The organism is Aeromonas sp. 601027 (assembly GCF_049174455.1).
In the GTDB taxonomy this organism is placed as follows: domain Bacteria; phylum Pseudomonadota; class Gammaproteobacteria; order Enterobacterales; family Aeromonadaceae; genus Aeromonas; species Aeromonas veronii_A.
In genome coordinates this window covers 1-56,015 of record NZ_JAAKTN010000010.1, presented here as the reverse complement: position 1 = coordinate 56,015, position 56,015 = coordinate 1, and the positions used below count along the sequence as shown (strand labels likewise).

Annotated in this window: 56 protein-coding genes, 2 tRNA genes, 1 pseudogene and 1 riboswitch (1 of these 60 running past the window's edge); of the genes and pseudogenes, 23 read left to right on the top strand and 36 right to left on the bottom strand. The window is 59.9% G+C overall.

What is annotated here, in order from left to right; genetic code table 11:
• Nucleotides 1-501 carry the 5' portion of a helix-turn-helix transcriptional regulator gene (locus G5193_RS13850; protein WP_270904672.1) on the bottom strand. 357 nt of this gene lie to the left of the window's left edge, so only the first 501 of its 858 coding nucleotides appear in the window; the start codon lies at nt 499-501; the stop codon falls past the left edge of the window.
• Between the two features lie 120 nt (nt 502-621).
• Here G5193_RS13850 and G5193_RS13845 point away from each other — a divergent pair, with 120 nt between their 5' ends.
• The gene (locus G5193_RS13845) at nt 622-2,001 is read left to right on the top strand and encodes an MATE family efflux transporter (protein WP_005343930.1); all 1,380 of its coding nucleotides are present in this window, start codon (nt 622-624) and stop codon (nt 1,999-2,001) included.
• A gap of 123 nt (nt 2,002-2,124) precedes the next feature.
• Nucleotides 2,125-2,373 carry a YciN family protein gene (locus G5193_RS13840; RefSeq protein WP_005338382.1) on the top strand — a complete coding sequence of 83 codons (249 nt, stop codon included), beginning with the start codon at nt 2,125-2,127 and terminating at the stop codon, nt 2,371-2,373.
• A 33-nt stretch (nt 2,374-2,406) separates the two neighbouring features.
• Here G5193_RS13840 and G5193_RS13835 read toward each other — a convergent pair whose 3' ends face one another.
• The gene (locus G5193_RS13835; protein ID WP_421206206.1) at nt 2,407-3,528 is read right to left on the bottom strand and encodes a GGDEF domain-containing protein; all 1,122 of its coding nucleotides are present in this window, start codon (nt 3,526-3,528) and stop codon (nt 2,407-2,409) included.
• A 247-nt stretch (nt 3,529-3,775) separates the two neighbouring features.
• Between G5193_RS13835 and G5193_RS13830 the strand changes: the two genes are divergently transcribed.
• Both G5193_RS13830 and G5193_RS13825 read left to right on the top strand, forming a co-directional pair.
• The gene (locus tag G5193_RS13830) at nt 3,776-5,173 is read left to right on the top strand and encodes a nucleobase:cation symporter-2 family protein (RefSeq protein WP_040066712.1); all 1,398 of its coding nucleotides are present in this window, start codon (nt 3,776-3,778) and stop codon (nt 5,171-5,173) included.
• A 99-nt stretch (nt 5,174-5,272) separates the two neighbouring features.
• Entirely contained in the window at nt 5,273-5,989 is a 717-nt protein-coding gene (locus tag G5193_RS13825; protein ID WP_421206205.1) for a lipoyl protein ligase domain-containing protein, read from the top strand.
• A 115-nt stretch (nt 5,990-6,104) separates the two neighbouring features.
• Here G5193_RS13825 and G5193_RS13820 read toward each other — a convergent pair whose 3' ends face one another.
• Entirely contained in the window at nt 6,105-7,481 is a 1,377-nt protein-coding gene (locus G5193_RS13820; protein ID WP_005338391.1) for an alanine/glycine:cation symporter family protein, read from the bottom strand.
• A gap of 107 nt (nt 7,482-7,588) precedes the next feature.
• A riboswitch (glycine riboswitch) is annotated at nt 7,589-7,704 on the bottom strand.
• A 507-nt stretch (nt 7,705-8,211) separates the two neighbouring features.
• On the opposite strand from G5193_RS13820, the gene G5193_RS13815 reads away from it, so the two are divergent.
• Nucleotides 8,212-9,378, top strand: coding sequence for a type III PLP-dependent enzyme (locus G5193_RS13815; protein ID WP_058059164.1), 1,167 nt, complete (start codon nt 8,212-8,214; stop codon nt 9,376-9,378).
• A 68-nt stretch (nt 9,379-9,446) separates the two neighbouring features.
• Here G5193_RS13815 and G5193_RS13810 read toward each other — a convergent pair whose 3' ends face one another.
• Together G5193_RS13810 and G5193_RS13805 are read right to left on the bottom strand one after the other, a co-directional pair.
• Entirely contained in the window at nt 9,447-10,415 is a 969-nt protein-coding gene (locus G5193_RS13810) for a calcium/sodium antiporter (protein ID WP_216951830.1), read from the bottom strand.
• A gap of 125 nt (nt 10,416-10,540) precedes the next feature.
• The gene (locus tag G5193_RS13805; protein WP_100646526.1) at nt 10,541-11,014 is read right to left on the bottom strand and encodes a peroxiredoxin; all 474 of its coding nucleotides are present in this window, start codon (nt 11,012-11,014) and stop codon (nt 10,541-10,543) included.
• A gap of 126 nt (nt 11,015-11,140) precedes the next feature.
• Here G5193_RS13805 and G5193_RS13800 point away from each other — a divergent pair, with 126 nt between their 5' ends.
• The gene (locus tag G5193_RS13800) at nt 11,141-12,067 is read left to right on the top strand and encodes a phenylacetate--CoA ligase family protein (RefSeq protein WP_421206204.1); all 927 of its coding nucleotides are present in this window, start codon (nt 11,141-11,143) and stop codon (nt 12,065-12,067) included.
• Between the two features lie 83 nt (nt 12,068-12,150).
• On the opposite strand, the gene yfcD is transcribed toward G5193_RS13800, so the two are convergent.
• Entirely contained in the window at nt 12,151-12,633 is a 483-nt protein-coding gene (gene yfcD / locus G5193_RS13795; RefSeq protein WP_167557839.1) for an NUDIX hydrolase YfcD, read from the bottom strand.
• 203 nt (nt 12,634-12,836) lie between these two features.
• On the opposite strand from yfcD, the gene G5193_RS13790 reads away from it, so the two are divergent.
• The gene (locus G5193_RS13790; RefSeq protein ID WP_005338403.1) at nt 12,837-13,055 is read left to right on the top strand and encodes a DUF1107 family protein; all 219 of its coding nucleotides are present in this window, start codon (nt 12,837-12,839) and stop codon (nt 13,053-13,055) included.
• Between the two features lie 52 nt (nt 13,056-13,107).
• Here G5193_RS13790 and G5193_RS13785 read toward each other — a convergent pair whose 3' ends face one another.
• The 12 genes from G5193_RS13785 to G5193_RS13730 form a co-directional block, all read right to left on the bottom strand.
• Nucleotides 13,108-13,422: a DUF2845 domain-containing protein gene (locus G5193_RS13785; protein WP_005338404.1), complete on the bottom strand. Its 315-nt coding sequence runs from the start codon at nt 13,420-13,422 to the stop codon at nt 13,108-13,110.
• 188 nt (nt 13,423-13,610) lie between these two features.
• Nucleotides 13,611-14,222, bottom strand: a complete 612-nt coding sequence (locus G5193_RS13780; RefSeq protein ID WP_005338405.1) for an FKBP-type peptidyl-prolyl cis-trans isomerase — start codon at nt 14,220-14,222, stop codon at nt 13,611-13,613.
• Nucleotides 14,223-14,372: 150 nt separating this feature from the next.
• Nucleotides 14,373-15,098, bottom strand: a complete 726-nt coding sequence (locus G5193_RS13775; protein WP_005338406.1) for a copper homeostasis protein CutC — start codon at nt 15,096-15,098, stop codon at nt 14,373-14,375.
• 41 nt (nt 15,099-15,139) lie between these two features.
• Nucleotides 15,140-16,042 carry an ROK family protein gene (locus G5193_RS13770; RefSeq protein ID WP_421206203.1) on the bottom strand — a complete coding sequence of 301 codons (903 nt, stop codon included), beginning with the start codon at nt 16,040-16,042 and terminating at the stop codon, nt 15,140-15,142.
• Nucleotides 16,043-16,150: 108 nt separating this feature from the next.
• A complete protein-coding gene (locus G5193_RS13765) occupies nt 16,151-16,657 on the bottom strand; it encodes a GNAT family N-acetyltransferase (RefSeq protein ID WP_064337029.1) in 507 nt (168 codons plus the stop codon).
• Nucleotides 16,645-17,451, bottom strand: a complete 807-nt coding sequence (locus G5193_RS13760; protein ID WP_216951834.1) for a M48 family metallopeptidase — start codon at nt 17,449-17,451, stop codon at nt 16,645-16,647. The genes G5193_RS13765 and G5193_RS13760 overlap by 13 nt, the downstream gene beginning before the upstream one ends.
• Nucleotides 17,452-17,632: 181 nt before the next feature.
• A complete protein-coding gene (locus G5193_RS13755; protein ID WP_216951835.1) occupies nt 17,633-18,607 on the bottom strand; it encodes a PstS family phosphate ABC transporter substrate-binding protein in 975 nt (324 codons plus the stop codon).
• 177 nt (nt 18,608-18,784) lie between these two features.
• On the bottom strand, nt 18,785-20,080 hold the full coding sequence (gene phoR / locus G5193_RS13750; RefSeq protein ID WP_216951836.1) for a phosphate regulon sensor histidine kinase PhoR: 1,296 nt from the start codon (nt 20,078-20,080) through the stop codon (nt 18,785-18,787).
• A gap of 8 nt (nt 20,081-20,088) precedes the next feature.
• Nucleotides 20,089-20,778, bottom strand: a complete 690-nt coding sequence (gene phoB / locus G5193_RS13745) for a phosphate regulon transcriptional regulator PhoB (protein WP_026457670.1) — start codon at nt 20,776-20,778, stop codon at nt 20,089-20,091.
• 101 nt (nt 20,779-20,879) lie between these two features.
• Nucleotides 20,880-21,293 carry a VOC family protein gene (locus tag G5193_RS13740; protein ID WP_167572379.1) on the bottom strand — a complete coding sequence of 138 codons (414 nt, stop codon included), beginning with the start codon at nt 21,291-21,293 and terminating at the stop codon, nt 20,880-20,882.
• A gap of 35 nt (nt 21,294-21,328) precedes the next feature.
• Entirely contained in the window at nt 21,329-22,609 is a 1,281-nt protein-coding gene (locus tag G5193_RS13735; RefSeq protein ID WP_266134087.1) for a GGDEF domain-containing protein, read from the bottom strand.
• A 167-nt stretch (nt 22,610-22,776) separates the two neighbouring features.
• Entirely contained in the window at nt 22,777-23,571 is a 795-nt protein-coding gene (locus G5193_RS13730) for an AraC family transcriptional regulator (protein WP_421206202.1), read from the bottom strand.
• A gap of 233 nt (nt 23,572-23,804) precedes the next feature.
• On the opposite strand from G5193_RS13730, the gene G5193_RS13725 reads away from it, so the two are divergent.
• Nucleotides 23,805-24,704: a DMT family transporter gene (locus G5193_RS13725; protein ID WP_139405952.1), complete on the top strand. Its 900-nt coding sequence runs from the start codon at nt 23,805-23,807 to the stop codon at nt 24,702-24,704.
• Between the two features lie 76 nt (nt 24,705-24,780).
• Here the strand turns inward: G5193_RS13725 and G5193_RS13720 are convergent, their stop codons facing one another.
• The 5 genes from G5193_RS13720 to G5193_RS13700 form a co-directional block, all read right to left on the bottom strand.
• Nucleotides 24,781-25,476, bottom strand: coding sequence for a response regulator (locus tag G5193_RS13720; protein WP_005338420.1), 696 nt, complete (start codon nt 25,474-25,476; stop codon nt 24,781-24,783).
• Nucleotides 25,477-25,479: 3 nt separating this feature from the next.
• Nucleotides 25,480-27,048: an ATP-binding protein gene (locus G5193_RS13715; protein WP_421206201.1), complete on the bottom strand. Its 1,569-nt coding sequence runs from the start codon at nt 27,046-27,048 to the stop codon at nt 25,480-25,482.
• 17 nt (nt 27,049-27,065) lie between these two features.
• Complete coding sequence (locus tag G5193_RS13710; protein ID WP_202000474.1) at nt 27,066-28,616, bottom strand: NAD-dependent malic enzyme; 1,551 nt, start codon at nt 28,614-28,616, stop codon at nt 27,066-27,068.
• Between the two features lie 23 nt (nt 28,617-28,639).
• Nucleotides 28,640-29,956: a 2-hydroxycarboxylate transporter family protein gene (locus G5193_RS13705; protein WP_421206200.1), complete on the bottom strand. Its 1,317-nt coding sequence runs from the start codon at nt 29,954-29,956 to the stop codon at nt 28,640-28,642.
• A 521-nt stretch (nt 29,957-30,477) separates the two neighbouring features.
• The gene (locus G5193_RS13700; protein WP_088869905.1) at nt 30,478-30,648 is read right to left on the bottom strand and encodes a hypothetical protein; all 171 of its coding nucleotides are present in this window, start codon (nt 30,646-30,648) and stop codon (nt 30,478-30,480) included.
• A 298-nt stretch (nt 30,649-30,946) separates the two neighbouring features.
• Between G5193_RS13700 and G5193_RS13695 the strand changes: the two genes are divergently transcribed.
• From G5193_RS13695 to G5193_RS13675, 5 genes are all read left to right on the top strand, one after another.
• On the top strand, nt 30,947-31,459 hold the full coding sequence (locus G5193_RS13695) for a MarR family transcriptional regulator (RefSeq protein WP_005349886.1): 513 nt from the start codon (nt 30,947-30,949) through the stop codon (nt 31,457-31,459).
• A gap of 1 nt (nt 31,460) precedes the next feature.
• Nucleotides 31,461-32,516 (top strand): HlyD family secretion protein, encoded by a 1,056-nt coding sequence (locus G5193_RS13690; protein WP_421206199.1) that lies wholly within the window; start codon nt 31,461-31,463, stop codon nt 32,514-32,516.
• The gene (locus G5193_RS13685) at nt 32,506-33,603 is read left to right on the top strand and encodes a DUF2955 domain-containing protein (protein WP_216951842.1); all 1,098 of its coding nucleotides are present in this window, start codon (nt 32,506-32,508) and stop codon (nt 33,601-33,603) included. The genes G5193_RS13690 and G5193_RS13685 overlap by 11 nt, the downstream gene beginning before the upstream one ends.
• Nucleotides 33,604-33,762: 159 nt before the next feature.
• On the top strand, nt 33,763-34,527 hold the full coding sequence (locus G5193_RS13680; RefSeq protein ID WP_421206198.1) for a substrate-binding periplasmic protein: 765 nt from the start codon (nt 33,763-33,765) through the stop codon (nt 34,525-34,527).
• A 146-nt stretch (nt 34,528-34,673) separates the two neighbouring features.
• On the top strand, nt 34,674-35,030 hold the full coding sequence (locus G5193_RS13675; protein WP_201972991.1) for an MliC family protein: 357 nt from the start codon (nt 34,674-34,676) through the stop codon (nt 35,028-35,030).
• Between the two features lie 56 nt (nt 35,031-35,086).
• Here the strand turns inward: G5193_RS13675 and G5193_RS13670 are convergent, their stop codons facing one another.
• The 4 genes from G5193_RS13670 to nrdD all read right to left on the bottom strand — a co-directional run bounded on the left by G5193_RS13670 (nt 35,087) and on the right by nrdD (nt 38,619).
• Nucleotides 35,087-35,479: a TonB family protein gene (locus G5193_RS13670; protein ID WP_108542479.1), complete on the bottom strand. Its 393-nt coding sequence runs from the start codon at nt 35,477-35,479 to the stop codon at nt 35,087-35,089.
• 177 nt (nt 35,480-35,656) lie between these two features.
• Entirely contained in the window at nt 35,657-35,827 is a 171-nt protein-coding gene (locus G5193_RS13665) for a YqaE/Pmp3 family membrane protein (RefSeq protein ID WP_005338440.1), read from the bottom strand.
• 64 nt (nt 35,828-35,891) lie between these two features.
• Nucleotides 35,892-36,401 carry an anaerobic ribonucleoside-triphosphate reductase-activating protein gene (gene nrdG / locus G5193_RS13660; protein ID WP_421206197.1) on the bottom strand — a complete coding sequence of 170 codons (510 nt, stop codon included), beginning with the start codon at nt 36,399-36,401 and terminating at the stop codon, nt 35,892-35,894.
• Nucleotides 36,402-36,501: 100 nt separating this feature from the next.
• Nucleotides 36,502-38,619, bottom strand: coding sequence for an anaerobic ribonucleoside-triphosphate reductase (gene nrdD, locus G5193_RS13655; RefSeq protein ID WP_374995061.1), 2,118 nt, complete (start codon nt 38,617-38,619; stop codon nt 36,502-36,504).
• Between the two features lie 445 nt (nt 38,620-39,064).
• Here nrdD and G5193_RS13650 point away from each other — a divergent pair, with 445 nt between their 5' ends.
• Nucleotides 39,065-40,039: an ABC transporter substrate-binding protein gene (locus tag G5193_RS13650; RefSeq protein ID WP_216951845.1), complete on the top strand. Its 975-nt coding sequence runs from the start codon at nt 39,065-39,067 to the stop codon at nt 40,037-40,039.
• A gap of 73 nt (nt 40,040-40,112) precedes the next feature.
• On the opposite strand, the gene G5193_RS13645 is transcribed toward G5193_RS13650, so the two are convergent.
• The 3 genes from G5193_RS13645 to G5193_RS13635 form a co-directional block, all read right to left on the bottom strand.
• Nucleotides 40,113-40,664, bottom strand: a complete 552-nt coding sequence (locus G5193_RS13645) for a hemerythrin domain-containing protein (protein ID WP_216951846.1) — start codon at nt 40,662-40,664, stop codon at nt 40,113-40,115.
• A 72-nt stretch (nt 40,665-40,736) separates the two neighbouring features.
• A complete protein-coding gene (gene ung / locus G5193_RS13640) occupies nt 40,737-41,414 on the bottom strand; it encodes a uracil-DNA glycosylase (RefSeq protein WP_266134094.1) in 678 nt (225 codons plus the stop codon).
• Between the two features lie 69 nt (nt 41,415-41,483).
• Nucleotides 41,484-42,206, bottom strand: a complete 723-nt coding sequence (locus G5193_RS13635) for a substrate-binding periplasmic protein (RefSeq protein ID WP_421206196.1) — start codon at nt 42,204-42,206, stop codon at nt 41,484-41,486.
• 384 nt (nt 42,207-42,590) lie between these two features.
• Between G5193_RS13635 and grcA the strand changes: the two genes are divergently transcribed.
• The gene (gene grcA / locus G5193_RS13630; RefSeq protein WP_216951849.1) at nt 42,591-42,971 is read left to right on the top strand and encodes an autonomous glycyl radical cofactor GrcA; all 381 of its coding nucleotides are present in this window, start codon (nt 42,591-42,593) and stop codon (nt 42,969-42,971) included.
• Between the two features lie 144 nt (nt 42,972-43,115).
• Here grcA and kdsA read toward each other — a convergent pair whose 3' ends face one another.
• The 6 genes from kdsA to hemA form a co-directional block, all read right to left on the bottom strand.
• Entirely contained in the window at nt 43,116-43,970 is an 855-nt protein-coding gene (kdsA, locus tag G5193_RS13625) for a 3-deoxy-8-phosphooctulonate synthase (protein WP_216951850.1), read from the bottom strand.
• A 268-nt stretch (nt 43,971-44,238) separates the two neighbouring features.
• Complete coding sequence (locus G5193_RS13620; protein ID WP_005362204.1) at nt 44,239-45,039, bottom strand: SirB1 family protein; 801 nt, start codon at nt 45,037-45,039, stop codon at nt 44,239-44,241.
• A gap of 12 nt (nt 45,040-45,051) precedes the next feature.
• Nucleotides 45,052-45,435, bottom strand: a complete 384-nt coding sequence (locus G5193_RS13615) for a SirB2 family protein (protein WP_005362206.1) — start codon at nt 45,433-45,435, stop codon at nt 45,052-45,054.
• 56 nt (nt 45,436-45,491) lie between these two features.
• Nucleotides 45,492-46,343 carry a peptide chain release factor N(5)-glutamine methyltransferase gene (gene prmC / locus G5193_RS13610; RefSeq protein WP_108542064.1) on the bottom strand — a complete coding sequence of 284 codons (852 nt, stop codon included), beginning with the start codon at nt 46,341-46,343 and terminating at the stop codon, nt 45,492-45,494.
• Nucleotides 46,344-46,404: 61 nt separating this feature from the next.
• Nucleotides 46,405-47,493: a peptide chain release factor 1 gene (gene prfA, locus G5193_RS13605; RefSeq protein WP_005353897.1), complete on the bottom strand. Its 1,089-nt coding sequence runs from the start codon at nt 47,491-47,493 to the stop codon at nt 46,405-46,407.
• A gap of 51 nt (nt 47,494-47,544) precedes the next feature.
• Complete coding sequence (gene hemA / locus G5193_RS13600) at nt 47,545-48,804, bottom strand: glutamyl-tRNA reductase (protein WP_335830514.1); 1,260 nt, start codon at nt 48,802-48,804, stop codon at nt 47,545-47,547.
• Between the two features lie 126 nt (nt 48,805-48,930).
• Between hemA and lolB the strand changes: the two genes are divergently transcribed.
• The 8 genes and pseudogenes from lolB (at nt 48,931) to G5193_RS13560 (ending at nt 56,015) form a co-directional block, all read left to right on the top strand.
• The gene (gene lolB, locus G5193_RS13595; RefSeq protein ID WP_005353907.1) at nt 48,931-49,509 is read left to right on the top strand and encodes a lipoprotein insertase outer membrane protein LolB; all 579 of its coding nucleotides are present in this window, start codon (nt 48,931-48,933) and stop codon (nt 49,507-49,509) included.
• Nucleotides 49,509-50,379, top strand: a pseudogene (gene ispE / locus G5193_RS13590) (4-(cytidine 5'-diphospho)-2-C-methyl-D-erythritol kinase). Before lolB ends, ispE begins: the two are co-directional and overlap by 1 nt.
• Nucleotides 50,359-50,433 (top strand) — tRNA-Gln (locus G5193_RS13585). Before ispE ends, G5193_RS13585 begins: the two are co-directional and overlap by 21 nt.
• 195 nt (nt 50,434-50,628) lie before the next feature.
• Complete coding sequence (locus tag G5193_RS13580) at nt 50,629-51,576, top strand: ribose-phosphate pyrophosphokinase (RefSeq protein WP_005343846.1); 948 nt, start codon at nt 50,629-50,631, stop codon at nt 51,574-51,576.
• Between the two features lie 116 nt (nt 51,577-51,692).
• Complete coding sequence (locus G5193_RS13575; protein WP_421206195.1) at nt 51,693-53,681, top strand: bifunctional metallophosphatase/5'-nucleotidase; 1,989 nt, start codon at nt 51,693-51,695, stop codon at nt 53,679-53,681.
• A 218-nt stretch (nt 53,682-53,899) separates the two neighbouring features.
• Nucleotides 53,900-54,496, top strand: coding sequence for an aminoacyl-tRNA hydrolase (pth, locus tag G5193_RS13570; RefSeq protein ID WP_005334960.1), 597 nt, complete (start codon nt 53,900-53,902; stop codon nt 54,494-54,496).
• A 116-nt stretch (nt 54,497-54,612) separates the two neighbouring features.
• The gene (gene ychF / locus G5193_RS13565; protein ID WP_005353921.1) at nt 54,613-55,704 is read left to right on the top strand and encodes a redox-regulated ATPase YchF; all 1,092 of its coding nucleotides are present in this window, start codon (nt 54,613-54,615) and stop codon (nt 55,702-55,704) included.
• 234 nt (nt 55,705-55,938) lie between these two features.
• A tRNA-Met gene (locus tag G5193_RS13560) sits at nt 55,939-56,015 on the top strand.

Genomic DNA, 56,015 nt, shown 5'->3' with positions numbered 1-56,015 from the left:
GCGCACCTCCCCTTGCAGGGTACGCTCCAGCAGCGCCAGCAACAGGCTAAGCAGTTGGGGTTGCAGCGAAGATCGAACCCCTTCCCCCTGCATCAGGCTGAGCAGATGGTAGAGCTGATCGCCGCCATCCCCTTGCCAGATACGGTGGCCAAGGCAGTGCAGATGCTGCCAGCGCGGCACGTCATCGAGCAAAATCCAGCTGATCTGCCAGCTTTCGCCAATCAGCTTGAGACCACCGGGCACGGCGGCGGGCAGGAAAATCAGCGATCCGGCCGGAATGGCTTGCTCCCCCTCGTCGGTGAGCAGCGCGCCCCCCCCATCGTGACTCACCATCAGAATGTGAAACTCGGGGCGATTGCGGCGAATGAGGTAGTGATCCCGCACCCGGGATAGGCCGGTCAGGAAGATCCCTGCCTCGCCGAGCAGGGGCAGCCCTTCACGTCCCAGCATCTGCTCTTCACAGGCTGGCGCTATCTCCAGACACTCGCTGGCAAATGGCATAACACCTCAACAGGATAGTTTTACACAAGAAAATCGAGAGCTACTCACAGTGAGAAGAGCCTCGCTAGTCCCTATCATACCCCTGACAAACCTTGCTTTTCTCATACCCGGTTAACAACTATGAATTATTGGCAAGCGATTTTAAAACAAACCACCGATCGCGAGTTCATGACTCGATTGTGGCGGCTGGCCCTGCCTGTCTCGCTGCAATCCATGATGTTCTCCCTGCTCGGCCTCATCGATATCATGATGGTGAGCCAGCTTGGCACCACGGCTGTGGCGGCGGTCGGCTTGGGTAACCGGGTCTTCTTCTTCAATCTGCTGGTGATAGCGGGCCTCGCGGGCGGGGTCTCGGTATTGGCAGCACAATACTTCGGGCGCGGTGAGATGGCCGGGGTGCGCCGCTCCCTGGCGCTGGCCATAGTGGGCGCCCTGCTGGTCACCCTGCCCTTTGCCTTCATCTATGTGTTATCACCGGGCAGCGTGCTGGGTTTTGCCAGTCAGGATCCGGCACTGCGCGAGCTGGCGGATCAATTCTTGATGATCACCGGCGCCACCATCCTCTGTACCGCCATCGTGGTGCCGCTGGAGTCAGCCCTGCGCTCGGTCGGCAATGCCGCCGCGCCGACCCGCATCGGCATTATCGCCATCATCGCCAACGTCATCCTCAACTACGCCCTCATCTTCGGTCACTTCGGCTTCGAGGCGATGGGGGTGGCCGGTTCGGCCTGGGGCACCACCATTTCACGGCTGCTGCAGACAGCCCTGCTGCTGCTCTACGTAAAGCGTTATGAAGCGCGCCTGATCCCGCGTGCACCAGACTGGCTGGCCGCCTTCAAACGCAAGGAGGTGGTGCGCTTTACCCTGATCGCCCTGCCGCTGCTGTTCCATGACGGCCTCTGGGCCTTCGGCATGCTGATTTACGGCTTTCTCTATGCCCATCTTGGCACCGATTCGCTGGCCATCATGACCACCCTCGGCACCCTGGAGAGCATCCTTATCTCCCTCTTCTTCGGACTGGCGGTGGCCTGCTCCACCCTGCTCGGCCACCGGCTCGGGGCCGAGGAGTACGAGATTGCCTGGCAGCACTCCCAGCTGTTCCTGCTGCTGGCACCGATTGGCGCGCTACTGGTGGGGATCATCGTCTGGCTGCTGCAAGCCAACCTGCTGCAGTGGGTCGGCAACCTGCCCCCCGAGCTGATGACGGAAGCGGGACAGGTGCTCGGCATCATGTGCCTCGGGATGCTGCTCAAGGTGTTCAACATGGTGGGGATCATCGGGGTGCTGCGCTCTGGCGGCGATGTGAACTACAGCATCTTCATCGATATTGTCGGCATGTGGTGCATCGGCATCCCGCTCGCCTGGGTGGCGGTCACTCTGCTCGGCTGGCCCCTCTCCTGGGTGGTGGCGGTGGTCTTGCTGGAGGAGCTCAGCAAAGTGTTGCTGGTGCAGCGCCGTATTCGCCAACGCTGCTGGTTGAAGAATCTGGTGATCGGATAAACAGCCACAAATCGGGGTCATATCAATGACAGAAAAACCCTGTTTGCAGTATGCTGGGCGCCTCTTCAATCAGAGGCAGGGATCCACGATTTCCCTGTCCAGTAGTCGTTTAAGGAGACGAGCATGCAACCACAGAAAGAGCTGATCACCGAGACGGCCCTGCTTGAGATGGCCAACAAGATCATCAAAGAGCATGAAGACTTCATCCACGGTATGCGCGCCGATTCGGTGGAGCAGAAGGGGGATATTCTGGTGTTCAAGGGGGAGTATTTCCTGGCCGAAGACGGCACCCCGACCGGCAAGACCATGGCAGTCTTCAACATGTTCAAGCTGCTGGCCCAGCAGCTCTCCGGCAAGTACAAGCTGGCCTGATCTCGTCAGCTCATTGCCTACAGGATGCCGCCCTCAGGCGGCATCTGTTTTTGCGCGGTTTTGCCCCTCGACCACCACGCAGTTGCGTCCCGCCATCTTGGCCTGATAGAGGCACTCGTCAGCACGGTTGATCAGAATATCGATGGTGTCATCGGAACGGGCCATGGCAATCCCGATACTCACCGTCACCTCCAGCAATTCGTCCGAGGTGGGGCTCTTCACCAGCCGCGCCTCAACGGCAATGCGCAGCCGCTCGGCCATTCTGATCGCCTGCACCGGATCGGCGTGGTTGTGCATCAGGATGGCAAACTCTTCGCCGCCATAACGCCCCAGCACCATGTCAGGCTCCAGCTGCTCCCCCAGGGTGGTCGCCACCTCCTTGAGCACCGCATCCCCCGCCAGATGGCCGTAGATATCGTTGATCCGCTTGAAGCGATCGAGATCCAGCAGCATCACTGCAAAGGGCTTCTTCTTGAGTTGCAGCCGGATTCTGGCCTGCTCCAGCTGCTTCATCAGCAGGCGGCGGTTCATCATGCCGGTCAGCTCATCGGTGGTCGATTCCCGATATAGCCGCAGCAGCATGTTGAGCTGGCCACACTGCACCCAGCAGCTGGCCATGGTAAACATGCCGAGCACCCACACCTGATTCAGGGTGGCCTGACTCCAGATGCTCTGGCCCACCAGCAGCCAGTGGCCCAGCAGCATGGTCACCAGTACCACACCAGCCAGTTGCAAGCCGAGGGAGAGGGGGATGGGGAAGATGGCAAACAGGGTGATCAGCAGATAGGGAAAGGCCGCATAACCCGCCTGCAACTCCTGTCCGGCGCCAAAGCTGTTCAGGCAGAAGAGGGAGAAGAGCATCATCACGGCCATCAGGTAGCCAAGGGCCAGCTTCATCCGTTCCCGCTTGAAGTGGATGAGGTACGAGAGCGGAATAAGTGGCGAGAGCGCCAGGGTGCAGAAGATCCTGGCCTGAAACAGCTGCTCGAAATGAACGGCGGGCAAAGTCAGCCAATCCACCACGGCCCAGGCGGGCAAACCAATCATCAGCAGGCAGGTGAGCAGGCGCAGACGCACCGTCATAAACCCCATACGAGTACGGGTAAAGTCTTCGGAGTGAGCCCTGGCACTCCAGAACTCTGACAACTTGAGCATCCATCGCCTCCACTTCAAGGTCGAGTGGCTCATTCTACACCTACAAAGTGGTAAAAATGTCATTAGCGGGGGGAATAAAACGGAGAGGTCGATCACACAAACCGACAGATGATAATCGCAGCGCGCAAACGTTTCAACCCATCAAAAAATAAACCTTTTTTTGCATAATTAGCGCTGGTCAGCCTCATTTCAATCACTACAATAGCGCCCAATTTTCTCCCCCCTCCCCACACAATTCGAGGTACTTATGGAACAGGCTGCTGTCACACGCGCCAATCGAGAGGCACATCCACCCAGGCGAGCCCATAGCGAACTGGTCTATGGCATAGAGGATGTCCCGCCTCTGCCCCAGACGCTGTTCGCCGCCCTGCAGCATATGCTCGCCATGTTTGTCGCCATCATTACCCCGCCCCTGATTATCGCCAATGCCCTCGGCCTCCCTGCCGCCGACACCCGTTATATCGTCTCCATGTCGCTGGTCATGTCCGGCATCGCCTCCTTCATTCAAACCCGCCGCTTCGGCCCCATCGGTTCCGGCCTGCTCTCGGTACAGGGCACCAGCTTCAACTTCCTCGGCCCCATCATCGCCTCCGGTCTCGCCCTCAAACAGGCCGCCATGCCCACCGAGGATCTGTTGGGCACATTGTTTGGCACCATGATGGTTGCCGCACTCACTATCGTGGTGATGAGCCGCTTCCTCCATCTGGTGAAACGGATCATCACCCCGCTGGTCACCGGCATAGTGGTGCTGCTGATCGGCCTGACCCTGATCAAGGTAGGCCTGATCAGCATGGGCGGCGGCTATGCAGCCCTCTCCGATGGCAGCTTCGCCAGTCACACCAACCTCTTCCTCTCCCTGCTGGTGCTCGGCCTTATCGTGTTGCTGCAACGCAGTCGCAACCCCTGGTTGCGCCTCTCCGCCATCATGATCGCCATGCTGGCGGGCTATGCCGTGGCCCTGCTGTTGGGCAAAGTGAGCGCCCCCACCTTCGACGGCCCGCTGGTGATGGTGCCCATTCCGCTCCACTACGGTCTCGGCTTTGACTGGCAGCTGTTCGTGCCGCTCGCCATCATCTTCGTGGTGACGGCGCTCGAGGCCATCGGCGACATGACCGCCACCTCGGATATCTCCGGCGAGCCACTGGAAGGGCCTGTCTATATGGAGCGGATTAAAGGCGGCGTGCTGGCCGATGGTGCCAACTCCATGCTGGCAGCGGTTTTCTCCACCTTCCCCATGTCCACCTTCGCCCAGAATAACGGCGTCATTCAGCTGACCGGGGTGGCCAGCCGTCACGTCGGTCTCTTTATCGCCGCCATGCTGGCCCTGCTCGGCCTGTTCCCGGCGGTCGCGAGTCTGGTGCAACAGATCCCCGAGCCCGTGCTGGGCGGAGCGACCATCGTCATGTTTGGCACCATCGCCGCCGCCGGGGTGCGCATCATTGCCCGCGAGGAGCTGGACAGACGCGCCCTGATGATCCTGGCGGTGTCGCTGGCCATGGGGCTGGGAGTCGCGCAGGTGCCGGAAGTGCTGCAACACCTGCCGGAGCTGGCCAAGAGCGTGCTCTCCTACGGCGTCGCCACCGGTGGCATTACCGCTATCGTGCTCAACCTGCTGCTGCCCAAGCGCGAAGCGCGTCACTCCTGAGACACAGCCTACCGATAGCAAACAGCCCCGCACTGCGGGGCTTTACCTTGCCAGTCGCCACGGGTAGTGTGCTGGGCAGCCTTTTTTGAGGATGCCGCCATGCCCTATCGCCTGCTCTCCCCCCTCCCCGATACCGCTTCACCCGCACAGATACTGGCGCAAGAGCAGTGCTGGTTGCGCGACTGTGCCCATGACGGTCAGCCCCGCGCTCACCTCTGGCAGGCGCCCCAATGCCTGATTGTCACTCGCAAAGATACCCGCCTCCCCCATTACGAAGCCGCCTGCCAGCAACTTGCAGCTGAAGGCTGGCCAGTGCATGTGCGCGACAGCGGCGGCACCGCCGTGCCCCACGGGGCGGGGATCCTCAACCTATCCCTGCTGCTGCCCCGCACCACCACAGATCTCGCCCACTACTACCGGCTGCTGGGGGCGCCGCTGCTGACCCTGTTGGCGGAGTACGGCCTTGAGGGAAGCTATGACTTCGTGCCCGGCTCCTTTTGCGATGGTCAGTACAATCTGGTGAGCGGGGGACGCAAGATCACCGGTACCGCCCAGCGCTGGCTGGCGCCGGGACAGGATCACCAGGGTGCCGTGCTGGCGCAAGCCATGCTGCTGGTGGCGGGTGATGTGGATGAGGGAACCAGGATGGCGAGCCGCTTCTACGAATTGGCGGGCGGCGAGCTGCGTTTTATGGCGGGAACCTCCACCACGCTGGCAAGCTGCATCGATTGGCGCGGTAGCGATCAGGCACTGGTAGAGAAAGTGCGAGCACGTCTGGATAGCCTGCTGAGCGAGGGGCTATCCCCCCCATCCTGACCTTATTCCGAAGGGAGAGGGAAAATCACCGTCCATAGACACTGCGCACAAAAAAAGCCACGACCGGAGTCGTGGCTTGTTCTTTTCAATGGGAACGCGAAACGGGCTGAGGCGTTCAGGCCGTCTGCGGCTCCGGCTCGGCTTCGCTATCCAGATCCCGGCTAAAGTAGGCGCGGGTCTCGGCGATCACCACATGGCGCAGGCCAATCAGGCCGATGAGGTTGGGCACCGCCATCAGGCCGTTAACGATATCGGCCAGCAGCCAAATCATGTCCAGATGGAGGAAAGCACCGCTCGCCACCAGCGCCAGATAGACCAGACGATAGGGCTTGATCGCCTTCACCCCGAACAGGTACTCGGTGCAGCGCTCGCCGTAGTAGTTCCAGCCAAGGATGGTGGTAAAGGCGAAGAACAGCAGCCCAATGCTCACCAGATACTGGCCGACATGAGCATCGAGCCCCTGGGCAAAGGCCAGACTGGTCATGGCCGCGCCGCTTGCATCGCCGCTCCACACGCCGGTCACCACCAGGGTCAGGCCGGTCATGGTGCAGATGATGATGGTGTCGATGAAGGTACCTGTCATGGAGACCAGCCCCTGCTCCACGCACGAATCGGTCTTGGCCGCCGCCGCCGCGATGGGCGCAGAGCCCAGTCCCGATTCGTTGGAAAAGACCCCGCGCGCCACCCCGGACTGAATGGCCAGCATTATGCTGGCACCGACGAAGCCGCCGGTCGCCGCATGGCCGGTGAAGGCACTCTCGATAACCAGCATGACGGCATCGGGCAAGGCGCTGGCGTTGTTCACCAGCACACCCAGACAGGCGACGATGTAGAAGATGGCCATGAAGGGCACCACCTTGCTCGACACGCTGGAGATGGATTTGATCCCTCCCAGGGTCACCAGCGCCACGATCAGGGTCAGCACCACGGCGGTCGCTTCACGGGGCACCGAGAAGGAGAGGCTCATGGCATCGGAGATGGCATTGACCTGCGGGAAGGTACCGATGCCGAAGAAGGCCACGCCGATACCGAACAGGGCAAACAGCTTGGCGAGCGGTTTGGAACCGAGCCCCTTCTCCAGATAGTACATGGGGCCGCCAGCCATCTGGCCGTTGGCATCCTGCTCGCGGTATTTGACCGCCAGCAGGCACTCGGCATACTTGGTAGCCATGCCGAACAGTGCCGCCATCCACATCCAGAACAGGGCACCGGGGCCGCCGAGCTTGATGGCGGTAGCCACCCCGACGATGTTACCGGTGCCAATGGTGGCAGAGAGGGCGGTACAGAGGGCGCCGAAGCTGGAGACATCCCCCTGCTTGCCCTGCCCCTGATCGCGGCCAAAGACCAGCCGCAGAGCGAGCGGCAAGCGCACGACCTGAAGCAGACCCAGACGCAGGGTGAGATAGATACCGGTCCCGACCAGCAGGATCAGCAGGGGCGGCCCCCAGATAAAACTATCGATGGCGGTTAACGCCGATTGAATTGATGACATGCATCCTCCTTAAGAAACATAAATTAAGGAGGAGAAGGATGATCTTCCCATAGGTGTCGCGATCGGCCAGAGGCGATCGGATGCGGGCCAAGCCCAGGTACAACCATCCCATCCCCTCTGTCCTTTTGCCTGAGAGTTTCCGGCGCCAGCCTGCCCTTGCGGGTAGTCATGGTGCCTTGCTCCTTCGGCGCCCGATTTAACGGGTCTCTCCAGAGTATCGTCCAGTAGCAGTCCACACCGGTTGCCCGGTACCTGAAAGATTCACTTCTTCGGTGGATGGTTGCCCATCGCTCTCCTGCTACCTTCATCCGAACTAGTTTGGATTAGGAAGTCGGCATGTTAATCCAAAAAATGTGAGCTGTCTCGCACTTGGCCGCCCCCATTTATATTTTTTTAGTGACCACCAGAATCGCAGCAAGAATGTTAAATGTTAGTTAACTATCAACAAGTTAGGCTTTCACGGATCAAATGTGGCCCAAACGGGAAAAATGGCGGATAGAGAACAGTGATCCCTCTCGTTTCGCCAAGAAAATCTTGCCGACATATCCAATCAAAATGCTTGCACACAGAATCAATAAGCCGATAATCCGCTGCATAACCAAGCACTTTGTTATCAATTTATGCACTGTGTTCGGTTGGTCCCACCGGACCGCTCGCCTGACCCGGCCGTCGCCGGTTCAATCGCATATGGCTTGGGCATATCACGCCCCCTAAGGATGACCAAAAGAGAATGAACGAGACCCTGGTTGCAAAAGATGTGGTCGCACAAGATTACCGTCAGCTGGTTGAACAATTCGGCTCCCCCCTGCTGCTGCTCGACAAGGCAGCCGTCCGCAAACAGTATCGGGCCCTGGCCGCCGCCCTGCCCGATGTACGATTGCACTATGCACTCAAACCCCTGCCCCATGAGGCGGTGGTCTCTGTCTTGAAGGAAGAGGGGGCCTGTTTCGATCTGGCCACCAATGGCGAAGTGGATCTGGTGCGCAGTCAGGGGGTTCGCCCGGGACGTTGCATTCATACCCATCCCATCAAGCGCGACAGCGATATCCGTTATGCGCTGGAGTTCGGCTGCACTGTGTTTGTCTACGACAACCCGCTGGAGCTGGAGAAGTTCATTCCCTACAAGGACGAAGTGAAACTGCTGCTGCGGGTCAGCTTCCCGAACCCCGAGACCAAGGTCGATCTCTCCAAGAAGTTCGGCTGCACTCCGGAGCAGGCGCTGCCGCTGCTGCAACTGGCCCACGCCAAGGGGATCAAGGTGATGGGGCTGTCGTTCCACGTCGGCTCGCAAGTGCCTCATGCCCGTCGCCATGTGCAGGCCATCGACGCCTGCCGCGAGATCATGGAGCAAGCCTGGGCGCTCGGGCTCAAGCCCTGGGTGCTGGATATCGGCGGCGGTTTCCCGGTCGATTATGAGGGGGGCGAGTTCGATATCGACGGCTTCTGCGCCCCGATCCGCGAAGCGCTGGCCAAGCTGCCCGCTACCGTGCAGAAGATTGCCGAACCGGGCCGCTTTATCAGTGCGCCGGCCATGACTTCGGTATCCAGCGTGATGGGCAAGGCCCACCGTGGCGACAAGATCTGGTACTACCTGGATGATGGCCTCTACGGCAGCTACAACGGCCAGCTCTATGACCACGTCACCTATCCGGTGAGCACGCCTTATGCCAGTGGCGAGCTGCATAACTCGGTACTCTCAGGCCCCACCTGCGACAGCGTGGACGTGATCCGCGATGGCATCATGCTGCCCGATCTGGCTATCGGCGAACTGGTGGTTGGCAAGGTGATGGGCGCCTATACATGGGCCTCCGCCTCCACCTTCAACTTCTTCCCCAAGGCGAGCATCCTCATTCTGGACAGCAGTCAGAAGGGGCAGAAACTGGTGGCCGTCGCTTAAGACCGACACCCGAATGCAAAGAGGGGAAGCCAGGCTTCCCCTCTTTCGTTTTATCTTGCCAGATCTGGCTAGACGAACTGACTGGTCAGCAGCCAGCCGGTGTAGGCGACGAAGCAGGTGAGCAGCACGCCCCCCTCCAACCGGTTGATACGGCCCTGCCCCTTGCGGCCCAGACACATCACCAGCAGCAGCAGGGTCAACCCCATCATGATGCTCCAGTCGCGGGAGAGCACTTCCGGCGCCACATCCAACGGATGAATACCCGCCGCGATCCCCACCACCGCCAGGGTGTTGAACAGGTTGGAGCCCAGCACGTTGCCAAGGGCCAGATCATGCTCGTTCTTGCGAATGGCGATGAGAGACGAAGCCAGCTCCGGCAGGGAGGTTCCTATCGCGACTATGGTGAGACCAATCACCAAATCGCTGATACCAAGCGCCTGAGCGATGGTCACCGCCCCCCAGACCAACAGGCGGGAAGCGCCGATCAGCAGCACCAGCCCGACCACCAACCAGAAAACGGCGCTCTTGAGGGACATCCCCTCGCTCTCGATATCCTCGGCGGTCTCGGTATCCAGCGCATCTCCCTTGCCATTCATGCCAGCCCAGATGGACCAGCCCATCAGGGCAACGAAGACGGCCCCCAGAATGACCGCATCCATCCGGCCCAGATGACCATCAATCAGCAGGGCACCTGAGAGCAGGGTAATACCGAGCAGGATGGGGATCTCCTTGCGCACTACCTGAGAGGCCACCGCGATAGGGCTGATCAGTGCCGTCAGACCCAGGATCAGCGCGATATTGGTGATGTTGGAGCCATAGGCATTACCAAGCGCCAACCCGGGATTGCCCTGGGACGCCGCCAGCGCCGAGACCACCATCTCCGGGGCCGAGGTACCAAAACCGATGATCACCATGCCGATCAGCAGCGGCGGCATCCCCGCATAACGGGCGGTCGCCGCAGCACCATCCACAAACTTGTCAGCACTCCAGACCAGCAGCGCCAGTCCGGCAATCAGGGCAACAACAGCCAGGGTCATAACATCTCCATCCCATCGCCAGTAAGCAACAGAGTCAGGACAAGCTCCTGACCCGATTCAAAAGTGGCGCCAGTGTAACGAGCCAGCCTCCCATTTCAAGGGGAAATCAAACTGCGATTAACATTTCACAGCACAGCCAGCAGACTCGCGGCATCGGAGACCTCAAACTTGCCAGGCGCCTCCACAAACAGCTGCTCGACCACGCCATCGTTGGCGATCAACGCAAAGCGCTGGGCGCGGATACCTCCAAAGGCGCCGGTATCCTTGGCCAGACCCAGCGCCCGGGTCCAGCTGCCGTCGCCATCCGCCAGCATGGTGATCGCCTCGGCATTCTGGGCCGTCTGCCAGGCCCGCATCACGAAAGCATCGTTGACCGACAGACAGCAGATGGCATCCACCCCTTTGGCCATAAACTGATCGGCCAGCACCACATAACCGGGCAGGTGGGCATTGGAGCAGGTGGGAGTAAAAGCACCGGGTACCGCAAACAGCACTACTTTTTTACCGGCGAACAGCGTCTGGCTATCCCGCAGCTGCTTGCCCTCGGCGGTGATAAAGGTAAATTCGCCCGAAGGCAGAGTCTGACCCATCGCAATCATTGTGCTCGTCCTTAAGTGGAGGGAGGAGGCCCCAGTCTACCCCACTGCCGAGCTGTGACACAGACCTCCCTTTGCTTGGATCATTTGAACTAACCTTGAGCAGGATCAGCCGACCAAGGAGGCCTCATGCAGCACTATTACGATGGACTGGAAATTCGCCCCCCCGCCTTGCGCGAACAACAGCAGCTGGAGCAGCTCAATCATCAGCTTACCCATGTCAGTCAATATTGCGCCGGTTACTCCAGCGTCTATCGCCAGTGCCGCCTCGAGGATCTGGCAGAGCTGGCCACCCTGCCACTGCTCGACAGCAAAGAGCTGTTTGCCGCCCAGCAGGCTCACCCTCCGTTCGCCGGACTCACCGGCCGCCCCGCCAGTCAGGCGTTGCGGGTCTTCTCCTGTCCGGGCCAGCTGGCCATCCCCGAGTATGCGGGAGCAGACTGGTGGGGGGCCGCTCGAGCACTGTTTGCCGCCGGCTTCAAGCCAGGTGAGGTAATACTCAATGGCCACGACTATCATGCCGGCCCCACCGCCTTTATTTTCGATAACGGCGCCCGCCAGCTGGGCGCCCCCGTGGTGCCCTGCGGGCCCCACGATACCCAGCGCCAGCTGGAGGCGCTGCTGCGCTATCAACCCACCGGCTACGTCGGTCCGCTGGTGACCCTGCTCGATCTGCTGGAAGCGGCCGAAGCGGCCGACATCCCGACCGACTCGCTGCGCCGCGCACTGCTGTGTGAAGCCACTCACCCGGAAACCACGCCGCTGCGCGCCATTCACGGCATTGCGGCCCTCAACTGTCTGGTGTGGCAGGATGTGGGGGTAGTGGCTTACGAGAGCCGACCAGGAGAGGGATTTATTGTGAGCGAGAGTTGCATCATCGAGATCATCGATCCCGCCAGCGGCGAGCCGGTGAGCGGCGACGAGACCGGCCAGCTGGTGGTGACCCGACTCGATCTGGAGTATCCGCTGCTGCGGCTAGCCACCGACTGGCAAGGGCACTGGCTCGCCAAGCCGAGCGCTTGCGGGCGCACCAACCGACGCCTCAAGCTGGCGTAGCAGACCAACTAAATGCACAAAGGCAGACGGGCAGCCATCAGGCTGCCCGTCTTGTCTCTGAAGAAGAGGATATATGAAATTGTTCAGCGCCTCGCCTGCCAGGTGGCGATGGCGAGCAGGGAGTCGGGGGTAAATTCGCTGGCACGCTCGGCGATCTCGGCCAGGCTCATCCAGTGCACCGAGCTCACCTCTTCGGCCTGCAACTGCAGCGGCCCCTGATAACGGCAACTGAAGAGGCCACCCCAGACCCGGTAGCCCTCCCCTTCCGCATAAAAGCTGCCAAAGCCCTGCAGAGGAACATCTATAATCCCCAGCTCCTCGGCCAGCTCGCGGCGGGCGGAGCGCTCCATCTCCTCACCGGTGGTGACCACGCCACCAGCGCAGGCATCCAGCATGCCGGGGCAGAAATCCTTGCTGAGGGTGCGTCGCTGCACCAGGATCCGATCCGCGTCGTCGAGCACCAGAATATAGCTGGCGCGATGGCAGAGATTCTCCCGCCGCACCTTGGCTCGCTCGGCCACGCCAATCACCCGGTTATCCTCGTCCACCACATCAACCCATTCCACGCACAGGCCCTTTTATTTGTTCCATTCAAGCCCGCAGTATATCGGTGCGGTGGTTTGTCATGGCACAACTTTTTCGATGATGCCGTCAATTTGCCGAGCTCACTGGCAAAATAAGGATTCATGCAAATCTTTATAAACCGTCATATCAGTGTCATCGACCGACACCATAGTGTGCCCTGTCCAGGCAATCAGGGAACCGTGTGATGAAGGTATTCAAGCAGTTATCCCCACGGCAGATCGCTCGCTACATCAAGAGCTTTCATCGAGGCTATTTTGCCATCGAGTCGCTGGGGACATTTGAATTCAACGCGGGCAGGATCAGCCTCCATGGCCTGACCTGCCGCCAGCGGCTAAGACTGGCTCGCCAGATCAATCTGGCGGTCAGACAACTTGGTCACCGCGACCCCTTGCCGGACATGTGAGTCAAAGGGTCTTGCCCTACTGTCTGTTGTGCATCCATGCTTTGCCCGCCGGCTACTGGCCGCGCGGGCCGTTTTCGATATCGGTAATGATGCCGTTGCGCACCGTCACAAAGCGCATGAACTCGTTCTTGCCGAAGTTGTAGGTCCAGCGTTCACCATATTTGACCTGCACCATGTTGCCAAACTGGTTCTCCTCGTTGCGATTGAGCTCTTCACGCAACATCGGCTCACCGCACTTGAGCAGCATCTCGGCGGTGGTGTCTCCTTCGGTTATCAGGGCGTTCTTGCAGCGCATGGCATCAGCACTGGCCGGAATGCTCAACAGCAACAGAGCAAGCCCCGCTACTTTCTTCATCTTCTTGCTCATCGGGTTCTCCTTATCCTCTCTAATGAGTCGCAGTATGCCTGTTCCCGTTTCTGAAAAAACCAGTAAAAAGCGCAAAAAAGCCGCCCTTTTCTGCTCTCCAGCCCGCTGGTCGCGACAAATGCTGTCTATCACATAACCCAAAAACAAACGGCGACCCGAGGGTCGCCGTTTGCATCAAGCCAGCAGGATCACAGGATGTCCAGCAGCTCGACTTCAAATACCAGTGCAGAGTAAGGCGGGATGGAGCCCGCGCCACGGGCACCGTAGGCCAGATCGTGGGGGATGTAGAGCTTCCACTTGGAACCAACCGGCATCAGCTGCAGCGCTTCAACCCAGCCAGCGATCACGCCAGTCACCGGGAATTCAGCCGGCTGGCCGCGAGCGACGGAGCTGTCGAATACGCCACCGTGGGTGAAGGTACCGTGGTAGTGCACACGCACGGACTGACCGGCTACCGGAACGGCACCGTTGCCTTCTACCAGCACTTCGTACTGCAGACCGGAGTCGGTCACCTTCACTTCAGCGCGCTTGGCGTTATCAGCCAGGAAGGCTTCGCCGTCAGCAGCGGCGGCCTTGGCGGCGGCTTCCTGCTCTTCTTGCATACGCGCAGTGATCACCTGGAAGGCATCATTGATATCGTCACGGCTGACCGCGAACTCCAGACCATTCAGGGCATCTGCCAGACCTTGTTGCAGGGCCGGGATATCCAGACCGGCGAAGGCTTGCTGCGCCAGCTGATCACCCATGTTGCGGCCGATGCCATAGCTGGCCTTTTGTTCGATAGAGTCGTATTGGGACATTGAGATGTTGCTCCAGATCCATGTAGTAAAGAGGCGGGATAATATCAGACTTTTGGCCGGGGTGCTGCCGGAGGCGCCCCTGATTTCCCCGTCAGTGGGAGGAACTTCACACAAGATGCGGATGAACGCCGCCCAACGGCGGCGATCTGCTTAACCGCGATCCAGCAAGGCTCTGACCGCAGCGACCTTGGCGCCATCGGTGATATTGACCCGACCATCATCCGAAGTGCCCATATTCACTCCGTGCGGCACCATGCCACCGCGCCAGCCCATGCCGGACATATGCACTTCGCTCACTCCGGTGAACTCGATGATAGTACGCACGTTGTCGGCATTGACCCCGGCCCCCGGCATCAGGCTGGCACGCCCCGCCAGCGCTTGTTGCATCTCTTGCAGGGTTTCCAACCCAGCCAACGCGGTCGGCGCATGGCCCGAGCTCAGAATACGCTCGCAACCGGCCGCGACTATGGTCTCCAGATCGAGGCGCCAGTCGGAGGAGAGGTCGATGGCGCGATGGAAGGTGACCCCCAACGGCCCTGCTGCATCCACCAGCTGTTTGAGCTTGGCGGCCGGCACCCGCCCCTCCTCATCCAGCAAACCGACCACCACCCCTTGCAGCCCCGCAGCGCGTGCCGCCGCGATATCTTGCAGCATCATCTCGAACTCGCCGTCGTTGAAGCAAAAATCCCCGGCGCGCGGGCGGATCATGGCGTACACCGGCACGGTGGCGTGGCGGGCTGCCTGCTGCATAAAACCGTAGGAGGGGGTCAGGCCCCCCAGACCCAGCGCAGAGCAGAGCTCGATGCGATCCGCCCCGGATTGCTGGGCGGTGAACAGGGATTCCAGGTTGTCGATACAGATTTCAAGACGGGTCATGAGGACTCCTTTTTCGGGGAGATCAGACCCCACATCTGATCTCATAGATTGAGCAAGGCTGCGCCTCGTACACCGCCGGCGCCGCCGAAGCGGGCCTGGCGGATCTCGGGCAGGGCGACCCCGGGCAGCAAGTGACCGGGCAGACGCAGCGGCAGCTGTTCATAGAGGGCGGGCAGGCCGCTCAGGCCGCCCCCCAACACCACCACTTCGGGATCAATCACCGAAATGGCGGTGGCAAGCCCGGCGGCCATGATCTCCAGCCAGCAGTCGACCGTCTCGACCGCATGGGGTTCATGGGCCTCGAAGCGCCCCACAATCTGGTGACCCGTGGCGCGCTGGCCATGGAAATGGTGATAGAGACGCTCCAGACCGGTGCCGGAGGCATAGGTTTCAAAACAGACCAGACGGCCGCAGCCGCAACGGGGACGGGGCAAATCGGGGTACTTCATCAGCATGGTCGCGGGCAAGGGGTAGTGACCAATCTCGCCAGCCAGCCAGTTGCGCCCCTGAATAAGCTTGCCCGCCAAATAGACGGCGCCGCCGATACCGGTGCCGATGGTGACGCCGAGCGCACTGCCTGCGCCGTCAGCTGCCCCTTGATGCACTTCGGACCAGAGGAAGCAGTTGGCGTCGTTATCCAACTTGACCGGCCGCTCCAGCAACTCGGCCAGATCGGCGCCCAGATGGCGACCATTGATGGAGGGCAGATTGGCCGCCACTATGCTGTGATCGTGGCTGTTGATGACCCCGGGAAAACCGATGCCGACCGAGCCCCGTGCGCCGAAGCGGGCATCCGCCTGCTCGACCCGGGAGCGGATCAGCTGCTGCAACCCCTCGTAATCGTTGCCCGGGGTGCTCATGCGCTCCTCGTGGCAGAGGTTCAATGCACCGTCATAGACCGCAAAAGCGATCTTGGTGCCACCGATATCAAAGCCGTAATACATGCCAGCACTCCCTTGTCAGCCCGTGTTTATCCAACTCTGTTCCAAGGGGGACATTGTATTAATTCGCAAAAAAAATAAAGTGACCGAAGGCGAAAAACGGGAGAGTGATCAGAGCAAACGGCTCATTTGTCGCTGCAGGCAGGGCTGCCCGAGGCTTATCAGGGTGCGCTCTGCGCCGTCAAAGACGAAGCCGCGTCGCAGGTAGAACCCCTCGCCGATGTGGTTGCCATCGAGCAGCCACAATTTGACGCTATGACAACCGGCGCGGCGCATCTGCATAGCCACCGCCTGCCACAACCGTTTGCCATAGCCTTGTCGCCAGTGGTCGGGATGGAGGTAAAAAGCGCGGATCAGGGCATGGCTCTGCCCCGCTTCCTGCTGTGGTTGCCAATAGAGCAGGCCAATCACTACCTCATCGAGACAAAGCAGCATGGGCCTTGGGCCCGGCTCGGCCAGACGGCTCTGCCAAATCTGTAGATGAGCGGTAACGTCCAGCTGCTCCAGCAGGTCAGCACCGAGCACCTGGCCATAGGCAGCGAGCCAGCTGGCTCGCTGCATCACCGTCATGGCGGCGGCATCATCGCTGCGCGCCATGCGCAGGCTTATGCCTTGCATTGGGGCACCAGACCATTGGCGCGGGCCTGCTCATAGAGCGGCAGCACTTGCGCCTGTTGCGCCTGCAACTCGGCGATCCGGTTCTCGTTGCTCGGGTGGGTTGAGAGCAGTTGCGGCGGGGTGTTACCACCGGCGGCGGCACTCATGTTCTGCCACAGGGGGATCGCCTCGGCCGGATTGAACCCGGCCCGCGCCATCAGCTCAAGCCCGAGCCGATCCGCTTCGCTCTCCTGAGTGCGGCCATAGGGGAGCATCACCCCCACTTCAACCCCGAGACCAAGGGCGGCCATAGTGGCGCCGCGATACTCGCTGGTGCCCATGGCAATGTCCGCAGCCGCCAGACCGATCCCCGCCAACTGGCTGCGTGAGAGTCGCTCGTTGGAGTGCTGGGCCAGCACGTGAGTCAACTCGTGACCGATGACGGTCGCCAGCTGATCCTGATTCTTGGCCACCTTGAGCAGGCCGCTGTAGACCCCGATCTTGCCGCCGGGCAGGGCGAAGGCGTTGACCTGCTTGGAGTCAAACACCACCACTTCCCAATTGGTGATGCCATAGCTGGCCGGCACCTGGGCGGTCACCGCCTTGGCGACACAGGAGACATAGGCGTTGAGTTTGGCATCCTTGCTCACCTTCTCCTGCTTTTTCATATGCTCGAAGGAGTCGGCACCAAGCTGGTTCATCTGCTGGGGGGAGTAGAGCAGCATCTGGCTGCGGCCAGTCGGCGACTGGGCGCAGGCGACCAGCAGGGAACTACAGAGGGCTACCAGGCCAAACTTGGAGAGGGACGCAATCATGAAGGGATCCTTTGCCATAACGTTGCCCTATTCTCGGAAATGCAGCCCTGCTACGCAAGGGAACCTGCCCCCGGCTGGCGGAAAAACATCCATCCAGCGCTATTAACAGAACTGACAGTCACCAAAAACAAAACGAGCCCGATTGGGGCTCGTTTTATCAGTAGATGCTGGCAGCAAGCGGTTACATGATGCCCAGCTTTTTCAGATCCGCCTGCACCACCTTGGCCGGTACCGGTACGTAGCCATCTTTGGCAACGATGTTCTGGCCCGCCTTGGAGAGCATCATCTTGACGAACTCCTGCTCCATCGGAGAGAGCGGCTTGTTCGGATGCTTGTTCACGTAAACGTACAGGAAGCGTGACAGCGGATATTTGCCGGTGATGGCATTATCGGCAGTAGCATCGACAAAGGTCTTGCCATCCTTGGAGAGCGGAATGGCACGAACGCCGGAGGTAACGTAACCAATACCGGAGTAACCGATACTGTTGAGGGAAGCGGAAACAGACTGCACCACGGAGGCGGAACCCGGCTGCTCGTTCACACCGCTCTTGAAGTCACCATTACAGAGCGCGTGCTCCTTGAAGTAACCGTAGGTGCCGGATACCGAGTTGCGACCGAACAGTTGCAGATCCTTGCCGGACCAGCTGCCATCCAGACCCAGATCAGACCACTTGGTAGCCGCCTTGGCTTCGCCGCACTTGAGTGTGCTGGAGAAAACGGCATCAACCTGCTGCATGGTCAGCCCCTTGATGGGGTTGTCCTTGTTGACGAATACCGCCAGGGCATCGACGGCAACGCGGATAGCGGTCGGCTTGTAGCCATAACGCTTCTCGAACGCTTCGATTTCACCGGCCTTCATGGCGCGGCTCATGGGACCAAACTGGGCAACCCCTTCGGTCAGGGCGGTCGGTGCGGTAGAAGAGCCGGCAGCCTGGATCTGGACATTGACGTTGGGGTAGACACGCTTAAATTCTTCTGCCCACAGGGTCATCATGTTGGCCAGAGTATCAGAGCCGACAGAGGACAGGTTGCCTGAGATACCGCTGGTCGGAGTGTAATCCGGCAGATCCTTGTCGACACCATAGGCCAGGGTGCTGGCAGAAAACAGGGTTGCTGCGGTAAATCCGATTACACCAGCCAGTTTGTTGAGTTTCATCCAATCTCTCCAAAGTTACAGAAGGTCCGTTCTTAAGACGGCGCCAGTATCTGACCTGGCAGTGACAAATTTATGGATTAAATGTGACACTTTAATGACATGACAACAAAGTTGCACAAATGCAGAGAGGGCCCGCATTGTGGCCCTCTCGAATTTACTAACCCATTGTCATAAAAGCTATTTTAACACCACCATACGAGCCGGTATCAGGAAGCTGAAGCGACTGCCAAGGCCGACACGACTTTCAATCTCGAGCTGACAGTCATGATGACTGAGGGCATGCTTGACGATGGCAAGGCCGAGTCCGGAGCCACCGGTGTGGCGGGAGCGGGCCTTGTCGACCCGATAGAACCGTTCGGTCAGCCGCGCCAGATGCTCGGGGGCAATCCCCTCCCCCTCATCCCTCACGGCAAACAGCGCCATTGCCCCCTGCTTGCGCCACTCCACGCTGATCTTGCGCCCTGCCGGTGTGTAGTGGATGGCGTTGTAGACCAGATTGGAGACGGCGCTGCGCAGCTGCTCCTTATCCCCGCGCACAAACAGGTCTGGCTGCACCATGAATTCGATCTGGTGGGCCCGTTCGCCCGAGAGCGCCCGCGCCTCCTGCTCCAGCAGTCCGAGCATGGCAGGCATGTCCACCAGATGGGAGAGATCCACGGTCGGGGCCGCCTCGATGCGCGACAGGGTGAGCAGCTGGTTGACCAGATTGTCCATCCGGATGGTCTGCTCCATCATCACCCGGTGCGCCTTGGCCCACATGGCAGGCGGGGGCGGATCTTCAGTCATCTCCAGATAGCCCTTGAGCACGGTGAGCGGAGTGCGCAGCTCGTGGGAGACATTGGAGACAAAGTGCTTGCGGGTCTTCTCCAGACTGCGCAGGCGGGTGACATCGCGTACCACCAGCATCGCCTGATCGGAGGCGTAGGGCATAATGCGAAACTCGAGAAACTTCTCTTCGTTGATCGGAGAAGTCATCTCCAGTGGTTCATCATAGCTCCCCTTCCCCAGATAGGCGGCAAAGGCAGGATGGCGGATCAGGTTGCCAATGTGCTGACCTGCATCTTCCGGCCAGCGGAAACCGAGCAGTTGCTCTGCCAGCCGGTTGCACCAGAGGATGCTGCCATCTTCGCGAAACACCACGGCCGCATCGGGCAGCGCCTCGGCCCCCTCCCGAAAGCGGCGGATCAGCCCCGCCAGCTCGCGCCGCCGAGCCCGGTGACGCTGTTGCAATTTGTAGATCCCGTTGAAAATGTGCTCCCAGCTGCCACTGCCGTTAGGTGGTACCAGGCTGCGGTCGTGCCACAGCCAATCAGACAGCCGCTTCTGAAAACGGTAATGCCAGCCCAGATGCAACACTGCCGCCACCAACAGGCAGAGGGCAAGATGATCAATCAACCAGCCAACCAATGCGAAGGGGGCGTAGAAAAACGCCATTCGCCACAACTGTCGCCGCCAGGCGTAAGGTTGCAACATAACTGCCTCTAGAGACGGGTTGAGAAGCGGTATCCGGCTCCACGCACCGTCTGGATCAATCTGTCGTGCCCTGTCTCTTCAATCGCCTTGCGCAGGCGCCGAATATGCACATCCACGGTTCTGTCCTCGACGTACACATTGGTACCCCAGACATTGTTGAGCAACTGCTCACGGCTATAGACCCGCTCGGGGTGAGTCATGAAGAAATGCAGCAGCTTGAATTCGGTCGGCCCCATGTCGAGCGCCTTCTCCTCGGCACTGACCCGGTGGGAGACGGGGTCCAGCTTGAGCCCCTGCACCTCGATCACCTCGTCTACCGAGGTGGGGGAGACTCGGCGCATCACCGCATGGAGGCGAGCGGTGAGCTCCTTGGGCGAGAACGGCTTGGTGATATAGTCGTCGGCACCGGCCTCCAGACCACGCACCTTGTCCTCCTCCTCACCGCGGGCGGTGAGCATCACCACCGGGATCTGGCGGGTCACCTCATCCTGCTTGAGCTGTTTGATAAACTGGATGCCACTGCCGCCTGGCATCATCCAGTCCAGCACGATAAGTTCCGGGTAGGGTTCACGCACCTTCGCCAGTCCGTCGGCGAAATCTTCCGCTTCAATCGTCTCATACCCCTTCTGCTCCAGCACGAAACAGAGCATTTCGCGGATCGGTGCTTCGTCCTCGACCACCAGAATTCGCTTAGCCATTCCCTTCTCTCTCCTCTGTGAAGATGGGTGCGCCAATTATTAGAATTTTCTGTGACACTTTTATGACTTTATGACAGGCGGGATGATAAACGTTTTCAGATTCAGTTGGCAGCAGCGCGTTGCAGCAGGTCCCAGCGGTTGCCACTGATATCCTCGAACACTACCACGGTGCCGTAGGACTCCTGTCGAGGCTGTTCACAAAAATGGACACCATACTGCTGCATCCGCCGGTAATCCCGCCAGAAGTCATCGGTCTCGAGGAACAGAAATACCCGTCCGCCACCCTGTTTGCCAATGGCGGCCAGCTGCTCCGGGGTCGCAGCCCGCGCCAGCAGCAACGAGGAACCCGAGCTGCCAGCGGGAGCAACCCGCACCCAGCGTTTGCCCGGTTTGCCCGGTTCGTCGAGCCGGGTATCTTCCAGCAGCGCAAACCCCAGCCCCTCGGTGAAAAAGGCGATAGCCTCGTCATAGTCGGCCACCAGCAGGGTCAGGGCACCAATAGATTGTCTGGTCATCTTGCTCTCGTCTTTAACATGTCATGCTACCGCCCTCAATGCGCCACTACCCGGTTGCGTCCCTGCGTCTTGGCCTGATAGAGCGCCTCGTCGGCACGTTTGAGTACGCATTCCCATGGCTCTCCCCCCCGCTCGGCCACCCCGAACGAAGCGGTCACCCGCAAGGCCAGCGGCCAATGGGGAGATGCCTCCAGCAGGGTACGCAGCCGCTCGGCCAGGATACACGCCCGCAACTCATCGTAATCAAGGCAGACCAACACAAACTCCTCTCCCCCCCAGCGCACCAGATGGCAGAGGGGATCGCAGTGGCGCAGGATCTCGCTGACCAGCAGTTTGAGCACCTCGTCTCCCACCGGATGGCCATGGCTATCGTTGATCTGTTTGAAGTGATCCACATCGATATAGACAAGAGTGCAGGGCTGCTCACCTATCTCGAGCAGCAGTCGCTCACCGCCGAGCCGGTTGAGGGCGCCGGTCAGGGCATCATAACAGGCCTCCTCGCGGGAGCGGCGATTCTCTTCACTCAAGGTCCGGTTGAGCGCCTCGGCCTCCAGTTTGGCTTGATGGGCATGCTGCAAGCGCTGCTTCATCAAAAGGTGGTTGATCAGAAAAACGGTACAACCGTAAAGAAACCAGACAAACAGGATCAGCCGATAGAAGAGGGTGGCATCGAGCCAGCTACCGTGAAACTGCAGCGCTTCGATCACCACGCCATGCTTACCGGGCGGCATATCTGAACCAGCCATAACCTCGATGGCATAAACCCGATCCAGATTGGCCCCCTGCTGCTGCAACGGCACATTGTAACGGGTGATCCACCAGGTCGCCGGGGTAAACACATCCAGTGGCACCTCGTGATCCCGGCCGTAATCCGCCGGCCGAAAAATGATCTCGTTGAACTTGGATTGCTCAGGCTCATCAACCCGGTCATAGACCGGATTGTAGTTGCGCAGATACAAGCGCCAATCCTGCTCGCCAGCCCCGGTTACGCTCAAACGGATATGAAGTGTGCCAAAACGGGTCAGATTAATCCCCTTGTCACGGGGGGTCAGGGTGAGGATAAGGCCGCAACTTGGGTAGCTGGCCGGATTGGCGGTTAACGTACAGACCACTCCGGGATGATCATCCGCCGAGGGTTGATAGCGCACCGCCCCCGGCCCAGCATCCCGTGGCTGCTGCACTGTGATGGAGAGCGGCCACTCCTTGATATCGAGAACTCGCTCTGGCCCGAACTCGAACAGCAGGATGGCACAACCGGTGAGCGCCAGCAGATACCAGAATAGTGACTCGGCCAAACGGGAACCGGACGCGATCATGCTTACCCTAACCCCTGAATATGAAGGCACAGCCATTCACTCGGGCAGACAACCGATCGTTGCTGCCAGATGGCCCATGATAACAGGGCTCTATGATAATCCCTGTAACGACAAGAAACAGGCTACTTATCATGGCATTCACACTGCATCGCTCCCATTTTTTCCCATTAGAGCCCCCGTTCTGCCGATTGCTGGCGATAACGCTGAGGGGAGCAGCCCAGCTCCCGGTTGAACATGGCGATAAAGGCCGAGGTGGAGCCGTAACCGAGCCGCCAGCTGATCTCCTGAATCGGCATGTCCCCCTTGAGCCAGGCCAGCGCCTTGAGCAGCCGCAACCGCGCCCGCCACTGACCGAAACTCATCCCCAGCTCCCGCAGGCAGCGCCGCGCCAGGGTGCGCTCTGTGGTATGCAGTTGTCCGGCCCACTGGGCCAGTGTTCGGGGATCGGCAGGATCGCTGTGTAACGCCGCCAGCATGGGAGCCAGCAGCTTGTCCTGACTCATCGGCAGGTAGCTCTCCTGACAGCGGGTGCGCGCCAGTCGCTCCACCAGTAACTCGGCCTGACGCTGATCCCACTCATCCGCCATATGGCTCACCCGCCGTTCGCAAAAATCGCTCAGCAGGGCGCGGATCAGCGGGGTGAGCAGCAGCAATCTGGGCTCTGGCGGCAGCTTGGCCGCCAGCTCGTGGCTGACGTAGATGGAGGTGTAGTCGAGGGTCTGCTCGTTGTAGGAGGTGTGGTCGAGATCCGCCGGCACCCAGATCAGGTAGTCGGCAGGGGCCACCAGTCGCTGATCCCCCAGCTCTATCTCCATGATCCCCAGACTGATCATGTTGAGCTGGCCCCAGGGGTGGGAGTGCAGCACGGTCGCGCTGTCGGCCAGCATCTGCTGGTAACTGAAATAGAGCGGATTGGGAGCGGGCAGAACGACATCTACCGGCTGAAAGTGGTGAGTGGCCATCAGCGCCCCTTGTCAGCGAGAGAGAGGAGCAGGCGTGATGCAACGCCCTGTTGGCTCGGTCTCCGGCACAGGTCAAAAGCAGCCATCAGTTGCGGGCAAACGCAGCCCGTGTGGGCCGGAAAAAGGTGCATCAGAAAGAGTTGTCTTTTCTGCTGGGTCATCTGTCTGTTTTACGCTACTTGATAATATAAAGACAAGGGTAGACTTGGCCCCCTGTTAATAAGGAGCCTCTGATGCGAATCTTTTCCCCTCTTCTCTTTCCGCTGATGGCGGTGCTGATCTGGGCTACCAATACCGTGGTGTCCAAGGCGGCCGCCAGCGTGCTCGACCCCGCGGCTATCTCCTTCTATCGCTGGGTGATCGCCGCTCTGGCACTGACCCCCTTCTGCCTGCCGCAGCTGTGGCGCCGCCGTAGCGAGGTTCGCCCCTGGTTCGGCAAGCTGCTGGTGCTGGCGGCGCTCGGTATGGTGCTCTACCAGTGCCTCGCTTACTACGCTGCTCACAGCACTTCGGCCACCAATATGGGGGTGATCGGCTCCCTCATTCCACTGCTCACCCTGCTGCAAGGGGCGCTCTTCTTCGGCCAGCGTCCCGGCAAACAGGCACTGCTCGGCATGAGTATCTCCCTGTTCGGAGTGCTCTGGCTGCTTGGCAAGGGCGAACCGCTCGCCCTGCTCCATAACGGCATCAACCCGGGGGATGGCATGATGTTGCTCGGCTCCGCCAGCTACGCCCTTTACGGCCTCTTGATCCGCCGCTGGCAACTGCCGTTTGGCCCCTGGCTCAACCTCTACATGCAGATCCTGCTGGCCGTGCTACTGCTGGTGCCGCTCGCTCTCAGTGCCGACTCGATGGCGGTGCCGGCCGAAGGGTGGGGTCTGGTGCTCTTCGCCGGGCTCGCCTCCTCCCTGCTGGCGGCTTACTGCTGGATGCGCGGCCTCGCCTGTATGGGGGCAGAGCGCACCTCGGTCTTTATGAACCTGATGCCGCTCTGTACGGCACTGATCGCCGTCGTCAGCCTGGGTGAACCGATCCACGGCTATCACCTGCTGGGGGGCGGGCTGATCCTGGGCGGGGTGATGGCCTCCCAGCTGAAGGGGCGTGCACCGGTAGCAGAACGGGAAGCCGCCTGAGAACCAACATCGTCCGGAAACAACAAGGGAGCCATGGGCTCCCTTGTTGTTTCTGCAATGCACGTCAGTGAGCACCTCAACCGGCCCGGCGCCAGCGGTAGCGCCGCTCCGGCCGCCCCCGCTGACCGTAGTTGAGATCTACATCCACCCGATCTTCCGACTCCAGATACTCCAGATAGCGGCGCGCCGTGGTGCGGCTGAGGGAGAGTCGCAGCGCCACCGTGTCGGTGGAGAAGACGTTCTCCGGCTCACCCGCCAGCAGATCCAGCACCTGACGCAGGGTGATGCTGTCGATCCCCTTGGGAGTGACGCGCATCTCCTTGATCTGGGAGCGCCCTCCCTTGCCCAGCAGCTTGTCGAGATCTTCCTGCTCCAGCCGACCCCGCTCGCAGAGGCGGCTGTGCAGTTGCAGGATCTCGTCCAGGCTCTGCTGAATGCGAAACAGCCGTAATGGTTTGATGACGTAGTCATGAACCCCCAGATTGAGGGCCTGCTGGATGGTCTCCACATCCCGCGAGGCAGTCACCATGATGACGTAGGCTTCGCGGTTGTGGCTGCGCAGGCGGCTCACCCACTCAAGGCCGGAGCCATCGGGCAGGGAGACATCCACCAGCAGCAGTTGGGGCACCACACCGGCCATCATGGCATCGGCCTGGGCCAGGGTGCCGGCCCGCCCCAGCAGGGAGAAACCGGGTGTCGCCGCCACCAGTTCTGACAAGATGGCACCGATCCGATCGTCATCTTCAATAACAAGCGTGATTATTGGGTCCATGGCTCACATTAATTGGTTTTTATTCAAGTAGATACCAAACAGGGTGGTCTGCTCGGCGGTTCGCCGCCATTCTATCACACCCTCGTGCCGACCCACGGTCTCCTTGACCAGGAACAGACCCACCCCGTGATCGCCGCTCTGGCGACTCACCCCGTAATCGAACAGGTGATCGGCCAGCTCCTCGTCGACCCCCTCACCGCTATCCTCCACTTCGATCACCAGTCGCCGCCCCACATCGCACAGGGACAGCAGCACCCGCGGCGGCCGCTGCTGGCGGTTGCGCCAGGCCGCCTGCAGGCCGTTGTCCAGCAGGTTGCCAATGAGGGTAATGAGATCGGCCGAGACCGAGGCCGGATACTCCGCCAGCGCCGAATCGGGATCGAGTTCCAGGGTCACCCCCAGCTCGCGAGCCCGGCTGAACTTGCCGAGAATCAGCCCCGCCACCGGCTTGTTGTCGATCAGCCGCAGCAGCTCCTGCAGCATGGTCTGGCACGCTTCGTTCTCCTGCTGGATCAGCTCCACCGCCTGATCCACATGGCCCAGCTGCAACAGGCCGGAGAGGCTGCTCAGCTTGTTGGCAAACTCGTGGCTCTGCATCCGCAACATCTCGGCATACTGGCGCAGGTGGGTCACCTGCACCCCCAGACTGGCGGCCACCTCCGGACGGCTGAAGATCAGCAGCCGCCCCGGCGCCTTGCCCTGCACCGCCTGCCAGCGGCCAACGAAGGACTCCCCCTGAATGGTGAAGCCCACTTCCCCACCCTCCTGCTCCAGACAGGGGGCAAGGGGCGGCACCAGCTCCGCCAGCGACTGTCCCTGCAGGGCGTGGCGCCCGGTAACCGGCAGCCGCAGCTGATAGCTGGCGGTGCTGTTGATCATGTTGATGTTGCCGCGACCATCAAGGGCGATGACCCCTTCGGTGATGTGCTCAAGCACCAGATCCTGCAGGGTGAAACGGCGCACGATTGCCTCCGGCTCCAGATCGAGCAGAGTCTTGCGCAGCAGGTATTGCACCCAGAGTGCCAGCAGCAGGCCGCACCCCAGCACCGCAACGATGGCGCTGATGAGCAGGGCTACCCGCTCCATATAGATGCCCTCCACCTGCTGCATCAGATAGCCCACCACCACGGCCCCCATGACGCGCCCGTCACCGCCCACCACCGGGGAGAAGCAGCGGATCGCCGGCCCCATGGTGCCCCGATCCTTGGAGCAGTAGCTGCGCCGCTCCTGCAGCGCGGGCCAGATATCCTCGCCGCGAAACTTCTGCCCCACCAGCTCGGGGTTGGGGTGGCTGAGGCGGCGACCATGCTCGTCGGTTACCACCATATAGGTGGCGTCGGTGCGGTTGCAGACCGCCTCCACATAGTCGCGCAGGGTAGGGTCACGGCCCTGACGCAGGGCCTCGACCACCCGGGTGTCCGCCGCCATCACCCGTGCCAGATCGCTCCCCTTATCCTGTAGATTGCTCTCCAGCAGATGGCGGATAAAGAGGGCCAGCAGACTGCCCAGAATGAGGATCAGCAGCAGGGAGAGCCCGAGAGAAAGGGTGACCAACTGGTGGCGAAGTTTCATGCACATACCTTAAAACGTCAGGACGCAGCCCAATAGTGCGGATGCCACCAGGTCTGGTCAATCAAAGGAGCCGGATCGCCGACAAAATCGGCCAATCCTTCCTCGCGGGCGCAGAGCGCCACCGCTCTGGCGACGGCGCGGGCCACCTCTCCCACCTGTTCGATGGGGGGTAGCAGCCGACCCGCCACCAGCGGATAGGCGCCGACTGCCCGCACCGCAGCCAGCAACATGCCATCGCTGATGCGGCGCGCCTTGACCGCGCAGGCCCCGAGACCAATCCCCGGGAAGACATAGACGTTGTTGCACTGGGAGACTACCCGCCGCTCGCCGGCCACCGTTACCGGCGCAAAGGGGCTGCCGGTGGCCAGCAGGGCGCGGCCATCTGTGGCGGCCCACACCTGCTCGGGGGTCGCCTCGGCACTGCGGGTCGGGTTGGAGAGTGGCAGGATCACCGGCTGATCGCACACCTCCCCCATCGCCTGCAACACCTCGCGGGTAAAGAGGCCACCCTGCCCGCTCACGCCAATCAAGACCGCCGGACGCACCTGGCGGATGGTCTCCAGCAGCGAACTGTTCCCCTCCTCAACGGCGCGGGCAAACGGCTGTTGGGCGCGAGTCAGGTTGGGACGATCGGCGCAGACCACCCCGTCCTGATCAAACAGCCAGACGCCATCGTGGCTCCCCGCAAGCTGGGCCAACATGGCGGCGATGCCGCAACCGGCAGAACCCGCCCCGACGATCAGCACCGGGGCATCGCACAGGGCGGTACCCGCCTGCTGCAACCCGGCCAGCACGCAGGCAGAAGCCACTGCCGCCGTGCCCTGAATATCGTCGTTGAACATGCAGAGCTCGTCCCGATAGCGGGTCAGCAGGTTGGCGGCATGCTTGCCGGCAAAGTCTTCAAACTGCAGCACCACTTGGGGCCAGCGCTTGCGAATGGCGGCCACCACCTTGTCCATGAAGTGGTAGTAGCTCTCGCCGTCGATGCGCGGGGATTGCCAGCCGAGGTAAGAGTCATCCTCCAGCAGCTCGGGGTTGTTGGTGCCCACATCGACACAGAGCGGCAGGGTACGCGCCGGATTGATGCCGCCAGCAGCGGAGTAGAGCGCCAGCTTGCCGATACAGATCCCCATGCCGCCGATACCGAGATCGCCAAGCCCCAGCACCCGCTCGCCGTCGGAGATGACGATCACATCCACCTCCTGCTCCACCGACTCGAGGATATCGTCGAGATCATCCCGGTCGTGCCAGGAGAGGTAGAGGCCGTGGCTGCGCAGATAGAGGTCACTGTGGCGCTGGCACGCCTCCCCCACCACCGGGGTGTAGATGATCGGCAGCAGCTCCGGCAGGTGGTGGCGTACCAGATCGTAGAACAGCACAGGGTTGTCCTCCTGCAGCTGGCGCAGCAGCAGATGCTGGTCAAACGGACTCTGCATGGCGCTGACCAATCGGTAGATCCGGCGCCGCTGCTGGGAGAGGGACTCCTCCTTGTGAGGCATGCGACCCCGCACCCCCTGACGCTTGCGCTCGGCATAGGGCAGGCTGGTGCCCATCATGATGTCGTTCATCTTGTTTGTTCCTCAATCCGGTATCAGGCGAGCAGGGAGATAAGGGCGGTGGCCAAGATCAGCATCACGGCGCCGCCCAGGCGAGAGGAGATCTGGGCAAAGGGCATCAGCTTCATCCGCTGGGCCGCCGAGAGCACGGCTACGTCGCCGGTGCCGCCCATGTTGGCCATACAGAGCCCGCCGGTTATGGCCGCCTCGATGGGATAGAAACCGATCAGCTTGCCGACCAGCGCCGCGCCGAGGGCGCCACCGATTACGGTGACCATGACCAGCACGAAGTAGCTGACGGAGAAGGCACTGATCAGCTCGGGAATACTGGTATAGGCGACGCCGATCCCCACCAGCAGCGAGGGGGTGAGGTTGCTCACCACAAACTGGTACCAGTCGGCCGCCGCCTGCTCATAACGACGCGGCAGCACGCCGCTCACCTTGATAAAGGCGACCGCCAAAATCATCAGGGCGAAGGGGTGCATGGGGATAAAGTTGCCAAGCAGGGAACCCAGCACAAACATGCTGGAGCTGATGAAAAGGCCCATACCCAGACTCTGCAGGGTCGGCGCTTCGGCCTGCTCGTCAGCAATGCTCTGGCTATTCTCTTTGACCATCAGCTTGCCGTTGCCGGTCAGGGAGGGGTAACGGCGACCGAGCCGCGCCAGCAGGGAGCCCACCAGAATGGCCAGGGTATTGGCGATCACCACCGCCGGTACCATGCGCGACAAGAGATCCGCACTGGACATCTGCATCGGGCCGGAGAGGATCTCCACCAACGGCACCGCACCGGCGCCCATGCCACCGCCCATGATGGGCAGGCCGATCAGCAGCACGGCATTCTTGAAGCCATATCCCATCAGGGAGCCGACCAGCCCCACACTCAGCAGTGCCAGTGCGACGCCACCAAGAATAACCGGCAGGTAGCGCATGGCGGCATTTTTCAGCAGCGCGCCGCTCATGCCGAACACCGAACCGGTCACCAGACTGGCGATAAAGAAGTTGAGAAAGCCCCCCTCCTTCATGAAGTGGGTGATGACCTGCCCCGCCTGCACCGGCAGCAACTGATATTCAAACAGGGCGGCACCGCCAAAGATGGCGAGGATGGTGCCGCCCCCCAGGTATTCGCGGATCGGCATGATCCGCTCACCCAGCTCGGTCAGCAGGGTGCCCAGCACGAACATCAGCGCCAACGCACCGACCATGCCCAGCGGCAGCGAGCCATTCCAGCCGGAAAAGAGAACACAGGTCGCCAGCCCCAGAAATATAAAGAGAGGCATACCGGCAATTTGTTGGCCGCCCATAAAGGCGGCCTTTTCTTGTGTGGTTTGTAGGGGTGAGAGGTTTTTCATTGTTATGTACTCTGCGTGTGATTGTGGCCGCTACTTTATTGATCCCCCTCGCCCCTGTCGGTTAGCCAGATTGCAAAGCCATATAAAAACATTAAAAACTTAAACATCATGGTGCCGCCAACGTGCGCAGCACAATAGAACACCAGACATCCGATACCCGACCAAGTCAGGAAATAGGGTGATAAAACGAGCGAGCCCAATGGCGGATATTTGGGTGATCAGCAGTAATAACGATGCGATGATCTCCCCCCTTCGGGGAAATAACAGAGCCAGATGACAAGCTCTGCGACCATTTATCGCCACAGCTCCTGTGAGTGATTATCAGCGGGTAATGTCATCGCCATAACGCGAGTGCCACGGCATGCCACACCAGGGTTTGAGTCGGCGTGCAGGAAGGAAGCACGCACGATGAAAAATGGTGAGGAGAAAGATGCAAAAAGGGGAGATTGAAATAGTGATGAGTCAAGCCAGCGAATACCAGAGCACTGGCTTGAACTCACAAGGATCACACACGGTCAGGTCTATTCTGCCAACAGCAATGGAATATTGGCGGGGTCAAAATCATGACTGATATCGGTACTTCTGATAGCGCCTTCCCGATTCACGCCATGGTGTGACTCTGCACCATATTCTCCATCACTCAACAGCGTTTCAATTGCCAGATACACACATCCACTGTCATATCCATCCACAACCCGTTTCCCCCTTGTTTTATAACCCCATCAATATTAGCGGATAAAAAAAGAGCTGCTCACTGAAGCTGAAAATTTCATGAAAATAATCGCCGGATATCCTCCATTCACGGCGCAATATCCGAATCGGCAAGAGAGCCTCGAGTGGATCAGCCCCGAAAATAATATCAGGGGCTCGAATGCTGCTCGCCCTCACCAACGAAAGATCCGACCAGAAACATGATTCACATCACACTATTTACTTAGCCTGCTAAACAAGTATGATAGTTAGCAGGCTAAGTACATTGAGGATGAGAAGATGACGGATCTGGAAAGGTTGCGCGAGCTGTCACTCGCCGAGCAGATAGCGCGGATGCACCGGCTATGGCGTACTGCCGCCGACCTGGAGCTGGCTCCCCTTGGCCTCACCCATCCCCGCTGGACCGCGCTGTGGAAGCTCTCCCGCATGGGGAACCATGTCAGCCAGAAGACCCTGGCCGAAGCCCTCGAAATAGAACTGCCATCCCTGATGCGCACCCTGGGCCAGCTGGAAGAGCAGGGTCTGATTGAGCGCCACTGCTGCAGTCAGGACAAGCGGGCCCGCATCGTCTGCGTGACCCCGGCTGGCCAGACCCTGCTCGATCAGATCGCCGACCGCATCATGAATATCCGCCGGGAGCTGCTGGGGGGCATCGACGAGCAGACCCTGCAGCTGTTTGAAGCCACGGTGCAGCGGATCTCGGCCAACGCCCTCAGCAAAATTGAACAACACCACGACCGACAAGCCGGAGGCGATACAAGCCCTCCCGAGACCGACACAGAGAGAGAATAAGATGACTCCGGATCAACAATTTACCCGCTGGATCAAATGGTCCATGGCGGGCTTTGCCACCTTGTTTGCCTATTTTCTGATAGCCGACCTGCTGATGCCCCTCACCCCTCAGGCGATGGCGACCCGGGTGGTCACCAAGCTGGCCCCCCAGGTGAGCGGCAAGGTGATCGAGGTCGCCGTTCACAACAACCAGCAGGTCAAGAAAGGGGATCTGCTGTTCAGGCTGGATCCGGCCCCTTTTGAACTGGCAGTGGAGCAGGCCCGCCTTGCGCTGGCGCAGGCAGAGCAGCAGAACAGTGAACTGGATGCCGCTCTGACCGCCGCCGTTGCCGAGATCAACGCCAAGGAGACCCTAGCCAGCCAGAAGTGGCGCGAGGCTGAGCGGATCGATGCGCTCTACCAACGTCACATGGTTTCGCTGCAACAAAAAGATGAGGCTGACAGCGCCCTGCGCAGCGCCCAGGCCAACCTGCGCGCCAGTCAGGCCAAACTGGCCCAGATCAAGGCCAGTCGTGGCGTGACCGGTGAGGACAATCTGTTGCTGCGCCAGGCCCGCAACCAGCTGGCGCAAGCGCAGCTGGCCCTCTCTTACAGCCAGGTCCACGCGGATCAGGATGGCACCATCACCAACCTGCAGCTCAAGCCGGGCAGTATCGCCAGCGCGGGCAGCCCGCTGCTGGCGCTGGTGTCGGAACAGGTGGACGTCATTGCCGATTTTCGGGAGAAAAGCCTGCGCCATGTCGGCGCGCAAACCCGCGCACTGGTCGCCTTCGATGGCGAGCCGGGTCAGCTCTATCCTGCCCGGGTGAGCAGTCTGGATGCCGGGGTGAGTGCCGGTCAGTTTGATGCCAATGGTCGACTGGCCGCACCGGTGGAGTCGGATCGCTGGGTGCGGGATGCCCAGCGGATGCGGCTGCACCTCGAGCTGGACCAGCTCCCCGACCATCTGCCAGCCGGGGCGCGGGCCACGGTGCAACTGCTGCCGGACAATGCCCTGACCGCCATGCTGGCACGGGGCCAGATCCACCTGCTCAGCCTGCTCCATTATGTCTACTAACCACGCCACTCACCCGTCGGCCAATACTGCCCCAGCCCACCTCGTCGGTGGTGCTGCCACTCACCTCTGGTATCGGCCCCTCACTGGCAACGAGCTGCGCCAGTGCCTGCGCATCGCTTTTGGCTGCACCACGGGCTTTCTGCTCTGCAAACTGTTTGGCTGGAATTACGGGGTCTTCTATACGGTCACGCCGGTGCTGCTGCTGGGGATGGTGCCTGTAATGAATGGCCATGCCGCACGCCAGCTGATCGCGGCGGCGATGGTCTGTGGGGTGGAGGTCGGGCTGCTGGGGGGGCTGTTTGGCAGCCATCCGGCACTGATGACTCCCATCGCCTTTCTGCTGTTTCTCTACCGTTTCGCCGCCATGTCGCGGGGCAGCCTGTTTCTGTTCGGGGCCAACGGGGTGCTGAGCCTCAGCATCATGCTGCACTTTGCCAGCTATCCGCAGACCGACCTCAACGACCTGATCCTCAACAATATCTGGGCGAGCCTGCTGTCGGTGCTGATCGCCTACCTGATGACCATGCTGATCCCGGATGTGGAGGCCAGACCCAAGCCCGCCTCGGCCCCCAAGGCACCGCACCGGATGCGCCATGAAGCCCTGCTGGGTGCCACTGTGGCCACCCTGTCGTTTCTGGTATTTCAGGTGTTTGACCTGCGCGACTCCATGTCTGCCCAGGCCACAACCCTGCTGGTGCTGTTCCCCATGCACTGGAACGGTGCGCTGAGTTATGCCCGTAAACGGGCGATGGGTACCTTGCTGGGGGTCACCTTCGGCCTGCTCGGCCAACTGCTGCTCTATGACTGGTCAGGGCAACTGCTGCTGGTCGCTCCACTGCTGTGGCTCGGCGCCATGCTGTTCAGCCATGCCCACGTCAAGGAGGCAGGCGGCTCCGGGGTCGGCTTTGGCGCCCTCACCACCCTCGGCATCCTGTTTGGCCAGTACCTCACCCCGGGCAACGATCTGGTGTTCAGCGCCCTCTACCGGGTGAGCAGCATCCTGTTTGCCATCGTGGTCACCCTGCTGGCCTGCTACCTCGTCCACCGGTTGCTCAACCGCTTCGAGGCGACCCGCTTCGGTTATTGATCTCCTGTTGTAAACACTGTTGTCAGCCCATGGATGAGCTCTCTTTCGCCCCGTCGCCTGCCGGGGCGTTTTTTTTGCACCCTTGTCATCCTCCCGTCACCACAAGTCAGCACAGAAGTATGGCTATGCTTGTAAGGCTGCTGTCGATGAGGTGCACCTATGGTTTCATTGTTTAAAAAATGGCTGGTGTGTCTGGTGCTGCTGGCCACCAGCCCGCTCGGGGCCACCCCGCTTGTCATTGGCGCCGAAGATGACTGGGCTCCCTACTGCGAGCGCGGCAAGGACAATGAGGATGGCCAGCCCCGCGGACTGGCGCCTGAGTTGGTCAAGGCGGTGTTCGCCGCCGAAGGGATCGAGATTGTCTTTCGCACCCTCCCCTTCGCCCGCTGCATGCACGATGCAAAAAGCGGCAAACTTGCGGGGTGCTTCAACGCTACCATCACCGAAGATAACCGCTACCAGTACCATTGGCACGATACCCCCATGTTCGAGGAGGATCTTGCCATCTTCGCTCTTGCCAGCGACCCGCAACGGGATCTCAAGCTTACCTCGCTGGAGGGCAAGCGGGTGGGCATCACCCTGGGTTACACCTACCCCACCGATTTTATGGAGAACCCCAGGATCACCCGCTTTCAGGCCAAATCCGATGCCCAGATCCTCGAGATGCTGGTACGTGGCCGGGTCGACTACATCCTGATGAACGGTATGCCGGGCTACCTCAAGATCCAGCAGAAGCAGCTGACCGGCAAGGTGGTCAAGGTTGGCAAGATCTCCACCGATGGCTTCTGGCTCGCTTTCTCCCGCAACACACCGCAAGGGGAAGCGCTGGCCAAGCAGTTCGAGCAGGGATTGCAGAAGATCAAGAACAACGGCACCTATGAGACGCTGATCCGCCAGTTTGAAACCAGACTTGGCCTGCACTGATTGACACTACCTTGCTGATAGCGGCATCCCCCTCATACTCGCGCGGTATGCCGGACAGCCAGCGACGCACCGAATGGCCCCGCTGATTGCACAATAACGGCAACCTGTTAGGCTCACGCCCGTATGACACCAATGGAGCTGTAATCATGAATAAAGCACATATGATGGCCGCTGGTGCGCTGGCCCTCGGCCTGCTCGCTGGCTGCAATCAGGGCAATACCCTCTCAGTCACTGGTGGCGAACCGGTCAGTTACCAGTGCGAGCAGGGCAAGAAGGTACAGGTGCGCTACTTCTCCCTCTCAGACGAGAGCCTCAACTTTATCAAGCTATCACTGCCGAACGGCAAGGATTACACCCTGCCCCAGGCCATTTCGGCCTCCGGCGCCCGCTATACGGACGAACATGAGGCCGTCTGGTGGAACAAGGGGGATGAGGGCTTTGTCGAGCTTCGGGATCAGGATGGCGAGTGGCAGACCGCCTACAACGACTGCAAACAGCAATAAACGTGACCCCGGCCTGGCTGGGGTCTCTCTTTCTCTGGCATCAGAGTGATGGGGGATCAGTTGATCTCGATCTCGAAGCGGTTGGTCACCTCGACCGGAATGGCATCCGGGTTGCCCTCTGCAGGGCTGTAGCGGATCCGCGAGAGGGTCGCCAGCGCACTCTGCTCCAGCTCGCCGGGGGGCTCGGCCGCTACCACTTCCGGCTTGACCGGCGTGCCGCTGGCGTCGATTTGATAGCGAACTTCCACATACCCCTTGACCGGTTTGGCTGGCAGGGCTGGCTCGTCATTACCAAGCCATGACCACTGCTTCTCCTGAACCCAGTAGCTGGACAACTGCTCGAGAGAGATAGCGATCGGAGCGCGCTCGTGCGCTACCTCCTGACGGGATGAGCACCCCAGCAACAGTGTCACTGCCAGACCTGACCATACTGCGACTTTCCACTTCATGTAACGCTCCTTGTTCTCTGCCGGTACTTATTGCCGGACTGCAGGCCGCTCAACACGCGCCCTTTTGGTCAGTCACCCATCCTAACGAAAAAGTATTCGTATGAACATGAACAAAAGGGCCCCCCCCGAGAGGTTGGCCCTTTTATCGTCAATAAGCTCACTAACCATCCGCTGGCATCAGCCGCGCTTGTCGCTCACCACCAGCCAGAGCGCATGGACCATGCCCGGCAGACCGCCCATCAGGGTCAGCACTATGTTGATTAAAAAGTGCAGGCTAAAGCCCACTTGGATAAACGCGCACACCGGGGGCAGGAAAATGGCCAGCAGGATCTTGAGCAGATTGTTCATCTCGGCTCTCCTCTTCATGAATGTCGTCAGGATTGGAATGGGCTAACCATAAACATCCCGGGCTTCAACTGCAAACCAGACAGGGAACTAGCTCACCCGCATCACGCCAGGCGTTGAGGTCGTGGATCTGCTGATTGCTGCTGCCACGCCAGAGCAGGCCGGGGTCTGCCAACTCCTTTTCATACTTGCCATCCACCAGCACATCCAGCAAGGCCACCAGCTCGCGCTGGGCCTCTGACAGTTCGCCGAGCAGATAACCGGTCCAGCACCAGATATCCTTGCCCGGACACTCGGCGCGCACCCGTTTCACCAGCGCCAGCACGTGGGGCACGTTGGCCGGGTGGAGCGGATCGCCGCCAGAGAGCGACAGACCTCGCCGTTTGATGCGGCTGTCGTTGAGATCCGCAATGACGCGATCGCTCATCGCCTCATCGAACGGCTTGCCGCCATCGAGCCGCCAGGTGCTCTGGTTGTAGCAACCCGGGCACTGGTGCTCACAACCGGAGACAAACAGGGTGGCACGGGTGCCGGGGCCATTAATCACATCGACCGGGTAGTATTGGTGGTAGTGCATCGCTTTTTTCCTGCCTCGTTCACGGGAAGGCGGCATGGTTGCCGCCCTCCAATGAAAATGGCCCCTTGAGTCAGGGGCCAGCTCTTCATCGCCTGTGCGCTTACATATGTTTGACGCGGCGCTTCACCTCTTCCTGCTTGCCCGCATTGAAGGGGCGCGCATCCGGGCTGCCGAGGTAGCCGCAGACACGGCGGGTCACCGACACCTTGGCCGGGTCGTGGTTGCCGCAGCGCGGGCAAGTAAAGCCCTTGGAGGTACATTCGAACTCACCGGTGAAGCCGCAGTCGTAGCACTCGTCGATGGGAGTGTTGGTACCGTAGTAGGGCACCTTGTCATAGCTGTAGTCCCAGACGTTCTCCAGCGCTTCCAGATTGTGCTGGATGTTGGGGTACTCGCCGTAGCAGATGAAGCCACCGCTGGCGATGGGCGGATAGGGCGCCTCGAAGTCCAGCTTGTCGTACGGGTTGACCTGCTTCTCCACATCAAGGTGGAAGCTGTTGGTGTAGTAACCCTTGTCGGTCACGCCGGATACCACGCCAAACTCCTTGGCATCGATGCGGCAGAAACGGGTGCAGAGGTTCTCGCTCGGGGTGGAGTAGAGGCTGAAGCCGTAGCCAGTCTCCTCTTTCCACTCATCGATGGCCGCCCTGAGACGGGCGATGATAGCGATGGCTTTCTGTTGCAGCTCGGCGCTGTCAAACAGGTGCACCTTGTCACCAAACAGGGCGTTGATGGTCTCGTGAACCCCGATATAACCGAGGGAAATGGAGGCACGACCGTTCTTGAAGATCTCGCTGACGTTGTCGTCCGCCTTGAGGCGCACGCCGCAAGCCCCTTCCATATAGAGGATCGGTGCAACCCGTGCTTTCACCCCGTCCAGACGGGTGATGCGGTACATCAGCGCCTTCTTGGCGACCCGCAGGGAGGCATCGAGACGATCCCAGAAGTCCGCTTCGTCACGGGATTTCAGCGCAATGCGCGGCAGGTTGAGGCTCACCACCCCCAGGTTGTTGCGACCTTCGTGGATCAGCTCGCCATTCTCCTCGTAGGCGCCGAGGAAGGATCGGCAACCCATGGGAGTCTTGAAGGAGCCGGTCACCTTGACCACCTGGTCGTAGTTGAGGATGTCCGGATACATCCGCTTGGAGGCACACTCCAGCGCCAGCTGCTTGATGTCGTAGTTGGGATCGCCCTGCTTGTGGTTGAGGCCATCCTTGATGGCGAACACCAGTTTCGGGAACACGGCGGTCTTCTTGTTCTTGCCAAGGCCAGCGATGCGGTTCCTGAGGATGGCGCGCTGGATCATCCGCGACTCCCAGCTGTCCCCCAGACCAAAGCCGAAGGTGACGAACGGGGTCTGACCGTTGGCGGTGTGCAGGGTGTTGACCTCGTACTCCAGCGACTGGAAGGCGTCGTAGCACTCTTTCTCGGTGCGGGCCATGGCATAGGCTTCCACATCGGCAATGCCCCACTCTTCGGCCACTTCACGGTGCTTCTGCCAGCTGATGGTCACATAGGGGGCCAGCACTTCATCGATGCGGTTGATGGTGGTGCCACCATAGATGTGGCTCGCCACCTGGGCGATGATCTGGGCGGTCACGGCCGTGGCGGTGCTGATGGATTTCGGGGTATCGATCTCCGCATTGCCCATCTTGAAGCCGTGGGTCAGCATCCCTTTCAGATCGATCAACATGCAGTTGAACATCGGGAAGAAAGGTGAGTAATCGAGATCGTGGAAGTGCAGATCACCGCTCTCGTGGGCCTGAACCACATCACGGGGCAGCATGTGGCTGGTGGCATAGTGCTTGGCGACAATACCGGCCAGCAGGTCGCGCTGGGTCGGGATCACCTTGGAGTCTTTGTTGGCGTTTTCGTTGAGCAGGGCGGCGTTGGTCTGCTCGACCAGACCACGGATCTCCTGCGCCAGACGGCCGCGCGCCTCGCGAGCCTGATCCCTGTCGTGGCGATATTCGATATAGGCACGGGCGATGGCCTTGTCGTCGGAAGCCATCAGGTGGTTTTCGACCCGGTTCTGGATCTCGTGGATATCAACTTCACCACGCCCTTCCAGCTCCTGACTCACTGCATTGGCAATGCGGGAGGCGAGTGCCGGATTGGCCTGATTGACCGCTTCCGCCGCTCGGCTGACCGCATCGCGAATCAGCTGGGCATTGAATGGTGCGCGACATCCGTCACGTTTGATCACAACCGGTTTCATGGATTTTCCCCGTTAAAAGGCCAGGCATTTGCCTCTGGCTCACCCTTGTTGGGCCCCCCTCCCGGCATCTCGTCCTGGACGCAAATAAATTCAGCCGAGGCTTGACAAGCCTGGGCTGAAGATAGGAGGGGAACAGCTTATACACAGCTTGATAACACAACATATAGGGATTAAAAACGAATGCGTCCCTATATGTGGTGTCTATTAGGCACCAAAGCGCAGCCTCATTTCTTGATCCAGAACAGGTTTTTCAGCGAGCGGGACAGTTCACGACCAACCAAAAAAAGACTCAATAAAACCCGATCCCAAGCAGAGTGCGGGCTGGCGTCCGATCCGCTCAACCGAAAAAAAATCGCGCCCTGCCATACCGGTTTCGAGATGACAGTAACGGCAAACACTGCCCATACTGAGCATGCATACACTATCACTCGACAGGGGCCTTCCCATGCGCACCTCCCTGCTGTTGCTACTGCTCTCCACCCTCTCCCTGCCGCTCTGGGCCGCAAACATTCTGGTGATCAGCAGCTACCATCCCGAATACCTTTGGGACCAGAGCTACAACGAAGGTTTGCGCAAAGGGTTGCAGGGGGAGCACAAGATCTCTCACTTCTATATGGACACCAAACGCCATCCACGGGAGGCGTTCGACGACATCGCTCAACGGGCTATCGCTTTTTATCTCAAGAGCAAACCGGATCTGGTGGTGCTGGGGGATGACAATGCCATCAACTATCTGGCCAACGAGATCGCCTCGCTGGGTACTCCCGTTGTTTTTCTCGGCATGAACGAAAACCCCCGCCTCAAGGGCTTTGTCGGCCACCCCAAGATCACCGGGGTGCTGGAACGCCCCCTGCTCAAGCGCAACATCAGCGAAATAAGTCAGATGATGGGAGGGCTTGACAAGGCGCTGGTACTGTTTGATTCCAGCAATGTGGCCCTCACCGCTATCGAGGATGAATTCAAGACCCAGACCGAATTGCGAGTCGGCCAGACCCGGGTCAACAGCCAGCTGATGGGGGATTACAGCCTCTGGCAGGAGGCGGTGCTCAACGCCAAGAAGAATGGCTATCAGGCAATCTTCCTCGGCCTCTACCACACGCTGGTCGACGATAATGGCAAGCATGTGAGCGAACAGACGGTGCTGGAGTGGACCAGCGCCAACACACCGGTTCCTCTCTTCTGTTTCTGGGAGTTTGCCGTCGGCAAGGGGATGGCCATCGGCGGGCTGGTACTGGACGGCCACGATCAGGGGTTGCAGGCAGCGTCCCTTATCAACACCATACTGGCGGGCACCCTGCCCCGTACTATCTCCCCGCGAGCGGCCCTGCGCGGCGAATATGTCTTCAGCAAGAGCGAGCTGGCCCGCTGGCAGCTCACTGTGCCCGACAAATGGCACAACAAGATCATGTGGCGTGAGTAACAATAAGTAACCCGGCACATTGGCCGGGTAACACCTGCACAGTCAGATGACTGATGACCGAAAGCCGCGTGCGTCAGCTGGCAGCAAAAGGCAGGGAGAGGCGCTTGGCAAGCGCCTGGAAGTGCTGGCTGATCTCGGCACCAAACAGAGGATCACCGATAGCTCGGTTCTGCCAGTTTTGCTCCAGATGACGCCAGTCATCCTCGGTCAGGGAGTCACGCAGATGGGGGAAGATCACCCCCTCTTCGTAGTTCATGTGTGCCTCTTGCAGCTCCACGAAGCGCTCCAGCTTGGCGGTGAACTGATCGAGCGGGATCACCGCATCCATCAGGATCATCTCCACCATCTCCTTGAGCTCGGTCCCTGCCTCCAGCAACTTGAGATGCTCTTCATGCAAGCGGTTCGCGACATCCCCCTCCACCACCCGGTATTTCAGGTAGTAGTCATAGACAAGATCTTCCTTGGGGTGGTGATACTTGTCAGAGACCTCCCGCAGATAATCGATGACATCGCGCACCAGAAAATAGCTGATGGGTTGCTCGGCACGAATGGCGGCCAGCTTCTGCTTCAGCAGATCCAGCAGTCGGGCGATATTGAGGTGATCCTTGTGCAGACTCGATAACATGGGCACTCCTTGGCGCTGAAATAAAATGTTACTTTCCTGAGTATACGGTCATTTGTCGCCCGAACTTTGCACTCAATCAAGTGGTTGGCAGACAGATTGCCATTCGATCGGGCTTTTACCCTGCAATTCCAGCAGGCGGTTGGTCTCGGAAAAGTGGCCGCAACCGATAAAACCACGGTGGGCAGAAAGGGGGCTGGGATGGGGCGCCGTCAACACGTGGTGGCGTTGCCGGTCGATAAAACGCCCTTTCTTCTGGGCATGGGAGCCCCACAACAGAAATACCACCCCCTGACAACTGGCATTGATCTGCTCAATGACCCGATCGGTGAAGGTTTCCCACCCCAGATGGGCATGAGAGTGTGCCTGACCGGCCTGCACTGTCAGCACTGTGTTGAGCAGCAGAACCCCCTGTCTGGCCCAGGACTCCAGAAAACCGTGATTGGGTGTGACGAAACCAGGCAGATCCCGCTGCATCTCCTTATAGATGTTGACCAGTGAGGGAGGCGTACGCACGCCGGGCAGAACGGAGAAGCAGAGCCCGTGCGCCTGATTGGGGCCGTGGTAGGGATCCTGCCCGAGGATCACCACCTTGACCTGATCCAGTTCGGTCAGTTTGAAAGCATTGAACACATCGGCCGCGGGGGGGTAGATCACCTTGCCCGCTTCCCGCTCTGCCCTGACGGTCGCCAGCGTACACTTGAAATAGTCCTGCTCTTTTTCAGAGCCAATCACATCACTCCAGGTCAGCACCCCGGCCTCCTCACTTGATACGGCGAAGGAGTCAGGATAGGGGGGCAGCCCGCAAGACGCAACCGTGACTCACACTTTCCAGAGCCTGGCGAGCCGGCCGGAGCGCTCCAGTTTGTGCAGACCGGCGTTAAACAGCAACATCAAGCGGCGGGCATCGGGATCGGCCTTGCGCATCAGCAGATAGCCCGGCTGGGACCAGATGGGATCGGGGGCACCACTCAATGCTGCCGCTTGGGGATGACGAGAGAGAACCTGCTGAAACAGAACCTGTGCCACCTGTTCATCCATGACCAGATAACGAATGCGTCCGGTGAGCAGTTTCTCCATGCTCTCCTCATCGGAGTCGGACCACTCAAGAGACAGCTCGGATTGCCTTGCTGCAAACCCTTCACCATAAAAATAGCCACGGGTAACCCCGACAGGCTCGTTTTTCAGCTCACCCAAACTGACCAATGGCGAACCATTAAGTGCAAGCAGACGGGTCGTAAATTTGCCCAGCGATGCAGAGAGATAGAAGTGCTGCTCGCGCTCGCGAGAGCGAAACCAGGGCATGGTAATCATATAACGCCCTTCAAGAGTCAGGCTGTATGCCTCAGACCAGGGGTAGAAATGAAAGCTGACATCGACCCCCTGCTCGGCAAAGGCCTCACGTACCACCTGACAGAGAAACCCCTGATTGGGCAGCGACTCACTGATATAAGGCGGCCATTCGCCCACCGCTATGCGTACTGTTTCGGCCCGGACCACAGCTGTGATTGCCCAGCAACAGAACAGGGCCAACCATCCCCACATTCGCCACCTGATATTCACCCGACACTCTCCTTGCTTTCTGCTGAGTGTAGCCAACTCCTCAATCCACCACAGAAAAGCCGAAAAAGATGTAGTTAAATTACTAGATTAAAAAGGTAAAAGATGCATAATTTTGATATCTTACAAAATCAGAAAAATGACCTATTTTTGATTAAACTCAAGAATTCAATCCCATTTAAATGGCGCTTTATTAATTTTTATTGATCTAGATCAATTTTAGTAATATTACCAACATGGTATATATGACCCCATCAAAGCAAAGGTGTAAGGCAAGGGCCCTTTAAGCCACCGCAATTAACGGTAGCTTAAATACATCAGGGTAATTTCCTTACAGTTGGATTCGCGTTCCCATTGAGGAGTCATACCATGATCAAAGGCATTCAAATCACCCAGGCTGCCAACACCGCCCTGCTGAACTCTTTCTGGCTGCTGGACGAAGAGAAGCAACAGGCTCGCTGCATCTGTGTCAAAGGCGATGCCTTTGCTGCCGATCAGGAAGTCGCACTCTCTGATCTGGGTCAGTTCGAATACCGCGAACTGCCTGTTCAGGCCGAACCGGCTGTTGAAGGTGGTCAGCACCTGAACGTCAACGTGCTGCGTCGCGAAACCCTGGAAGATGCTATCGCGAATCCGGAGAAGTACCCGCAGCTGACCATCCGCGTATCTGGCTACGCAGTGCGTTTCAACGCCCTGACCCCGGAACAGCAGCGTGACGTGGTTACCCGTACTTTCACCCAGAGCCTGTAATCAGCGTCCTGCAGTGAACCGCTGATACTTGCTGTATCAGCACAAAAAACGGCCTGTCGGCCGTTTTTTTATACGTGCTTTCACTGGGCAAGCGCAAAAAACAAGGCCTCGCATTGCGAGGCCTTGTGATAAGTGCTTGTCCCATCAAGCAGAGGTATCCAGGGGCTCAAAACCCTTGATCAGGTCATCGATGGCCTTCATCTGTTTGAGGAAGCCTTCCAGCTTGTCGAGCGGCAGGGCGCTCGGGCCATCACAGCGGGCAATTTTCGGATCCGGGTGGGATTCGATAAAGAGACCGGCCAGACCGACCGCCATGCCGGCGCGCGCCAGCTCGGTCACTTGCTCGCGACGGCCACCGGAGGCGGCACCCAGCGGATCACGGCACTGCAGGGAGTGGGTTACGTCGAAGATAACCGGATAGCCACCAGTGCTCTTTTTCATGACGCCCAGACCCAGCATGTCCACTACCAGGTTGTCGTAACCGAAGTTGGCACCGCGCTCGCAGAGGATCAGCTGATCGTTGCCGCACTCCTCAAACTTGTCGGTGATGTTCTTCATCTGGCTTGGGCTCAGGAACTGCGGCTTCTTGATGTTGATGACGTTGCCGGTGCGGGCCATGGCTTCCACCAGATCAGTTTGGCGCGCCAGGAAAGCGGGCAGCTGGATAACGTCAACCACCTCGGCGACCGGCTTGGCCTGATGGGGTTCGTGCAGATCAGAGATGACCGGCATGCCGAAGGTCGCTTTCAGCTCCTGGAAAATCTTCATCCCCTCTTCCAGACCCGGACCGCGGTAGGAGTGGATGGAGGAGCGGTTGGCCTTGTCCCAGCTCGCCTTGAAGACAAACGGGATGCCCAGCTTGCTGGTCACTTCCACGTACTTCTCGCACACCGCCATCGCCATGTCGCGGGATTCCAGCACGTTCATGCCGCCAAACAGCACGAACGGTTTGTCGTTGGCAACGTCGATCTGGTTGATCTTGATATTCTTCTGTTCCATCTAAGACTTCCTTAATGAAGGGGCCTGAAGCCAAGTTACTCCGTTGCAGCCGAGCGCTGCGGCCTTGATATTCTTCTGTTTCAACTCCAAGACATCCTTAATAAAAGGGCCTGAAGCCAAGTTACTCCGTTGCAGCCGAGCGCTGCGGCCTTGATATTCTTCTGTTTCAACTCCAAGACATCCTTAATAAAAGGGCCTGAAGCCAAGTTACTCCGTTGCAGCCGAGCGCAGCGGCCTTGATATTCTTCTGTTTAGTCTCAAGCCGCCCTTAATGGAGGGGCTTGGGGCTCAGGTCCAGCGCGGCCAGCTGCACTTTCAGCACATCGGCCACCGGATCGTCCGGGCATTGTTCAATAAAATATTCAAAATCGTCGGCGGCCTGGCGCGGGCAATCGAGCTGCTCGTAGATAAAGCCGCGATCCCGCGTCTCCAGCGGATCGCCGGGCTTCATCCGCAACAACAGCTCGCTGCAACGCAGCGCCTCGGGCATGCGATCTTCCCGCAGCAGGGCACCCTTGCTGACGTTGAGCAGCCGTTCGATGATCTCCCACTGGCCGGAGGGCTGCAGGTAGTCGGGGGTCAGGGTTGCCAAGTCCCCCAACGCACCGCGCAGCAGCAGCTCGATGCGGGCCAGACTCAGCTCGTCGCCGGTGAAGGGGTCGACATAGACCTCCCCCTCGCCGCCAGCAAAGCTCACCAGGAAGTGGCCGGGGAAGCAGATCCCCTCTACATCGAGCCCGAGCTTGCGCCCCAGCTGGATAATGAGAATGCCGAGACTGACCGGGATCCCCTTGCGCTGCACCAGCACCTGATTGAGGTCACAGTTGTTGGCAGAAAAATAGTCCTGCCAGTCGCCATGAAAACCGAGGCTGTGGTAGAAGCCCTGCAGCAACTGTTGGCGCACCTCGTCGCAAGTGCCCTCTTCAATCTGCTCGTCCAGCCACTCGTCCAGCAGGTTCAACTCGCGGATCCCCTCCTCGACCGAGCCATAAATTTCGTCACTGACTGACAACGCCAGCTCGGTGATGTCGTGGGCTTCGAAATCGGTCCATTCGTCTATGTGTAACATTCTCTTCATGCCTTAGCCGAACACACTCGTCTGTTTGAGCACTGCCAACTTGGCAATAAAGTAGATCCAGCCGAGCGCCCCCAGAAAGGAGCACCAGCGCACCAGATTGCTTTTGGCAAGCCGCAGCGCCATCGCAGCCAGAAATACCAGCACCAGAATGGCCATCAGCTTCTCGCTGAGCCAGGGCGTTCCGTTATTGAGCGGGTTGAGATCCAGCACCATGCAGAGCAATACGCCGGAGAGCACCACCAGACCGTTGAGCCAGCCGCTGACCTTCATCACCGGCGCGCTATAGGCTCGGCCAGTGGCGGTCTGTACCCAGTAGAAGCGGAGCATAAACATCAGCACGGCCCCGGCAATCAGGGTGAGGTGCAGGTGTTTGAGCACAAAAATCATATTCAATCCTTGCATGGGGGCGCACAGGCAACCCGCCGAGTAACAGTGAGGAACCGTCAGCGCAGCGGGCAGAGGCCCAGCGTCACCCTGTCGTTATCCCCGTAATCACGCACCGTGGCTACCTCGCGGTAGCCGCCATCACGCAGCAACTGACGCACCGCCTCCCCCTGATCCCAACCATGCTCCAGCAGCAACCAGCCATCGGTCAGCAGATAAGCGGGGGCATGGGCCACGATGTGGCGGATATCGGCCAGCCCGGCGTCATCGGCAACCAGCGCCGAGCGGGGTTCAAAGCGCACGTCACCCTGCTCGAGATGGGGATCGGCGCCATCAATATAGGGGGGATTGGAGACAATCACCGCAAAACGTGGCGTATTGTCGCGATCCGGCTCGCCAAGGGGTTCGAACCAGCTGCCATCGCGCACCTCGATGGGTAACCCCAGCGCGGCGCTGTTCTCGCGGGCCAGCGCCGCGGCATCCGCCATCCGATCCACCGCCCACACATCGACCTCGGGCCGCTCGGACTTGAGCGCCAGCGCGATGGCGCCGGTGCCGGTGCCCAGATCCAGCACGGCGCAAGGACCTTGCGGGATTCTGGTCAGCGCCTGCTCGACCAGCACCTCGGTATCGGGGCGCGGGATCAGGGTCGCCGGGCTCACTTTCAGCGGCAGCGACCAGAACTCCCGCTCGCCCACCAGATGGGCGATGGGTTCGCCGTTGAGACGACGAGCCAGCCACCCCTGCAGGGTGGCCTGCTGGGCGGCATCCAGCTCACGCTCGGGCCAGGTCATCAGATAGCTGCGACGACACCCGAGCAGATGGCAGAGCAGTACATCGGCGTCGGCGCGGGGGGACTCCCCCTCAGCCAACACAGTCATGATATGGGCGCGGGCCTGCTGGATCTGCATCAGTGCCACTCCACCTTATGGGCAGAACACTTAATGCGAGCTTGCCGGATCACCATTTGCATTAGTTGTTCTCGGCCAGCGAGGCGAGCTGATCGGCCTGATACTCCTGCACCAGCGGTGTGATGACGCAGTCCAGATCCCCTTCCAAAATTTCGGAGAGGCGATAGAGGGTCAGGTTGATGCGGTGCTCGGAGAGGCGGCCCTGCGGGTAGTTGTAGGTACGAATGCGCTCGGAGCGATCGCCGGAGCCCACCAGATTGCGGCGGGTGCTCTGCTCGGCGGCGCGGTGGCGCTCATCCTCGGCCGCTTGCAGGCGGGCGGAGAGCACCGACATCGCCTTGGCGCGGTTCTTGTGCTGGGAGCGCTCGTCCTGACACTCCACCACCAGACCGGTCGGCAGGTGGGTGATGCGGATGGCCGAGTCGGTCTTGTTGACGTGCTGACCACCGGCACCGGAGGCGCGGAAGGTGTCGATCTTCAGATCAGAAGGGTTGATCTCGATCTGCTCGGCTTCCGGCACTTCCGGCAGCACGGCGACGGTACAGGCGGAGGTGTGCACGCGGCCCTGAGATTCGGTCTCCGGCACCCGTTGTACCCGGTGACCACCGGATTCAAACTTGAGACGGCCATAGACGCGCTCGCCGTCGATCTTGGCGATCACCTCCTTGTAGCCACCATATTCACCATCGTTGCAGCTGACGATGGAGACGCGCCAGCCCTGACGCTCGGCAAACCGTGAATACATGCGGAACAGGTCACCGGCAAAGATGGCCGCTTCGTCGCCACCGGCACCGGCGCGGATCTCCAGATAGCAGTTGTTGTCATCCTTGGGATCCTTGGGCAGCAACATCAGTTGCAGCTCCTGCTCCAACGCCTCCAGATTGGCCTTGGCGAGCGGCAGCTCCTCCTGCGCCATCTCGCGCAGGTCGGCATCGTCCTCCTCCAGCATCATCTGGGTGGTCTCAAGATCATCCTGAGCCTGACGGTAACGCTGGAAGGCGTGAACGATATCTTCCAGCTGGGCATATTCGCGGGTCAGGGCGCGGTAGCGATCCTGATCCGAGACCACGTCTGGCTCGCCGAGCATGGCCTGTACTTCTTCGTGGCGCTCGATGAGGCCTTCCAGCTTTCTGATCAGTGACGGATTCATAACTCTTGCATTCTCAATGGAGGACGGGACAACCGGCAGGTTGCCCGAAAATTATGGCTCTTGTGACAACCCCAGCGCCTGCCGCAAGCGGGAGAGCTCGCTCTGATCCCCCTGGGAGGCAGCCTGGCGCAACGCCTGGGTCGGCGCGTGGATCAATTTGTTGGTGAGGCGATGGGCCATCGCCTTGAGCGCCTGTTCGGCACTCTCGCCCTGTGCCAATGCCAGCAGGGCCCGTTGCAACTCTTCATCAGCCACTTGCTGTGACTGATGGCGGTAATCGCGAATGAGGTCGACCGAGCTCTGGCCGCGATACCAGCCCATAAACTCGTCGCGCTCTTCCTGCACGATCACTTCCGCCTGTGCGGCAGCCCGTTTACGGGTTTCGAGGTTCTGCTCGATGATCCCCTGCAAATCATCCACCGTGTAGAGATAGGCATCGGAGAGCTCATCAACTTCGGCTTCGATGTCGCGCGGCACGGCAATATCCACCAGAAACATGGGCTTGAAGCGGCGGGCCTTCAGCGCGCGCTCCACCATCCCCTTGCCGATGATGGGCAGTGGACTGGCGGTCGAGCTGATGACAATATCCGCCTCGTGCAGATAGTCGGGGATCTCTTCGAGCGTCATCACCTGAGCGCCGAATTCGGCCGCCAGGGTCTGGGCGCGCAGCAGGGTGCGGTTCGCCACCATCATCTTGGTCACGTTCTGCTCGCGCAGGTGACGGGCCACCAGTTCAATGGTCTCCCCCGCCCCGACCAGCAATACCTTGGTCTGGGAGAGATCGGAGAAGATCCGCCGACCCAGACTGACGGCGGCAAAGGCCACCGACACGGCACTGGCGCCAATCTCGGTATCGGTACGCACTCTTTTCGCCACCGAGAAGGATTTCTGGAACAGCCGCTCCAGCGCCCCCTTCACCGACTCCGCCTGCTGGGCGTGAGCGTAGGATTGCTTGATCTGCCCCAGGATCTGCGGCTCCCCCAGCACCAGCGAGTCGAGCCCGCACGCCACCCGCATCAGGTGGCGCACCGCCTCTTCATCGTGATGCTGATAGATGGCAGTGACCAGTTCGGCAGCGTCCAGCCCGTGGAACTGCTGCAGCCAGCGCAGCACTTGCTCCTGCCGCTCCTCCTCCAGATTGCAATAGAGTTCGGTCCGGTTGCAGGTGGAGACGATCACCGCCTCGCTGACACCGGGTTGGCTCACCAGCTCACGCAAGGCGCGATCGATGCAGTCCGGGCCAAAGGCGACCCGTTCCCGCAAGGCGACACTGGCGGTGTTGTGGTTGATTCCGAGGGCAAGCAAACTCATGAGTGGGCGACAATCATTTCATACGCTGGGTGCAAAGGCTGCCAATTGTACGAGAAAGGGTAAGTCTTTAAAAGCAATACGGCCGCCCCGTATACTGTGGCAAATTCCTCTCTCTGGAGCCGTCTCTTGCTGCTACGTATTTTTACTCTCACCTGCCTGCTGTTGCTGGCCGGTTGTGCCACCACCCAGCCCCAGCGTGACCAGGTGAACTGGAACCAGGAGCGGACCCGTCTCGAGCAGCTGACCCACTGGCAGCTATCCGGCAAGATGGCCATCATCACGCCACAGCAAAAGGGCAGCGCCCGTCTCAACTGGCAGCAGGATGGGGAGGATTATCGCCTCAACCTCACCAGCCTGATCGGCACCAGCATTCTGGAGCTCTCCCGCAGCAAGGGGGAGATCACCCTGCTCGACAGCGACGGCAATCGCCACCAGAGCCAGGATGCCGAAGCGCTCATCTATCAACTGACCGGCTGGAATATTCCGGTTGCGGGATTACCGGAGTGGATCAAGGGGCTGCCGGGTCAGGCGGAGTTTGAACTCAACCCCGACAGCAGTCTGGCCAGCGTGCGCGACGGCCAGTGGCAGATCGTCTATGGCGATTATCGGGATCAGGATGGCTACCGCCTGCCACACCAGCTGACCATGACCGGCCAGAACAGCCGCCTCAAGCTTCAGATTAACCAATGGACTCTTGCACGTTAATGGCTTCCACTCGCTGGCCGGCACCGGCCAAACTCAACCTGTTTTTACACGTCAATGGCCGTCGTCCCGATGGCTATCACGAGCTGCAGACCCTGTTTATCTTCCTCAACCACAGCGACTGGCTCGAGTTTGAGGTGATACCGAATAGCGACACACTCACCCTGACGCCGGCCATTCCCGGGGTGCCGGATGAGCAGAATTTGATTATCCGGGCGGCACGCCTGCTGCAAGCAACCCTGCCGAGCCCGCAAGGTGCCCATATCCGGCTGGAAAAAGTGCTTCCCATGGGGGGCGGTATTGGCGGCGGTTCGTCCGATGCAGCAACCACGCTGGTGGCGCTTAACCACCTCTGGCAGGCGGGTTTGAGTGAAGATGAACTGGCAGCGCTTGGCGTCCAGCTGGGGGCCGATGTGCCGGTGTTTGTCCGTGGCAAGGCGGCCTTTGCCGAAGGCGTGGGCGAGCGGCTGCAACCGGTCGAACTGCCCGATGCCTGGTATCTGGTACTCAAGCCCGATTGCCATGTGGCGACCGCGGCCGTATTCCAGGATCCGGACCTGCCGAGAGCCACGCCGAAAATGTCGCTGGACAACCTGCTGGAAGGCGAGTGGAAAAACGATTGCGAATCACTGGTGAAAAAGCGCCACCCCGAGGTTGCCAATGCGCTCGGCTGGTTGCTAGAATACGCGCCGTCAAGAATGACGGGCACAGGAGCCTGCGTCTTTGCTCAATTTGAAGACGAAGTAACTGCTCGGGAAGTGTTGGCCTGCGTGCCGAAGGGACTTGATGGGTTTGTCGCCAAGGGCGAGAACATATCACCTCTCTTCTCCACATTGCAACAGTTCAAATGATTGGGGTATCGCCAAGCGGTAAGGCAGCGGGTTTTGATCTCGCCATTCCTAGGTTCGAATCCTAGTACCCCAGCCAATTTTACCGAACGGTATTGATGATGATTAACGTGGCCGGTTTTGCACTCGGCCACTGATTCGGGTTACCGGTATCATCACATTCATTGGGCAGCAGACACCTTGTACGTTATCTTGATAAATCGTTTGCCCCAAAACGATAGGGTCTGATTTCAGACTCCCCCACATACTGGATGCAACCCCGAGGTTTCAAACCGTGCCTGACATGAAGCTGTTTGCTGGTAACGCAACGCCGGAACTAGCCCAGAAGATCGCAGATCGCCTGTTTATCAAACTCGGCAATGCTGCCGTAGGTCGCTTTAGCGACGGCGAGATCAGCGTACAGATCAATGAGAATGTACGTGGTGGCGATATCTTCATCATTCAATCCACCTGTGCCCCGACCAACGACAATTTGATGGAATTGATCGTCATGGTGGATGCTCTGCGTCGTGCTTCAGCTGGCCGTATCACTGCCGTTATCCCCTACTTTGGTTATGCCCGTCAGGACCGCCGCGTCCGCTCCGCCCGTGTACCCATCACCGCCAAGGTTGTCGCTGACTTCCTCTCCAGCGTCGGTGTGGATCGCGTGCTGACCGTTGACCTGCATGCCGAGCAAATTCAAGGTTTCTTCGACGTTCCGGTAGACAACGTGTTCGGTAGCCCGGTGCTGCTGGAAGACATGAAGTCCAAGAACCTCGAGTCTCCTGTCGTTGTCTCCCCGGACATCGGTGGCGTCGTGCGTGCCCGCGCCATCGCCAAGCTGCTGGATGACACCGACATCGCCATCATCGACAAGCGCCGTCCCCGCCCGAACGTCTCCCAGGTCATGCACCTGATCGGTGACGTTGCAGGCCGCGACTGCATCATCGTTGATGACATGATCGACACCGGCGGCACCCTGTGCAAAGCCGCAGAGGCCCTGAAAGAGCGCGGTGCCAAGCGTGTATTCGCCTACGCTACCCACCCGGTCTTCTCCGGTTCCGCCGTCGAGAACATCAAGAACTCCGTGATCGATGAACTGATCATCACCGACTCCATCCCGCTCACTGCGGAGATGAAAGCGGTCGGCAAGGTCAAGCAGCTGACGCTGTCAACTGTACTGGCCGAAGCCATTCGTCGCATCAGCAACGAAGAGTCCATCTCTGCCATGTTCGAGCATTGATAGATTCAGCAATAACGAAAACCGCCATCAGGCGGTTTTCGTCTTTCTGGACCTTCTCTTTCCAACTTTCTGCTATCTGGTACGACCCTGCCCCAGGCAGGCTTAAGGATTTACCCATGAATTGCTTGCGTCCCCTCCTGCTCGCGACCCTCACCTCCGCCCTGTTCGCCTGTCAGCCCGCCAAAGAGAACCCGCCCTTTGTGCTGACCCTGGCTCACATGAACGACACCCACTCCCAGTTTGATCCGGTCAATGCCGAGATCAAAGGGCAGATCTTTGCCCAGCAGGGGGAGACGGACACCCTCTATACCCGCTTTGGCGGTTATCCACGCCTGCTGACCATGGCGAAAGCCTATCAGGCCGAGGCGCTGGCCAAGAACCAGCCCTTGCTGCTGCTGCACGGCGGCGATGCCTGGCAGGGCAGTGGCTACTTCAAACTGAACGAGGGGATGGCCAACGCCGAGTTGCTGAGCCAGTTCGGCCTCGATGCCATGGCACTGGGCAACCACGAGTTCGATCTGGATAACCAGAAGCTGGCCCGCTTCATCGAGGGGGTCAACTTCCCGGTGCTGGCCGCCAACCTCGACACCAAGGCCGATCCGGCCCTCAGCAAGGCTGACAACCTCAAGCCCTTCGTGGTCTACGCCTTTGACGGCAACCAGAAGAGCCCGGTCACCGATCTCGACAACCTGCCGCAAGGCAAACAGCTGGTCGCCGTCATCGGTCTGGTACTGGAAGACATGGGTAATATCGCCCCCAACGTCGGCAAGCTGCGCTTTGGCAAGGAGGTCGCCTCGGCTCAGGCCACGGTCGACATGCTGCAAGCCAAGGGGATCCACCAGATTGTGGCGCTCACCCACATCGGCAACGAGCGGGATCTGGCGCTGGCCGCCAAGGTAAACGGCCTCGATGCCATCGTCGGCGGCCACTCCCACAGCCTGCTCGGCGATTTTCGCAACATTGGCTGGGGCAAGACCGGCGATTACGCCAAGCTGGTGACCAATCCGGATGGCATCGGCAAGACCTGCGTGGTGCAGGCGGGCTCCTACGCCCAGGCCATCGGTCTGGCACAGGTGACCTTTGACAGCCAGGGTCAGGTGACAGACTGCCAGGGCCACAACAGCCTGCTGGCCAGCCGCGACTTCTTCGCCGATGCGGCGCGCAAGCAAGCGCTCGACGATGCCCGGAGCAAAGAGGCAAGCCAGTTTGTCGACAACCAACCCAATCTGGTCACCGTGGATGAAGATCCGCGCCTGCGCGGCATCATCGACAGCCACTACAAACCGGCGCTGGAGAAAGCCTACGGCCCGGTGATCGGTACCATCCCCGAGCAACTGCAAAATGCCCGTCGCCCCGGCGACAACGGCAGCGACAGCCACGGCTCAGATGTAGCGCCGCTGGTTGCCGAAGGGGAGTTCTACTGGGCCAATACTCCGGCTGTTCAGGCCCTGACCGGCGGCCCGGTCGACTTCGCTCTGGTGGCGGTGGGCGGCGTGCGCGCCGACCTGCCCGCTGGCGAATGGCGCGAGGGGGATAGTGCCCTCACCCTGCTGCCGTTCAAGAACCAGCTCGCGGTGCTAACCCTGACTGGCGCCGAGGTACGCGCCCTGCTGACCGAGACCATCACCGCCACCCTGCCCACCAGCGCCCATGCCGGCAAGTTCCCCTATGGCGGCCACCTGCGTTACACCTTCCAGGAGACCGACGCAGGCAAGGCGGGCACCCTGACCCAATTGCAGCACAAGACCGCAAGCGGCGAGTGGCAGGATCTGGTGGATAGCCAGCGCTATCGGGTGGTGATGAACGCCTACAGCGCCAACGGCAACGATGGCTGGCAGGCACTGGCCAATGCCCAGCGCCACCAGAGCGAGCGGGTCGATATCGCCAGCGTCAATGGCAAGTTGACCGCCTTCCCGGTGCTGAAGGTGGCACAAAACGGTGAACTGCTCGGCGCCGTCTATGCCCCGGGCCAGCCCCTCGATTGCAAAGCCAGCGGCGTGGATTGCGGCACCGATGCAGCCTCTTTCGTGGAGTATGTGCGCGATGCCCGTCCCACCCTGACCGCACTGGATGAAGAGACCGTCACCCTGCTGCGTGCCAAATAACGACGGTAGTCAACCGGGCATAATCCATCGGTAAACTGAAACGGGCCTCTTGCAAGAGGCCCGTTTGCCCACCATTAGCCACCCATTGGCCGCAATAATGCTGCAAATCCCGCCATAACATGCACATTGGTTGAGTGATCGCCACTCGGCGGCTAGAATATTGCGTCCTATTGCCCTGGGTAGTGTACCCACGGCAGCTGCGAGTGAAGACATCAAGCGTGACAAGCGAAATCAAACTGATCGTCGGACTGGGCAACCCCGGCCCGGAATATGCCAAGACCCGCCACAACGCGGGCGCCTGGTATGTGGAGCAACTGGCCCGCTGGCACAATGTCAGCCTGCGTGAAGAACCCAAGTTCTTCGGCCATACTGCCCGCATCCTGGTCGAGGGGCAGGATGTGCGGCTGCTCATCCCGAACACCTATATGAACCTCTCCGGCAAGGCGGTGGCCGCACTGGCGCGTTTTTATCAGATTGAGCCGGAAGCGATGCTGGTGGCCCATGACGAACTGGATCTGCCGCCGGGCATCGCCAAGTTCAAGCAAGGTGGTGGTCACGGTGGCCATAACGGCCTCAAGGACATCATCGCCAAGATGGGCAACAACAATAACTTCTTTCGGCTGCGCCTCGGGATCGGCCATCCCGGCAGCAAAGAGCAGGTGGCTGGCTTCGTCCTGACCAAGGCCCCCAGCAGTGAACAGAACCTGATCGACGCCGCGCTGGACGAGTCTCTGCGCGCCACCGACATCCTGTTCAAACAAGATATGACCAAGGCCATGAATCGCTTGCACAGCTTCAAGGCGGAAAAGGGTTAGGTCGGTTTGACCCTGTACGGGCATTGTGCCGGTACATGAGCAACGACCAGAACAAGCATGACATGGGCCGCCTGCGGGCGACCCCCAACAGCATCCATCAAGTAAGGTAACAATCCATGGGTTTTAAATGCGGTATCGTGGGCCTGCCCAATGTAGGCAAATCCACCCTGTTCAACGCGCTGACCAAGGCCGGTATCGAAGCCGCCAACTTCCCGTTCTGCACCATCGAGCCGAACACAGGTGTGGTGCCGATGCCGGACCCGCGCCTCGATCAGCTGGCTGCCATCATCAATCCGCAGCGCGTTGTGCCGACCACCATGGAATTCGTCGACATCGCCGGTCTGGTTGCCGGTGCCTCCAAGGGTGAAGGTCTGGGTAACCAGTTCCTGGCCAACATCCGTGAAACCGAAGCGATCGGCCACGTAGTGCGCTGCTTCGATGACGAGAACATCATTCACGTTGCCGGCAAGGTCTCTCCCGCTGACGATATCGAAGTGATCAACACCGAGCTGGCCCTGTCGGATCTGGACGCCTGCGAGCGCGCCATTCACCGTCAGTCCAAGCGCGCCAAAGGCGGCGACAAGGATGCCAAGCTGGAAGTGGAAGTGCTTGAGAAGATCAAGGTTGCGCTGGAAAACGGCCAGATGATCCGCGGCATGAAGCTGGATAAAGAAGAGCTGGCCGCCGTGAGCCACCTCAACTTCCTGACCCTGAAACCCACCATGTATATCGCCAACGTGGCGGAAGATGGCTTCGAGAACAATCCCTATCTGGACAAGGTGCGTGAAATCGCCGCCGCCGAGAACGCGGTCGTGGTCGTGGTCTGCTGCGCCATCGAAGCGGACATCGCCGAACTGGACGATGAAGATCGCGCCGAGTTCATGGCTGACCTTGGCATCGAAGAGCCGGGCCTGAACCGTGTTATCCGCTCAGGCTACCAGCTGCTCAACCTGCAGACCTACTTCACCGCCGGTGTGAAAGAGGTGCGCGCCTGGACTATTCCGGTCGGTGCCACTGCCCCGCAAGCGGCTGGCAAGATCCACACTGACTTTGAAAAAGGCTTTATTCGCGCCCAAACCATCGCCTTTGAAGACTTTATCAACTACAAGGGTGAGCAAGGCGCCAAGGAAGCGGGCAAGATGCGCGCTGAAGGGAAAGATTACATCGTCAAAGATGGCGATATCATGAACTTCCTGTTCAACGTCTAATCCCATGACAGGCCAGCATTTGCTGGCCTGTTTTTTATCTGCCATTGCCCGGGCAATCATGGCAATGTCTTAAAAAAAAGCAGATTGTTGGGCTTTTGCGCAACAGAGACCAATAACTGGTCAAACGCACTCAAATTGCGTTTTTCTGGCAAAAAAAGGGTTGACGCCCCAGAGCCAGATACGCATAATTCGGCCCGCACGGTGACGAGGTAACGACTCACCGGAAGCAAGGTTGGCTATGTAGCTCAGTTGGTTAGAGCATCGCACTCATAATGCGGGGGTCACAGGTTCGAATCCCGTCATAGCCACCA

Bases quoted from the DNA above. Each gene is read 5' to 3' on its own strand.
- kdsA (WP_216951850.1), bottom strand. From the start codon at position 43,970: ATGGAACAGAAGAATATCAAGATCAACCAGATCGACGTTGCCAACGAC.
- G5193_RS13805 (WP_100646526.1), bottom strand. From the start codon at position 11,014: ATGATTGCGATGGGTCAGACTCTGCCTTCGGGCGAATTTACCTTTATC.
- G5193_RS13800 (WP_421206204.1), top strand. From the start codon at position 11,141: ATGCAGCACTATTACGATGGACTGGAAATTCGCCCCCCCGCCTTGCGC.
- G5193_RS13730 (WP_421206202.1), bottom strand. From the start codon at position 23,571: ATGGCCACTCACCACTTTCAGCCGGTAGATGTCGTTCTGCCCGCTCCC.
- G5193_RS13635 (WP_421206196.1), bottom strand. From the start codon at position 42,206: ATGTGGGGATGGTTGGCCCTGTTCTGTTGCTGGGCAATCACAGCTGTG.
- G5193_RS13645 (WP_216951846.1), bottom strand. From the start codon at position 40,664: ATGTTATCGAGTCTGCACAAGGATCACCTCAATATCGCCCGACTGCTG.
- nrdD (WP_374995061.1), bottom strand. From the start codon at position 38,619: ATGAAACCGGTTGTGATCAAACGTGACGGATGTCGCGCACCATTCAAT.
- G5193_RS13845 (WP_005343930.1), top strand. From the start codon at position 622: ATGAATTATTGGCAAGCGATTTTAAAACAAACCACCGATCGCGAGTTC.
- prfA (WP_005353897.1), bottom strand. From the start codon at position 47,493: ATGAATCCGTCACTGATCAGAAAGCTGGAAGGCCTCATCGAGCGCCAC.
- G5193_RS13665 (WP_005338440.1), bottom strand. From the start codon at position 35,827: ATGAACAATCTGCTCAAGATCCTGCTGGCCATTTTCCTGCCCCCGGTG.
- G5193_RS13830 (WP_040066712.1), top strand. From the start codon at position 3,776: ATGGAACAGGCTGCTGTCACACGCGCCAATCGAGAGGCACATCCACCC.
- grcA (WP_216951849.1), top strand. From the start codon at position 42,591: ATGATCAAAGGCATTCAAATCACCCAGGCTGCCAACACCGCCCTGCTG.
- G5193_RS13760 (WP_216951834.1), bottom strand. From the start codon at position 17,451: ATGATTGCGTCCCTCTCCAAGTTTGGCCTGGTAGCCCTCTGTAGTTCC.
- G5193_RS13815 (WP_058059164.1), top strand. From the start codon at position 8,212: ATGAACGAGACCCTGGTTGCAAAAGATGTGGTCGCACAAGATTACCGT.
- G5193_RS13615 (WP_005362206.1), bottom strand. From the start codon at position 45,435: ATGATTTTTGTGCTCAAACACCTGCACCTCACCCTGATTGCCGGGGCC.
- G5193_RS13735 (WP_266134087.1), bottom strand. From the start codon at position 22,609: ATGATCGCGTCCGGTTCCCGTTTGGCCGAGTCACTATTCTGGTATCTG.
- G5193_RS13675 (WP_201972991.1), top strand. From the start codon at position 34,674: ATGAATAAAGCACATATGATGGCCGCTGGTGCGCTGGCCCTCGGCCTG.
- phoB (WP_026457670.1), bottom strand. From the start codon at position 20,778: ATGGCTAAGCGAATTCTGGTGGTCGAGGACGAAGCACCGATCCGCGAA.
- G5193_RS13820 (WP_005338391.1), bottom strand. From the start codon at position 7,481: ATGTCATCAATTCAATCGGCGTTAACCGCCATCGATAGTTTTATCTGG.
- G5193_RS13835 (WP_421206206.1), bottom strand. From the start codon at position 3,528: ATGCTCAAGTTGTCAGAGTTCTGGAGTGCCAGGGCTCACTCCGAAGAC.
- G5193_RS13780 (WP_005338405.1), bottom strand. From the start codon at position 14,222: ATGTCCCAATACGACTCTATCGAACAAAAGGCCAGCTATGGCATCGGC.
- G5193_RS13765 (WP_064337029.1), bottom strand. From the start codon at position 16,657: ATGCAAGGCATAAGCCTGCGCATGGCGCGCAGCGATGATGCCGCCGCC.
- G5193_RS13840 (WP_005338382.1), top strand. From the start codon at position 2,125: ATGCAACCACAGAAAGAGCTGATCACCGAGACGGCCCTGCTTGAGATG.
- G5193_RS13670 (WP_108542479.1), bottom strand. From the start codon at position 35,479: ATGAAGTGGAAAGTCGCAGTATGGTCAGGTCTGGCAGTGACACTGTTG.
- G5193_RS13810 (WP_216951830.1), bottom strand. From the start codon at position 10,415: ATGACCCTGGCTGTTGTTGCCCTGATTGCCGGACTGGCGCTGCTGGTC.
- G5193_RS13755 (WP_216951835.1), bottom strand. From the start codon at position 18,607: ATGAAACTCAACAAACTGGCTGGTGTAATCGGATTTACCGCAGCAACC.
- G5193_RS13705 (WP_421206200.1), bottom strand. From the start codon at position 29,956: ATGAAAAACCTCTCACCCCTACAAACCACACAAGAAAAGGCCGCCTTT.
- hemA (WP_335830514.1), bottom strand. From the start codon at position 48,804: ATGAGTTTGCTTGCCCTCGGAATCAACCACAACACCGCCAGTGTCGCC.
- ychF (WP_005353921.1), top strand. From the start codon at position 54,613: ATGGGTTTTAAATGCGGTATCGTGGGCCTGCCCAATGTAGGCAAATCC.
- G5193_RS13725 (WP_139405952.1), top strand. From the start codon at position 23,805: ATGCGAATCTTTTCCCCTCTTCTCTTTCCGCTGATGGCGGTGCTGATC.
- G5193_RS13575 (WP_421206195.1), top strand. From the start codon at position 51,693: ATGAATTGCTTGCGTCCCCTCCTGCTCGCGACCCTCACCTCCGCCCTG.
- G5193_RS13790 (WP_005338403.1), top strand. From the start codon at position 12,837: ATGAAGGTATTCAAGCAGTTATCCCCACGGCAGATCGCTCGCTACATC.
- G5193_RS13825 (WP_421206205.1), top strand. From the start codon at position 5,273: ATGCCCTATCGCCTGCTCTCCCCCCTCCCCGATACCGCTTCACCCGCA.
- G5193_RS13740 (WP_167572379.1), bottom strand. From the start codon at position 21,293: ATGACCAGACAATCTATTGGTGCCCTGACCCTGCTGGTGGCCGACTAT.
- G5193_RS13695 (WP_005349886.1), top strand. From the start codon at position 30,947: ATGACGGATCTGGAAAGGTTGCGCGAGCTGTCACTCGCCGAGCAGATA.
- G5193_RS13775 (WP_005338406.1), bottom strand. From the start codon at position 15,098: ATGACCCGTCTTGAAATCTGTATCGACAACCTGGAATCCCTGTTCACC.
- G5193_RS13680 (WP_421206198.1), top strand. From the start codon at position 33,763: ATGGTTTCATTGTTTAAAAAATGGCTGGTGTGTCTGGTGCTGCTGGCC.
- G5193_RS13715 (WP_421206201.1), bottom strand. From the start codon at position 27,048: ATGAAACTTCGCCACCAGTTGGTCACCCTTTCTCTCGGGCTCTCCCTG.
- G5193_RS13690 (WP_421206199.1), top strand. From the start codon at position 31,461: ATGACTCCGGATCAACAATTTACCCGCTGGATCAAATGGTCCATGGCG.
- phoR (WP_216951836.1), bottom strand. From the start codon at position 20,080: ATGTTGCAACCTTACGCCTGGCGGCGACAGTTGTGGCGAATGGCGTTT.
- G5193_RS13710 (WP_202000474.1), bottom strand. From the start codon at position 28,616: ATGAACGACATCATGATGGGCACCAGCCTGCCCTATGCCGAGCGCAAG.
- G5193_RS13685 (WP_216951842.1), top strand. From the start codon at position 32,506: ATGTCTACTAACCACGCCACTCACCCGTCGGCCAATACTGCCCCAGCC.
- nrdG (WP_421206197.1), bottom strand. From the start codon at position 36,401: ATGCACTACCACCAATACTACCCGGTCGATGTGATTAATGGCCCCGGC.
- G5193_RS13720 (WP_005338420.1), bottom strand. From the start codon at position 25,476: ATGGACCCAATAATCACGCTTGTTATTGAAGATGACGATCGGATCGGT.
- G5193_RS13620 (WP_005362204.1), bottom strand. From the start codon at position 45,039: ATGTTACACATAGACGAATGGACCGATTTCGAAGCCCACGACATCACC.
- G5193_RS13785 (WP_005338404.1), bottom strand. From the start codon at position 13,422: ATGAGCAAGAAGATGAAGAAAGTAGCGGGGCTTGCTCTGTTGCTGTTG.
- G5193_RS13650 (WP_216951845.1), top strand. From the start codon at position 39,065: ATGCGCACCTCCCTGCTGTTGCTACTGCTCTCCACCCTCTCCCTGCCG.
- prmC (WP_108542064.1), bottom strand. From the start codon at position 46,343: ATGCAGATCCAGCAGGCCCGCGCCCATATCATGACTGTGTTGGCTGAG.
- G5193_RS13770 (WP_421206203.1), bottom strand. From the start codon at position 16,042: ATGTATTACGGCTTTGATATCGGTGGCACCAAGATCGCTTTTGCGGTC.